Annotated in this window: 49 protein-coding genes and 4 pseudogenes (1 of these 53 cut by a window edge); 29 read left to right on the top strand and 24 right to left on the bottom strand. The window is 68.4% G+C overall.

Going from position 1 to position 57671, the window contains the following annotated elements; all coding sequences use genetic code 11:
• Nucleotides 1-465 carry the 5' portion of a sensor histidine kinase gene (locus FCL41_RS04855; RefSeq protein ID WP_170970280.1) on the bottom strand. Its footprint begins 1599 nt before the window's first position, so 465 of the gene's 2064 nt are visible here — the first part of the coding sequence; the start codon lies at nucleotides 463-465; the stop codon falls past the left edge of the window.
• Between the two features lie 136 nt (nucleotides 466-601).
• Here FCL41_RS04855 and FCL41_RS04860 point away from each other — a divergent pair, with 136 nt between their 5' ends.
• Both FCL41_RS04860 and FCL41_RS04865 read left to right on the top strand, forming a co-directional pair.
• On the top strand, nucleotides 602-2584 hold the full coding sequence (locus FCL41_RS04860) for a TIGR03960 family B12-binding radical SAM protein (RefSeq protein WP_137066300.1): 1983 nt from the start codon (nucleotides 602-604) through the stop codon (nucleotides 2582-2584).
• A 7-nt stretch (nucleotides 2585-2591) separates the two neighbouring features.
• A complete protein-coding gene (locus FCL41_RS04865) occupies nucleotides 2592-2876 on the top strand; it encodes a hypothetical protein (RefSeq protein WP_137066302.1) in 285 nt (94 codons plus the stop codon).
• 3 nt (nucleotides 2877-2879) lie between these two features.
• Here the strand turns inward: FCL41_RS04865 and FCL41_RS04870 are convergent, their stop codons facing one another.
• Nucleotides 2880-4082: an MFS transporter gene (locus FCL41_RS04870; RefSeq protein ID WP_420846563.1), complete on the bottom strand. Its 1203-nt coding sequence runs from the start codon at nucleotides 4080-4082 to the stop codon at nucleotides 2880-2882.
• Nucleotides 4083-4202: 120 nt separating this feature from the next.
• Between FCL41_RS04870 and FCL41_RS04875 the strand changes: the two genes are divergently transcribed.
• The 10 genes and pseudogenes from FCL41_RS04875 to FCL41_RS17375 all read left to right on the top strand — a co-directional run.
• A complete protein-coding gene (locus FCL41_RS04875; RefSeq protein WP_420846564.1) occupies nucleotides 4203-4925 on the top strand; it encodes a TIGR03936 family radical SAM-associated protein in 723 nt (240 codons plus the stop codon).
• Between the two features lie 354 nt (nucleotides 4926-5279).
• Nucleotides 5280-8705 carry an Rne/Rng family ribonuclease gene (locus FCL41_RS04880; protein ID WP_137066306.1) on the top strand — a complete coding sequence of 1142 codons (3426 nt, stop codon included), beginning with the start codon at nucleotides 5280-5282 and terminating at the stop codon, nucleotides 8703-8705.
• A 206-nt stretch (nucleotides 8706-8911) separates the two neighbouring features.
• Nucleotides 8912-9214, top strand: coding sequence for a 50S ribosomal protein L21 (rplU, locus tag FCL41_RS04885; protein WP_137066307.1), 303 nt, complete (start codon nucleotides 8912-8914; stop codon nucleotides 9212-9214).
• 36 nt (nucleotides 9215-9250) lie between these two features.
• Entirely contained in the window at nucleotides 9251-9505 is a 255-nt protein-coding gene (rpmA, locus tag FCL41_RS04890) for a 50S ribosomal protein L27 (RefSeq protein WP_137066309.1), read from the top strand.
• Between the two features lie 122 nt (nucleotides 9506-9627).
• Entirely contained in the window at nucleotides 9628-11169 is a 1542-nt protein-coding gene (gene obgE / locus FCL41_RS04895) for a GTPase ObgE (protein WP_137066310.1), read from the top strand.
• A gap of 14 nt (nucleotides 11170-11183) precedes the next feature.
• Nucleotides 11184-12335 carry a glutamate 5-kinase gene (gene proB, locus FCL41_RS04900; protein WP_137066864.1) on the top strand — a complete coding sequence of 384 codons (1152 nt, stop codon included), beginning with the start codon at nucleotides 11184-11186 and terminating at the stop codon, nucleotides 12333-12335.
• Nucleotides 12336-12371: 36 nt separating this feature from the next.
• Complete coding sequence (locus FCL41_RS04905; protein WP_137066311.1) at nucleotides 12372-13565, top strand: cysteine desulfurase family protein; 1194 nt, start codon at nucleotides 12372-12374, stop codon at nucleotides 13563-13565.
• 10 nt (nucleotides 13566-13575) lie between these two features.
• Nucleotides 13576-14685 carry a tRNA 2-thiouridine(34) synthase MnmA gene (gene mnmA, locus FCL41_RS04910; protein WP_137066312.1) on the top strand — a complete coding sequence of 370 codons (1110 nt, stop codon included), beginning with the start codon at nucleotides 13576-13578 and terminating at the stop codon, nucleotides 14683-14685.
• Nucleotides 14682-15770 (top strand): uroporphyrinogen decarboxylase/cobalamine-independent methonine synthase family protein, encoded by a 1089-nt coding sequence (locus FCL41_RS04915; RefSeq protein WP_239021784.1) that lies wholly within the window; start codon nucleotides 14682-14684, stop codon nucleotides 15768-15770. The genes mnmA and FCL41_RS04915 overlap by 4 nt, the downstream gene beginning before the upstream one ends.
• 159 nt (nucleotides 15771-15929) lie before the next feature.
• A pseudogene (locus tag FCL41_RS17375) lies at nucleotides 15930-16088 on the top strand (ISL3 family transposase); the annotation flags it as partial.
• Between the two features lie 32 nt (nucleotides 16089-16120).
• Here FCL41_RS17375 and FCL41_RS04920 read toward each other — a convergent pair.
• Nucleotides 16121-17419 (bottom strand): ApeA N-terminal domain 1-containing protein, encoded by a 1299-nt coding sequence (locus FCL41_RS04920; RefSeq protein WP_137066313.1) that lies wholly within the window; start codon nucleotides 17417-17419, stop codon nucleotides 16121-16123.
• 18 nt (nucleotides 17420-17437) lie between these two features.
• Nucleotides 17438-18562 (bottom strand): protein kinase family protein, encoded by a 1125-nt coding sequence (locus FCL41_RS04925; RefSeq protein ID WP_212723157.1) that lies wholly within the window; start codon nucleotides 18560-18562, stop codon nucleotides 17438-17440.
• A gap of 303 nt (nucleotides 18563-18865) precedes the next feature.
• On the opposite strand from FCL41_RS04925, the pseudogene FCL41_RS17760 reads away from it, so the two are divergent.
• A pseudogene (locus FCL41_RS17760) lies at nucleotides 18866-19051 on the top strand (tyrosine-type recombinase/integrase); the annotation flags it as partial.
• On the opposite strand, the gene FCL41_RS16960 reads toward FCL41_RS17760, so the two are convergent.
• Entirely contained in the window at nucleotides 18992-19252 is a 261-nt protein-coding gene (locus FCL41_RS16960; RefSeq protein WP_170970268.1) for a hypothetical protein, read from the bottom strand. The pseudogene FCL41_RS17760 and the gene FCL41_RS16960 overlap by 60 nt on opposite strands.
• Nucleotides 19253-19289: 37 nt before the next feature.
• Here FCL41_RS16960 and FCL41_RS17765 point away from each other — a divergent pair, with 37 nt between their 5' ends.
• The 3 genes from FCL41_RS17765 to FCL41_RS04940 all read left to right on the top strand — a co-directional run bounded on the left by FCL41_RS17765 (nucleotide 19290) and on the right by FCL41_RS04940 (nucleotide 22616).
• Nucleotides 19290-19571 (top strand): tyrosine-type recombinase/integrase, encoded by a 282-nt coding sequence (locus tag FCL41_RS17765; RefSeq protein WP_420846572.1) that lies wholly within the window; start codon nucleotides 19290-19292, stop codon nucleotides 19569-19571.
• Nucleotides 19572-19890: 319 nt separating this feature from the next.
• Nucleotides 19891-20430, top strand: coding sequence for a YaeQ family protein (locus FCL41_RS04935; RefSeq protein ID WP_137066316.1), 540 nt, complete (start codon nucleotides 19891-19893; stop codon nucleotides 20428-20430).
• A gap of 806 nt (nucleotides 20431-21236) precedes the next feature.
• Entirely contained in the window at nucleotides 21237-22616 is a 1380-nt protein-coding gene (locus tag FCL41_RS04940; RefSeq protein ID WP_137066317.1) for a hypothetical protein, read from the top strand.
• 149 nt (nucleotides 22617-22765) lie between these two features.
• On the opposite strand, the gene FCL41_RS04945 is transcribed toward FCL41_RS04940, so the two are convergent.
• From FCL41_RS04945 to FCL41_RS04975, 7 genes are all read right to left on the bottom strand, one after another.
• On the bottom strand, nucleotides 22766-24574 hold the full coding sequence (locus tag FCL41_RS04945) for an N-acyl-D-amino-acid deacylase family protein (protein ID WP_137066318.1): 1809 nt from the start codon (nucleotides 24572-24574) through the stop codon (nucleotides 22766-22768).
• A 104-nt stretch (nucleotides 24575-24678) separates the two neighbouring features.
• On the bottom strand, nucleotides 24679-25449 hold the full coding sequence (locus tag FCL41_RS04950; protein ID WP_137066319.1) for a hypothetical protein: 771 nt from the start codon (nucleotides 25447-25449) through the stop codon (nucleotides 24679-24681).
• A gap of 447 nt (nucleotides 25450-25896) precedes the next feature.
• Complete coding sequence (locus FCL41_RS04955) at nucleotides 25897-26448, bottom strand: hypothetical protein (RefSeq protein WP_137066320.1); 552 nt, start codon at nucleotides 26446-26448, stop codon at nucleotides 25897-25899.
• 164 nt (nucleotides 26449-26612) lie between these two features.
• Complete coding sequence (locus FCL41_RS04960; RefSeq protein WP_137066321.1) at nucleotides 26613-26990, bottom strand: hypothetical protein; 378 nt, start codon at nucleotides 26988-26990, stop codon at nucleotides 26613-26615.
• Between the two features lie 108 nt (nucleotides 26991-27098).
• The gene (locus FCL41_RS04965) at nucleotides 27099-28040 is read right to left on the bottom strand and encodes an alpha/beta fold hydrolase (RefSeq protein WP_338088665.1); all 942 of its coding nucleotides are present in this window, start codon (nucleotides 28038-28040) and stop codon (nucleotides 27099-27101) included.
• A gap of 139 nt (nucleotides 28041-28179) precedes the next feature.
• The gene (locus FCL41_RS04970; protein ID WP_212723158.1) at nucleotides 28180-28473 is read right to left on the bottom strand and encodes a hypothetical protein; all 294 of its coding nucleotides are present in this window, start codon (nucleotides 28471-28473) and stop codon (nucleotides 28180-28182) included.
• A 603-nt stretch (nucleotides 28474-29076) separates the two neighbouring features.
• Nucleotides 29077-29613, bottom strand: coding sequence for a hypothetical protein (locus FCL41_RS04975; protein WP_137066323.1), 537 nt, complete (start codon nucleotides 29611-29613; stop codon nucleotides 29077-29079).
• Nucleotides 29614-29856: 243 nt separating this feature from the next.
• Between FCL41_RS04975 and FCL41_RS04980 the strand changes: the two genes are divergently transcribed.
• Nucleotides 29857-30717, top strand: coding sequence for a nucleoside hydrolase (locus tag FCL41_RS04980; protein ID WP_137066324.1), 861 nt, complete (start codon nucleotides 29857-29859; stop codon nucleotides 30715-30717).
• A gap of 577 nt (nucleotides 30718-31294) precedes the next feature.
• Here the strand turns inward: FCL41_RS04980 and FCL41_RS04985 are convergent.
• Nucleotides 31295-31459: a YfeC-like transcriptional regulator gene (locus FCL41_RS04985; RefSeq protein WP_137066325.1), complete on the bottom strand. Its 165-nt coding sequence runs from the start codon at nucleotides 31457-31459 to the stop codon at nucleotides 31295-31297.
• A gap of 96 nt (nucleotides 31460-31555) precedes the next feature.
• Here FCL41_RS04985 and FCL41_RS04990 point away from each other — a divergent pair, with 96 nt between their 5' ends.
• Entirely contained in the window at nucleotides 31556-31933 is a 378-nt protein-coding gene (locus FCL41_RS04990) for a DUF5997 family protein (RefSeq protein ID WP_212723159.1), read from the top strand.
• Between the two features lie 177 nt (nucleotides 31934-32110).
• On the opposite strand, the gene FCL41_RS04995 is transcribed toward FCL41_RS04990, so the two are convergent.
• From FCL41_RS04995 to FCL41_RS16970, 4 genes are all read right to left on the bottom strand, one after another.
• Nucleotides 32111-32692 (bottom strand): hypothetical protein, encoded by a 582-nt coding sequence (locus FCL41_RS04995; protein ID WP_137066326.1) that lies wholly within the window; start codon nucleotides 32690-32692, stop codon nucleotides 32111-32113.
• Between the two features lie 93 nt (nucleotides 32693-32785).
• Nucleotides 32786-33754, bottom strand: coding sequence for a hypothetical protein (locus FCL41_RS05000; protein ID WP_137066328.1), 969 nt, complete (start codon nucleotides 33752-33754; stop codon nucleotides 32786-32788).
• A 155-nt stretch (nucleotides 33755-33909) separates the two neighbouring features.
• A complete protein-coding gene (locus tag FCL41_RS17235) occupies nucleotides 33910-35349 on the bottom strand; it encodes a GIY-YIG nuclease family protein (RefSeq protein WP_212723160.1) in 1440 nt (479 codons plus the stop codon).
• Between the two features lie 175 nt (nucleotides 35350-35524).
• Nucleotides 35525-35683, bottom strand: a complete 159-nt coding sequence (locus FCL41_RS16970; RefSeq protein WP_170970282.1) for a hypothetical protein — start codon at nucleotides 35681-35683, stop codon at nucleotides 35525-35527.
• A gap of 372 nt (nucleotides 35684-36055) precedes the next feature.
• On the opposite strand from FCL41_RS16970, the gene FCL41_RS16975 reads away from it, so the two are divergent.
• Complete coding sequence (locus FCL41_RS16975; protein WP_170970283.1) at nucleotides 36056-36763, top strand: DUF6461 domain-containing protein; 708 nt, start codon at nucleotides 36056-36058, stop codon at nucleotides 36761-36763.
• A gap of 65 nt (nucleotides 36764-36828) precedes the next feature.
• Nucleotides 36829-37341, top strand: a complete 513-nt coding sequence (locus FCL41_RS05010; protein ID WP_170970284.1) for a 2'-5' RNA ligase family protein — start codon at nucleotides 36829-36831, stop codon at nucleotides 37339-37341.
• An 85-nt stretch (nucleotides 37342-37426) separates the two neighbouring features.
• On the opposite strand, the gene FCL41_RS05015 is transcribed toward FCL41_RS05010, so the two are convergent.
• Nucleotides 37427-37894: an SRPBCC family protein gene (locus FCL41_RS05015; protein WP_137066332.1), complete on the bottom strand. Its 468-nt coding sequence runs from the start codon at nucleotides 37892-37894 to the stop codon at nucleotides 37427-37429.
• Between the two features lie 207 nt (nucleotides 37895-38101).
• Here FCL41_RS05015 and FCL41_RS05020 point away from each other — a divergent pair, with 207 nt between their 5' ends.
• Nucleotides 38102-39118 carry a magnesium and cobalt transport protein CorA gene (locus FCL41_RS05020; protein ID WP_137066334.1) on the top strand — a complete coding sequence of 339 codons (1017 nt, stop codon included), beginning with the start codon at nucleotides 38102-38104 and terminating at the stop codon, nucleotides 39116-39118.
• 28 nt (nucleotides 39119-39146) lie between these two features.
• Here FCL41_RS05020 and FCL41_RS05025 read toward each other — a convergent pair whose 3' ends face one another.
• Entirely contained in the window at nucleotides 39147-39581 is a 435-nt protein-coding gene (locus FCL41_RS05025) for a DUF1330 domain-containing protein (RefSeq protein ID WP_137066336.1), read from the bottom strand.
• A gap of 92 nt (nucleotides 39582-39673) precedes the next feature.
• On the opposite strand from FCL41_RS05025, the gene FCL41_RS05030 reads away from it, so the two are divergent.
• Entirely contained in the window at nucleotides 39674-41398 is a 1725-nt protein-coding gene (locus FCL41_RS05030; RefSeq protein ID WP_137066338.1) for a DEAD/DEAH box helicase, read from the top strand.
• Nucleotides 41399-41474: 76 nt separating this feature from the next.
• The gene (locus tag FCL41_RS05035) at nucleotides 41475-43052 is read left to right on the top strand and encodes a Na+/H+ antiporter (protein ID WP_170970285.1); all 1578 of its coding nucleotides are present in this window, start codon (nucleotides 41475-41477) and stop codon (nucleotides 43050-43052) included.
• A gap of 42 nt (nucleotides 43053-43094) precedes the next feature.
• Here the strand turns inward: FCL41_RS05035 and FCL41_RS05040 are convergent, their stop codons facing one another.
• The gene (locus FCL41_RS05040; RefSeq protein WP_137066340.1) at nucleotides 43095-43712 is read right to left on the bottom strand and encodes a hypothetical protein; all 618 of its coding nucleotides are present in this window, start codon (nucleotides 43710-43712) and stop codon (nucleotides 43095-43097) included.
• Nucleotides 43713-43866: 154 nt separating this feature from the next.
• Here FCL41_RS05040 and FCL41_RS17705 point away from each other — a divergent pair, with 154 nt between their 5' ends.
• The 5 genes and pseudogenes from FCL41_RS17705 to FCL41_RS05065 all read left to right on the top strand — a co-directional run bounded on the left by FCL41_RS17705 (nucleotide 43867) and on the right by FCL41_RS05065 (nucleotide 53022).
• Nucleotides 43867-44079 (top strand): ATP-binding cassette domain-containing protein, encoded by a 213-nt coding sequence (locus FCL41_RS17705; RefSeq protein WP_137066342.1) that lies wholly within the window; start codon nucleotides 43867-43869, stop codon nucleotides 44077-44079.
• A gap of 29 nt (nucleotides 44080-44108) precedes the next feature.
• Nucleotides 44109-45425: a PP2C family protein-serine/threonine phosphatase gene (locus FCL41_RS05050; RefSeq protein ID WP_137066344.1), complete on the top strand. Its 1317-nt coding sequence runs from the start codon at nucleotides 44109-44111 to the stop codon at nucleotides 45423-45425.
• Nucleotides 45426-45451: 26 nt separating this feature from the next.
• The gene (locus FCL41_RS05055; protein WP_137066346.1) at nucleotides 45452-46594 is read left to right on the top strand and encodes a DUF6544 family protein; all 1143 of its coding nucleotides are present in this window, start codon (nucleotides 45452-45454) and stop codon (nucleotides 46592-46594) included.
• Between the two features lie 237 nt (nucleotides 46595-46831).
• Nucleotides 46832-47128: pseudogene (locus tag FCL41_RS05060) on the top strand (ISL3 family transposase); the annotation flags it as partial.
• A 722-nt stretch (nucleotides 47129-47850) separates the two neighbouring features.
• The gene (locus FCL41_RS05065; protein ID WP_137066348.1) at nucleotides 47851-53022 is read left to right on the top strand and encodes a DUF7507 domain-containing protein; all 5172 of its coding nucleotides are present in this window, start codon (nucleotides 47851-47853) and stop codon (nucleotides 53020-53022) included.
• 25 nt (nucleotides 53023-53047) lie between these two features.
• On the opposite strand, the gene FCL41_RS17770 is transcribed toward FCL41_RS05065, so the two are convergent.
• Nucleotides 53048-53671 (bottom strand): ComEA family DNA-binding protein, encoded by a 624-nt coding sequence (locus FCL41_RS17770; RefSeq protein ID WP_425325794.1) that lies wholly within the window; start codon nucleotides 53669-53671, stop codon nucleotides 53048-53050.
• Between the two features lie 247 nt (nucleotides 53672-53918).
• Between FCL41_RS17770 and FCL41_RS05075 the strand changes: the two genes are divergently transcribed.
• Nucleotides 53919-54455 carry a mismatch-specific DNA-glycosylase gene (locus FCL41_RS05075; RefSeq protein WP_170970286.1) on the top strand — a complete coding sequence of 179 codons (537 nt, stop codon included), beginning with the start codon at nucleotides 53919-53921 and terminating at the stop codon, nucleotides 54453-54455.
• Between the two features lie 52 nt (nucleotides 54456-54507).
• Here the strand turns inward: FCL41_RS05075 and FCL41_RS17395 are convergent, their stop codons facing one another.
• From FCL41_RS17395 to FCL41_RS05090, 3 genes and pseudogenes are all read right to left on the bottom strand, one after another.
• The gene (locus FCL41_RS17395) at nucleotides 54508-55266 is read right to left on the bottom strand and encodes a BRCT domain-containing protein (protein WP_239021787.1); all 759 of its coding nucleotides are present in this window, start codon (nucleotides 55264-55266) and stop codon (nucleotides 54508-54510) included.
• Between the two features lie 38 nt (nucleotides 55267-55304).
• Nucleotides 55305-55733 (bottom strand): annotated as a pseudogene (locus FCL41_RS17775) (3'-5' exonuclease); the annotation flags it as partial.
• 160 nt (nucleotides 55734-55893) lie between these two features.
• Nucleotides 55894-57591, bottom strand: a complete 1698-nt coding sequence (locus tag FCL41_RS05090; RefSeq protein ID WP_170970288.1) for an MFS transporter — start codon at nucleotides 57589-57591, stop codon at nucleotides 55894-55896.
• Between the last annotated feature and the right edge of the window lie 80 nt (nucleotides 57592-57671).

Consider the following 57671-nt stretch of genomic DNA (forward strand, 5'->3'; position numbering starts at 1 on the left):
GAGGCCGAGGTCACGCGCACAGGTGGGCGCCCAGTTGCGGGCCCACGCGTTGCGCCACGGCCCGACGCCGTCGAGGTGGGGGTGGTGCGGTGACTGGAGCGTCCGACGCCCCGAGCGGTAGAGGAAGGCCATCAGGAAGGCCTGGAGCGGCACGCCGACCACGCTGCGGATGACGTCGGACGTCGGTGCGTCCATGAGCAGGGCGGTCGTGCAGGCCAGCAGTGCGGTCGCGCCGACCGTCAGCACGAACGGCGGGGTGAGGCGGGGGAGGAGTCGTCCGTCCTCGTTCCAGTCGAGGGTCATCCAGCTGAACGCGACGGTGGAGAAGAGCCAGATGCGCGGCATCTGCCCCACGACGCCGGTCGCCGCGGCGGCGTACGCCGAGGAGCACAGGACTGCGAGGGCGACGCCCCACAGGACCCAGTACTCCCGGTCCGGCCTCCCAGCCGTTGCTGCCGTCGCCACGGTTCCCCCTCCGCGAGCACCGGTCGCCCCCCGACCGCGCGAGCCCACTCTAGGGGGAAGTGCTCGTGGGTGCGGTGCATCGCCGGTTTCGGCGTACCCTTGTTGATCGTCCTGATCCCCACCGGTGAGGTCCCGCATGTCTCCCGCTTCCGACCCCGCTGCCGGCGCAGCGTCGGTCTTCCACCTCCTCGAGCCGCGCCTGCCCTCGGTCTCCAAGCCGATCCAGTACGTGGGCGGCGAGCTCAACTCGGTCACCAAGGACTGGGACTGTGGTGACGGAGGCGAGGCCGGCGCCACCGTGCGGTGGGCGCTGATGTATCCCGACGCCTACGAGGTGGGCCTGCCCAACCAGGGCGTCCAGATCCTGTACGAGGTGCTCAACGAGCGCGACTGGATCGTCGCCGAGCGCACCTACGCCGTGTGGCCCGACATGGAGGCGGTGATGCGCCAGGACGGGATCGGCCAGTTCACCGTCGACAGCCACCGCCTGGTCCGAGGGTTCGACGTCTTCGGCCTGAGCTTCTCCACCGAGCTCGGCTACACCAACATGCTCAACGCCCTCGACCTGGCCGGCATCGCGCTGCACGCCGTCGACCGTGGTGACGACGAGCCGATCGTGCTCGCCGGTGGCCACGCGGCCTTCAACCCCGAGCCCATCGCGGACTTCATCGACGCCGCCGTGCTCGGCGACGGCGAGGAGGTCGTGCTCCAGATCTCCGAGGTCATCCGGGAGTGGAAGACCGAGGGACGCCCCGGTGGGCGCGACGAGGTCCTGCGTCGCCTGGCCGTGAGCGGCGGCGTCTACGTGCCCAAGTTCTACGACGTCACCTACGCCCCCGACGGCTCCATCGAGGCCGTCGTGCCCAACCGTCCCGGGATCCCCTTCCGGGTGCGCAAGCACACGCTCATGGACCTCGACGCGTGGCCCTACCCGGCCAACCCGCTGGTGCCGCTCGCCGAGACCGTGCACGAGCGCTTCAGCGTGGAGATCTTCCGCGGCTGCACGCGTGGCTGCCGCTTCTGCCAGGCCGGCATGATCACGCGTCCGGTGCGTGAGCGTTCGCTGACCACCATCGGGGCGATGGTCGAGAACGGCATCCGCAAGTCGGGCTTCGAGGAGGTCGGCCTGCTCTCGCTGTCGTCGGCCGACCACACCGAGATCGGCGACCTCGCCACCGACCTGGCCGACCGCTACGAAGGCTCCAACGTCTCGCTGTCGCTGCCCTCGACCCGCGTCGACGCCTTCAACATCACCCTGGCCAACGAGTTCTCCCGCAACGGCCGCCGCTCCGGCCTCACGTTCGCCCCCGAGGGCGGCAGCGACCGGATGCGCAAGGTCATCAACAAGATGGTCGACGAGGAGGACCTGATCCGCACCGTCGCCACGGCGTACAGCCACGGGTGGCGTCAGGTGAAGCTCTACTTCATGGTGGGCCTGCCCACCGAGACCGACGACGACGTCCTGCAGATCGCCGACCTCGCCAAGCGGGTCATCCAGAAGGGCCGCGAGGCGTCCGGGCGCAACGACGTGCGGTGCACCGTCTCCATCGGTGGCTTCGTGCCGAAGCCGCACACGCCCTTCCAGTGGGCGGCGCAGCTCGACCACGAGACCACCGACGAGCGGCTGAAGAAGCTGCGCGACCTGGTGCGCGACGACAAGAAGTACGGCCGTGCCATCGGTTTCCGCTACCACGACGGCAAGCCCGGCATCGTCGAGGGACTGCTGTCGCGTGGTGACCGCCGCGTCGGTCGCGTGATCGAGGAGGTGTGGCGTGACGGCGGTCGTTTCGACGGCTGGAGCGAGCACTTCTCCTACGACCGCTGGATGACGTCGGCCGAGAAGGCTCTCGCCGGCACCGGCGTGGACGTCGACTGGTACACCACCCGTGAGCGCACCTACGACGAGGTCCTGCCCTGGGACCACCTCGACTCCGGTCTCGACAAGGACTGGATGTGGGGCGACTGGGAGGACGCGCTGGCAGCGGCCGAGGGTCAGGACATCGAGGTCGAGGACTGCCGGTGGACCCCGTGCTACGACTGCGGCGTGTGCCCGGAGATGAACACCGAGATCCAGATCGGTCCGACCGGCCAGCGGCTCCTGCCGCTGAGCGTGGTCTGAGGCGGGGATGGCACGCGCAGACGAGCCCCGTCCCGAGGGTCAGCCCACGCAGGGGCGCGGTGACGAGAAGTCCCGCCCCGGTCTCGAGCATGCCTTCCGTTCCTCCGAGCCCGGACCGAGCGCCAAGGCCGCCTTCGCGACGGCTGGCGTCTTCCTGCTGATCGCCCTGGTCATCGGCCTCATCGTCTGGGGCGCCGCCCAGTTCGACATCCCGATGTTCCCGGTCGTCCTGCTCGTCGTGGGCGGGCTCTTCGCCGCCTTCGCGCTGCTCGCGCGCAGCGTCAAGGACTGAGGCTCAGCCCGCTGGCTGGCGCCGCGGGGTGAGCTGGTCCTCCAGGTAGGCGGGGCGACCCACGTAGGCGCCCAGGGCAACCAGCGGCACCAGCAGGGCGAGCATGAGCACCAGCGGCCAGGTCCACCCGTCGGTGGTGCCGTGCACCAGCCCGACCACGAAGGGGCCCGGCGCCGCGATGAGGTAGCCGACCGACTGCGTGAAGCCCGACAGGGCCGCGGTGCCCTCGGGCGTACGCGCGCGCAGGCTGATCAGCACCAGGATCAGCGGGAAGGTCATGCCGCCGACGCAGAGCAGCGCCCACAGCACGGCCAGCCGGTCGGGCAGCACCAGCAGGCCCAGGAAGGCCACCGGGTAGCAGGCCATCACCGCGAGCATCAGCGGCCGCTGGTCGCGCACGCGCGCCACCAGGTTGGGCAGGACCAGGCTGAGCGGGATGCCGACCGCAGCGATGATCCCCACGAAGACGCCGGCCTGCGTCGCCGAGTAGCCGTTGTCGCGCCACAGCTGTGCGAACCACCCGAACATCGTGTAGGCGATCGCGGACTGCACGCCGAAGAACGCAGCGAGTGCCCAGCCCAGCCGCGTACGCGCCACCTGGCCGAAGGTGATCGTGGCCGCTCGGGCCTCCGGATGACGGTCGTGAGCCAGCAGGCCGATCCACGGCAGGGCCGCCAGCGCCGCCAGCAGGGCCCAGGAACCGAGGCCGTAGCGCCAGCTGCCCAGGGCGTCGGAGATCGGCACGGTGCCCATGAGGGCCAGCGTCAGGCCCAGGGCCATGGCGGTGGTGTAGAGCGCGGTGGCCGTGCCGATCCGGTCGGGGAAGTGGAGCTTGACGAGCGAAGGGGCGAGCACGTTGGCGCACGCCATGCCCGCGACCGCGAGCAGCGTCAGCGCCAGGAAGAGCACCTGGTCGTGCACGACGGCGCGCAGGGCGAGTCCGGCGACGACCGAGACCAGCGAGAGGAACAGCACCCGGTGCAGCCCGATCGTGCGGGCCAGCCAGGGGGCCGAGGCCCCGACGACGGCGAAGGCGAGCACGGGCAGCGAGGTCAGCAGGCCGGCGGTGGCGGACGACAGCCCCAGGCCGTCGCGGACCTCGGCCAGCACCGGCCCGACGCTGACCGCGGCCGGGCGCAGGTTGAGGGCCAGCAGGACCAGGCCGACGAGGACGAGCGTGCGGTTGCGGGTGGACACCTGAACCATTGTCCGCAGCCAGGCACACGGTTGGCACGCGGGGGAGGGCCAGCGCCCGACGCGCCGGGGCGACGGCCAAGGCCGGGGCGCGCGACGAAATCGGAGAAGGCGCCTCTCGCGGGCTACCGTGTGGCCGTGCCACGTACGCAGCCCGAGCAGCAGGCCCCGCCCGTCCAGCGACTCCGTGTCCGCTACGCCAAGCGAGGACGCCTGCGCTTCACGAGCCACCGCGACTTCTCCCGTGCCTTCGAGCGGGCGATCTTCCGCGCCCGCCTGCCCATGGCCTACTCCTCCGGCTTCAACCCCCACCCGCGCATCTCGTACGCGGGTGCCGCGCCGACCGGGTCGGCCTCCGAGGCCGAGTACCTGGAGATCGGGCTGGCGCAGGTGCTCGACCCGGCCGAGGTGCACCGCCTGCTCGACGAGTCCCTGCCTGACGGCCTCGACGTGCTCGAGGTCGTGGAGTCGGCCGGCGGCTCCCTGGCCGACCTCCTCCAGGCCAGCCGCTGGCGCATCACCCTGCCCGGTGCGGGCGCCTTGACGCCGCTGGTCGACGCCTTCCTCGCCTCCGAGACGGTCCTGGTCGAGCGCATGACCAAGAAGGGGCTGCGCGAGTTCGACGCCCGGGCAGCCGTGCTCTCCCTCGAAGCCCAGACCTCGGGCGACGTGACCGTGCTCGACGTCGTCCTGGAGCACGTCGTCCCGGCGGTGCGTCCCGACGACGTACTCACCGCGCTGGCCGCAGTGGGGGAGTTCCCGCCCGGGATCGTGCCGCTGCTGACCCGGGTCGCCCAGGGCCCGTTGGAGCGCTCGACCGCCACGGTCGGCGACCCGCTGCAGACCGCGTCATAGGGACGTTTGCCGAGGCGTGTGCGAGAATGACGGCGGTCGCATTCAGCGGCACCCGTCGCAGGGTGTGACCCGACGACGACGTTCTCGCCGTGCTGGTCCGTCCAGCTCGGCACGTGAGTTGAAGGTCGTCACCAGACCGCGACGCGGCCCGGGGAGTCAGTGACAGGGACCCCCCGTGTGATCCCTGGGAGAGCAGGGGGACGAGGGCCTCGCGACCGCGGCAGGTGGCCGGCACGCTTCTCATGACGCAGCAGCGGAGGAGTCGCCGCCACCCACAGGCTTTGCGTCAGGCTCCTGGACACTCGGGGCTTGGCGTCCTACACCCCGGTGCCTGGCACCGGTCGAGGAGCTCACGTGCTCGACGAAACCACCCCTGCAGAAGAATCAGCCGCCACCCCTTCCGGGGCAGACGACTCGCAGGCCGCTCCGGCCGCAGCGAAGCGGACCACCGCGAAGAAGGCGGCCGCCAAGAAGGCCCCGGCCAAGAAGGCCGCCGCCAAGCGCACCACCAAGAAGGCCGCCGCAGCGGCCGAGACGCCCGACACGGCGCCCACCGAGGCTCCCGCCGAGGCTGCGACCGACGCCCCGGCCGAGGCCGCTCCGGCCAAGAAGGCCGCTGCCAAGCGCACCCGCAAGGCGCCGGCCAAGAAGGTCGCCGCGCCCACCGAGGTCGCCGCACCGGCCGAGAGCGCGCTCCCGGTCTCCGACCAGCCCGCCGCTGACGCCGCCACTGACGAGGTCGCCGCGGAGAAGCCCGCGAAGAAGGCCAGCGCCCGCAAGACCACGGCCAAGAAGGCTCCGGCGAAGAAGGCCAGCGCCAAGAAGGCCGCCGCCGAGCCCGCCGAGCCGGCCGCCGAGACCACTGACGCCGCTGCCGAGGCGAGCGACACCCTGCCCCTCTTCCAGGCCCCCGTGAAGAAGACCGCCGCCAAGCGCACCCGCAAGCGCGTGGCCAAGCCGGTCGAGGTCGCGCCCGAGGAGCTCGCCGCAGAGCTCACCGAGGAAGAGCTCGAGGCCGAGGCTGCCGCCGACGCGAACAACGAGTCGGTCGAGGTCACGGAGATCCCGGACGCCCAGTCCACCTCCGACCAGTCCACCTCCGACCAGTCGACCTCCGAGGAGACAGAGGTCGCTGCCGACGAGGCCGAGAGCAGCGACGACGAGCAGGGTGACGACGAGCAGGGTGACGACGAGGGCACGCCCAGCCGTCGCCGCCGTCGTCGCGGTGGCCGTCGCCGCCGCAAGGCAGGCGACTCGGACTCGGCCTCCGACGCCGACGACTCCTCCGAGGCTGCCGACGAGACCGAGCAGGCCGACCGCGCCGAGAAGGGCGACCGCGCCGAGAAGGGCGACCGCACCGAGAAGGGCGGCCGCGCCGAGAGGGGTGGCCGGGCTGACAGGTCCGACCGCGCCGACAAGTCCGACACGTCCGACGAGGACAAGTCCGAGTCCGAGGAGAAGTCCGACGCCCAGTCGGACTCCGACGACGAGGGTTCCTCCTCCACCTCGCGCCGCCGCCGCCGTCGTCGCCGCTCGGGCGACTCCGAGTCCGGTGGGGGCGACGACCCCGAGAACACGGTCACCCGCGTGCGCTCCTCGCGCACCGGAGACGACCAGATCACCGCGCTGGCCGGTTCCACCCGCCTCGAGGCCAAGAAGCAGCGCCGCCGTGAGGGCCGCGAGGCCGGTCGCCGGCGCGCGCCGATCGTGAGCGAGGCCGAGTTCCTGGCCCGCCGCGAGGCGGTCGACCGCGTCATGGTGATCCGCCAGAAGAAGGAGCTCACCCAGATCGCCGTGCTGGAGGACAAGGTCCTCGTCGAGCACTACGTCGCCCGTGAGTCGCAGACCTCCCTGATCGGCAACGTATACCTGGGCCGCGTGCAGAACGTGCTGCCGTCCATGGAGGCCGCCTTCGTCGACATCGGCAAGGGCCGCAACGCGGTGCTCTACGCCGGCGAGGTCAACTGGGCCTCGCTCGGCCACAAGGAGGGCCAGGCCCGCAAGATCGAGTCGGTCCTCAGCCCGGGACAGCCGATCCTGGTCCAGGTCACCAAGGACCCGATCGGTCACAAGGGCGCCCGCCTCACCAGCCAGGTCAGCCTGGCCGGCCGCTTCCTGGTCTACGTGCCCGACGGCACCACCAGCGGCATCTCGCGCAAGCTGCCCGACACCGAGCGTGCCCGTCTGAAGACGCTGCTCAAGGAGATCGTCCCGGACAGCGCCGGCGTCATCGTGCGTACGGCTGCCGAAGGTGCCACCGAGGAGGAGCTGACCACCGACGTCGAGCGCCTCAAGGCCCGCTGGGAGGTCATCGAGGGCAAGGCGAGGGGCAACGCCCCGCAGCTGCTCTACGGTGAGCCCGACCTCACCCTCAAGGTGGTGCGGGACCTCTTCACCGAGGACTTCGCCAAGCTCGTCATCCAGGGTGACGACGTCTGGGAGACCGTCTCCGCCTATGTCGAGCACGTCGCCCCCGACCTCGCCGACCGGGTCGAGAAGTACGCTCCCGCCGACGCCGCCTCGGCCACGCAGGGTGACGTCTTCGCGACCTACCGCATCGACGAGCAGATCGCGAAGGGCCTCGACCGCAAGGTCTGGCTGCCCTCCGGCGGCTCGCTGGTCATCGACCGCACCGAGGCCATGACGGTCGTCGACGTCAACACCGGCAAGTTCACCGGCTCCGGGGGCAACCTCGAGGAGACGGTCACCAAGAACAACCTCGAGGCCGCCGAGGAGATCGTGCGCCAGCTGCGCCTGCGTGACATCGGCGGCATCATCGTCGTCGACTTCATCGACATGGTGCTCGAGTCCAACCGTGACCTGGTGGTGCGCCGCCTGGTCGAGTGCCTGGGCCGTGACCGGACGAGGCACCAGGTCGCCGAGGTCACCTCGCTCGGCCTGGTCCAGATGACGCGCAAGCGCATCGGCACCGGTCTGCTGGAGTCCTTCGCCACCGAGTGTGAGCACTGCCACGGTCGTGGACTGGTGACGCACGCCCACCCGATCGAGGCCCGGTCGGGCGGCAACGGCTCCGACGACGAGGGTCGTCGCGGACGCGGTCGTCGCGGCAAGGGCGGTCGTGACAACGACCAGCAGAACGACAAGCAGAGTGACAAGCAGAACGACAGGTCCGGCGAGAAGCAGGACAGGTCCGACCAGCGCTCCGAGAAGGGCGACCGCGAGAAGGGCGACCGCGAGAAGGGCGACCGGACGGAGAAGCAGTCCGGGCGCTCACGTGACCGTGACCGTCAGCCTGCTGCGGCCGCTCCCTCGCCCAAGGTCGTCGCCGAGATGGCACGCCATGACGAGGCTGTGGCTCCCGACGCAGCTCCGGCGGCGCAGGAGAGCGCCCCTGAGGCTCCCCGGGCCGCTCAGGCCACCGAGGCGCCCCAGGCCGCCCAGGCCACCGAGGCGCCCCAGGCAGCCCAGGTGGAGCAGCCGCAGGCGGACGCCAGCCCGAAGGTCGTCACCCGCACGCGGCGCGGTGCGTCGCGGCGTACGGCGGTGACTACGACGACCTCACCGGCCATCGTCGTCACCGAGCCCGCTCCCGCGGCCGCCCCGGCGACGGTCGAGCCCGTGCCCGAGGAGGCCAGGCCCAAGGTCGTCACCCGGACCCGTGGTCGTGCTGCGGCACGCCCCGCAGGCCCGCCGAGCGACGAGGCAGGCACCACCAGCAGCAGCACCAGCAACAACACCGACAACGAGGCCGGCAACGACGCCGGTGACGAGTCGGTGGAGCACGTCCCCGTGAAGAAGAAGGGGACGCGCAAGCGTTGACCGAGGGTCGGGCGGGCCCGTCAGGGCCCAGCGGCAGTGCCCGTTTTGCACTGCCGCACCCGCGCCCGTACTATTGACCCTCGGTGTGAGAAGCACCTTCCTGCGTGTTGTGCTGGCTGTCGATCTGACGGGCCGCGAGACGCGGGCGCCCTGAGTTTTGGAAGTTGTTGACGGGACCTAAGGTCCGACGAGGAGAGTGAGTCGCGGTGTACGCGATCGTGCGCAGTGGCAGCAAGCAGCAGAAGGTTGTTGTTGGCGATGTCATCGAGATCGACAAGGTCGAGACCGCCGTCGGCGAGTCCGTCTCCCTTCCCGTCGTGATGGTGGTGGACGGCGAGACCGTCACCGCCACCGGTCTGGACAAGGCCTCCGTGGCCGTGGAGGTCCTGGGCCGTACCAAGGGTCCGAAGATCGTGATCCAGAAGTACAAGAACAAGACCGGTTACAAGAAGCGCCAGGGCCACCGCCAGAAGTACACCCAGGTCAAGGTCACCGCAATCAACGTCTGACGCGTCAGCGCCAGAATCACCCCGAAGGACTGAGTAATGGCACACAAGAAGGGTGCGGCCTCCACCAAGAACGGTCGCGACTCCAACTCGCAGCGCCTCGGCGTGAAGCGCTACGGCGGCCAGCAGGTCAACGCCGGCGAGATCATCGTCCGCCAGCGTGGCACCCACTTCCACCCGGGTGCTGGCGTCGGCCGCGGCGGCGACGACACGCTCTTCGCGCTCATCGCGGGTGCTGTCGAGTTCGGCACCAAGCGTGGTCGCAAGGTCGTCAACATCGTCTCCGGCGAGTGATCTGACGCTTCACCACACCAAGACATCAGGCGAAGGGCGTCCCTAAACTCTGGGGCGCCCTTCGGCGTTTGCACCACCCTTTGCCTCACCTCTTTGCACCACCCTCTCCCCAGGAGCTCCACATGGCCGTCCCCACATTCGTCGATCGGGTGACGTTGCACGTCGCCGCCGGTCGCGGCGGCCACGGTGTCGCTTCCGTCCACCGGGAGAAGTTCAAGCCCCTCGGTGGCCCCGATGGCGGCAACGGTGGTTCCGGAGGATCCGTGATCCTCCGCGTGGACCCCGACGTCACCACCCTGATCGACTACCACCACAGCCCCAAGCGCAGCGCTCCCAACGGCGCCGGTGGCGCGGGCGCGCACCGCAACGGCGCGCGCGGCGAGGACATGATCCTGCCGGTGCCCGACGGCACCGTGGTCACCGACATGCAGGGCAACGTGTTGGCCGACCTCATCGGTGCGGGCACCGAGATGATCGTGGCCCAGGGCGGCCGCGGCGGCCTCGGCAACGCCGCGCTGGCCTCGTCCAAGCGCAAGGCTCCCGGCTTCGCCCTCCTCGGTGAGCCGGGCGAGGAGATCCAGATCGGCCTCGAGCTCAAGGTCGTCGCCGACATCGGTCTGGTGGGCTACCCCAGCGCCGGCAAGTCGTCGCTGATCGCCGCGATCTCGCGGGCCCGGCCCAAGATCGCCAACTACCCCTTCACCACGCTGGTGCCCAACCTCGGCGTGGTCACCGCCGGCGACACCACCTTCACGGTCGCCGACGTGCCCGGCCTGATCGAGGGTGCCGCTGACGGTCGCGGCCTGGGCCACGACTTCCTGCGCCACATCGAGCGCTGCGCGGCGATCGTCCACGTGATCGACACCGCCTCCATCGAGCCCGGGCGCAACCCGATCGACGACCTGGCCGCGATGGAGCACGAGCTGGGCCGCTACGGCGGCCTCGAGGACCGTCCGCGCCTGGTCGCGCTCAACAAGATCGACGTGCCCGACGGCGCCGAGATCGCCGAGATGGTGATCGACGACCTGCGCCAGGCCGGCCACCTCGTCTTCCCGATCTCCGCGGCCAGCGGCAAGGGCACCAAGGAGCTCATCTTCGCGATGGCCGAGATCGTCCAGCGCTCTCGCAAGGACAAGCCGGTCGTCGAGGCCCAGCGGATCGTGCTGCGTCCCCACGCCGTCGCCGGCGGTGGCGACTTCGACATCGTGCGCGACGGCGACGTGTGGCGCGTACGCGGCGAGAAGCCGGAGCGTTGGGTGCGCCAGACCGACTTCTCCAACGAGGAGGCCGTGGGCTTCCTCGCCGACCGCCTCAACCGCCTCGGTGTCGAGAGGGACCTGGTCAAGAAGGGTGCGCAGGAGGGCGACGCCGTCGTCATCGGCGCGCTCGACAACTCCGTGGTCTTCGACTTCAAGCCGTCCATCGAGTCGGGGGCCGAGATGCTGGGCCGTCGCGGTGAGGACGAGCGCCTGCGCGAGGAGCGTCCCGCGGCCCAGCGTCGTCGCGACATCCAGGAGGCCCTGCCTGAGCGCGGCGAGAACGAGACCCGCGCCGACGTGGCGCGCCGACTCGACCGCGAGATGCGTCCCGGCGTCGGCCCGATGTCCTACGAGATCGGCTCGGCCGACGACCCCGACTGGGCCGAGTCCGACCCCGACGCATGAGCGAGATCAGCGGCATGGGGGCCAGCGGGAGCACAGGAGCCGGCGACGTGAGTGACGGGCTGCGCGACGACGTACGCGCGGCTCGGCGCATCGTGGTCAAGATCGGCTCCTCGTCGCTGACCACCAACGGCGGGGGACTGGAGCCCGAGCGCATCGCCGCGCTCGTCGACGTGCTGGCCGAGGTGCGGGCGCGCGGTGCCGAGGTCGTCCTGGTCTCCTCCGGTGCGATCGCCGCCGGGCTCACGCCGCTGGGTCTGGCCACGCGCCCGAGCGCGCTGGCGCTGCAGCAGGCGGCGGCCTCGGTGGGCCAGGGCCTGCTGGTGCACCACTACCAGCAGGAGTTCGCCCGCCACTCCATCCTCACCGGCCAGGTGCTCCTCACCGTCGACGACGTGATCCGTCGCGCCTCCTACCGCAACGCGCACCAGACCTTCGCCGCGCTGCTCGACCTCGGCGCCGTCCCGGTCGTCAACGAGAACGACACCGTGGCGACCTCCGAGATCCGCTTCGGCGACAACGACCGCCTCGCCGCGCTGGTGGCCCACCTGGTGCACGCCGACCTGCTGGTGCTGCTCTCCGACGTCGACGCGCTCTACGACGGACCGCCCAGCCGTCCCGGCGTACGCCGCCTCGTCGACGTCCGCTCCGACGACGACCTCGCCGACGTCGAGATCGGCTCCGTCGGCTCCGCGGTGGGCACGGGCGGCATGGTCACCAAGGTGGAGGCTGCCCGCATCGCCACCGGCGCCGGCATCCCCGTCGTGCTCACCTCCGCCGACAACGCGGGTGCGGCGCTGGCCGGCGCCCCGGTCGGCACCCTCTTCCACGCCACCGGCCGTCGTCGTCCGATCCGTCAGCTCTGGTTGGCCCACGCCACCGAGGGCAAGGGCAGCGTCGTGCTCGACGCGGGTGCCGTGCGCGCGGTCGTCGAGCGGGGCGCCTCGCTGCTCGCGGCCGGTGTCACCGGCGTCAAGGGCAGCTTCGTGGCCGGCGACCCCGTCGACCTGGTCGGTCCCGACGGTGCCACGGTGGCCCGCGGGCTGGTCAACTTCGACGCCGCGGAGATCCCGGGTCTGCTCGGGCGCTCCACCGGTGACCTCAAGGAGGAGTTCGGCGACGCCTACGACCGGGCCCTGGTGCACCGTGACGACCTCGTCCTGCTCTGAGGGCTCCTCTGCGGCCTCGCGTAGGCTGGTGCAGTCATGACGAGCGCCGTACCGAGCACCACCACCTACCTCGACCACGCTGCGACCACCCCCATGCTGCCGGTCGCTGTCGAGGCCATGACGCGTCACCTCACCGAGGTCGGCAACGCCAACTCGCTGCACGCGTCGGGGCGCCATGCGCGTCGGATCGTGGAGGAGAGCCGCGAGGCGATCGCCGGTGCGATCGGCTGCCGCCCCGGCGAGGTGGTCTTCACCTCCGGCGGCACCGAGGCCGACAACATGGCGCTCAAGGGCGTCCTGTGGGCCCGCAAGGCCCAGGACCCGCGCCGCACCCGCATCCTCACCACCGCGGTGGAGCACCACGCCGTGCTCGACCCGCTGGAGTGGCTGGCCAAGCGCGGTGACGCCGAGGTCGAGCTGTTGCCCGTGGACCGACACGGCCGCCTCGACGTCGACGCACTGCGCGCCTCGATCGCGCGTGACCCTGCCTCGGTCGCCCTCGTCTCGGTGATGTGGGCCAACAACGAGGTCGGCACGCTGCAGCCGATCGACGACGTGGTCGCCATCGCCGCGGAGCACCAGCTGCCGGTGCACACCGACGCCGTCCAGGCTGTCGGAGCCGTGCCCGTCGACTTCGCCGCGAGCGGGGTCGACGCCCTCACCTTCACCGGCCACAAGCTCGGTGGCCCCTACGGCATCGGGGCCCTGGTCGTACGCCGCGAGCTGCGCGTCGAGCCCTTGCTGCACGGCGGTGGCCAGGAGCGGGGCATCCGCTCGGGCACGCTCGCCCCGCCGGCCATCGCTGGCCTGGCCGCAGCCGTCACCGCCTCGGTCGCCGCCCGCGAGGCCCACGCGGCCCGGGTCTCCGCGCTGCGTGACGACCTGGTGCGTCGGGTGATCGAGGTCGTCCCTGACGCCCACCTCCACGGTGATCCCGTCGGCCGGCTGCCGGGCAACGCCCACCTGGGCTTCCCCGACTGCGAGGGCGACTCGCTGCTGATGCTCCTCGACGCCCAGGGCATCGCCTGCTCGACGGGCTCGGCCTGCTCGGCCGGCGTCCCGCAGCCCTCCCACGTGCTGCTGGCGATGGGCTGCGACCCGGTGGAGGCGCGTCACTCGCTGCGCTTCTCCTTCGGCCACACCAGCACGCCCGCCGATGTCGACGCGGTCGTCGCGGCGATCGGACCGGCCGTGGAGCGCGCCCGCCTGGCCATGCGCAGGCCGTCGTGAGAGTTCTGCCATGAGAGTTCTGGCAGCGATGTCCGGGGGAGTGGACTCCGCCGTGGCTGCTGCGCGCGCCGTCGAGGCTGGCCACGACGTGACCGGCGTCCACCTGGCGCTGTCGCGCAACCCGGCGTCGTACCGCAGTGGCGCCCGCGGGTGCTGCACGATCGAGGACTCCAACGACGCGCGGCGAGCCGCTGACGTCATCGGGATCCCGTTCTACGTGTGGGACATGTCCGACGAGTTCCACGAGGGCGTCGTCGAGGACTTCATGGACGAGTACGCCGCCGGCCGCACGCCCAACCCCTGCCTGCGCTGCAACGAGAAGATCAAGTTCGCCGCGGTGCTCGACCGGGCGCTGGCGCTCGGCTTCGACGCGGTGGCCACCGGTCACTACGCCCAGCTGCGCACCGGCGACGACGGCCTGATCGAGATGCACCGCGCGGTCGACCACGGCAAGGACCAGTCCTACGTGCTCGGGGTGCTCACCCAGGAGCAGCTGGCCCACTCGCTCTTCCCGCTCGGCGACACCTCGAAGCCGGTCGTCCGCGAGGAGGCGGCCCGCCGCGGCCTGCTGGTGGCCGACAAGCCGGACTCCCACGACATCTGCTTCGTCGCCGACGGCGACACCGCCGGGTGGCTGAAGGAGAAGCTCGGCGACCGGGCCCCCAACGACGGTGGCGACATCGTCGACGACGCGACCGGTGAGGTGCTGGGGCAGCACGAGGGGACGTACGGCTTCACGATCGGTCAGCGCAAGGGGCTGCGGATCGGTCGCCCCGCGCCCGACGGCAAGCCGCGCTTCGTGCTCGACATCGAGCCGGTCTCCGGGACCCTACGCGTGGGGTCGCGCGACCGGCTGGCCGTCCACGCGATCGACGCCGACCGTGCCCGCTGGTGCGGGACCGTGCCGGAGCGGGTCGAGGGCACCGTGCAGCTGCGCGCCCACGGCGACGAGCACCGCGCGGTGGTGACCACCGACGGCGAGCACGTGCACGTCGAGCTGCTCGACCACGCCTCCGGGATTGCGCCCGGCCAGGCGGTCGTGATCTACGACGGCAGCCGGGTCGTCGGTTCGGCCACCATCACCGTTGCGCACCGGGTGCGCGAGGAGGTTCAGGCGTGAGTCTGCTGCTACCCGGCGACGAGGGGTTCGAGGAGTCGGAATCGGCCGTGGAGGAGGCCGCGCCGATCGGTCCGCTGGCCACCGGCATCGGGTCGATGCCCGGCGGTGAGGTGATGCAGGAGGCGGACAACGCCCGCGCCTACACCGAGGCCGTACGCATGGTGCTCGGCGAGCTCGACCGCGGCGCCCACCTGCCCGAGATGCCCGGTCGTGGCGCGATCGCCGACATGATCGGCCGCGGCCTGGCCGTGGTCTCCGGTCTTGCCGCCGACCTGCAGCCCGCCGGGTGGCGACTCACCGGTGGGGGAGTCGGCGTCGACCAGCGCCGCGCCCGCTCCCTGCTGTCGCAGGACCTCGACACCGTCGAGGAGCTGGCGCAGGACTACGACGGCATCTTCAAGGTGCAGGTGGCCGGTCCGTGGACGCTCGCTGCGAGCGTGGAGAAGCCCCGCGGCGACAAGATCCTTGCTGACCACGGCGCCCGGCGTGACCTGGCCCAAGGCTTGGCCGAAGGGCTGCGTGACCACGTCGCCGACGTACGCCGTCGCATGCCCCGCGCGGCTCGGCTCGTCGTGCAGATCGACGAGCCGGCGCTGCCTGCGGTGATGCAGGCGCGGATCCCGACCGCGAGCGGCTTCGGCCGTCACCGTCGCGTGGACCCGCCCGAGGCATCCGCGCTGCTCGCGGAGGTGCTCGGAGCGGTCACCGCTGCGGGCGCCGAGGCGTGGGTGCACTCCTGCGCAGCGGAGGTGCCCTGGGGCCTCGTCAGCGGCGCCGGCGCCACCGGACTCCTGGTCGACCTCGACCGCGTGGACGCCACCGCGATCGACCACCTCGCCACCCACCTCGAGGGCGGGGGAGCGCTCGGACTCGGCGTCGTGCCGAGCACGGACCCGACGAGTGAGCTCAGCGACAAGGCCGTGACCGAGCGGGTGCTGCGCTGGCTCGACATGGTCGGCTTCGACCCCGAGGAGTACGCCGGTCAGCTCGTCGTCACGCCGAGCTGTGGGATGGCTGGCGCGAGTACGTCGTGGGCTCGGCGAGCGTTGGGGTTGGCTGGCGCGACGGCGCGGCATCTGTCCTGACGAGAGGCTGCCTGTGGTCTGGGCCCAGGTGTGATCAGGTGCGTCACTCCACCCAGAATGACGCAAGTATGAGCGCTCGAGTACGAAGCCGATCTACCAGCGCATGGTCGCCGCCTAACGACACCCGAACCTGTCTAGGTGCGAAAGCTCCTGACCGCCGTGATCGCCTACTTCGATTGGTCCAGCGCAGGCAGCGGACCGACAGTGGCGATCAACGGCAGAGTCGAGCACCTGAGCGGCTCCGCGCTCAGAATCCGCAACCTCACCAACACGTCGCCCGAAGCCTTGATCGAGACCGGTGGGTTCAGCCCAGCCCTGTCACAACCTCTAGTGGGATCAGTCGCTCTGACCTACCAGCGTGTCTTGACCACCGATGCCTTCACGCCCATCTTGATCGCCACCCAGGCGCGGAGCATCTGCACGCCCTGGCGGATGTGCTCCCGCTTGACCGCTGGCAACACCTCCGCGCGGTTCGCGTGCTTCACCGAGTTGTACGAGTCCGCGAAGTCGTTCGCAAAGGTGGTCGTTGAGAACGGCAAGGCTCCGTCGACCTCGCTCAACAGATGGTTGATGCGCTGATGGAGCTTCTTGCCGTTCGCAGCGCCAGGAGTCAGTCCACTGTCAATCAGCGACTGATATCCGATGGCTTCAACGGCAATGCCCAGTTGAGCCATGTGAGCGTCAATCGTTGCGTCCTTGAGTTCAAGCAAATGCACGAGTGGTCGCACTCCGCGCTCATAGCCCTTCATGATCTTCAGCCACCGCGACACCCCTACTCGACCGACGTCAGCATAGGTGAACAGAAACCTGTTGCGACTCGTCCAGGTCGGTTCTTCAATACCTGTAGTCCCCGTTCGAACCGTCAACCATCGAGGCGTTGACTTCCCTGCGTGGTCCAGGTTCTCCTTCTCGCTCATCGCGTAATGCGACTGGAAACTTACGAGAGACCACGATGCCACGCGTAGCAAATCACGAACAGCCTTGTGATTGTCCAGGTGGTCTGACCAGCTGCGTGGCGAGCGACCGTTCGTTTCCAAGAATACGATGCTTCGATAGGTGACCTCTGGACTACTTATGCCTGTCCCGCTCGCGTATGCGGTGGCCTTCAGATTCATCGACCTAGCAAGCGGGATGTCTTCGACTCGCTCGGTCGAGGTGGTCGAAGTTGCGCCTGCTGCCGTGATATCCGATGTCTTCGGATCACGCTTGTACGTGATGACGGTCTTGAGCGCCGATACACCGAGCCAGTGCGCCAACCCGTCGATCTGCGATCGCATCCCATTCGGCTTCGTGTAGTTCGTAGCCATGCCTGCGTCCTCTACGGCATACCTCGCGTGAACCAGCCCTACTCCTGCCACTCCGAACCGTGTCCAGGACCGACCCGCACGACAGTCGATGAGACCCACCCTGCCATCGTTGTCGAAGTAGTCCAGTTCGGTAGGCACGGGTGAAGGAGCAGCAGGCGTGGGAGGCGACATAGAAAATAGGTCGTTCTTCCACCAACGGCCGCGTTCATCATCGGGCAGGTATGGCACACGGAGACGTACGCCGTCGTCATCAAACTCGTAGGAAGCAGTGATCATCGGGGTAGAAAGTTCGCCGTCCGCCACGAACCCAATGCGGGCGATCTCCTGGTCCACAGAAGCCATGATTCCTACCGACCTTTCTCAGGCTTGCTCAACGGCGGTGGTGAGTTCTTCAAGCGAGGCGTAGCGATCAGCTATCCGATGCGACGCGCATCGCTGGACGATGTCACCAAGGGGTGAGCCTCCAGGCATCAACGACTCTCTCCCCGTAACGATGTATGACAACACCCAGGCGATGGCCCACATCTCATTGACGACTGCATAATCTTTAAACGAGGTCAGCATCGGGTCGCGGATCGTTCCGCGCATCTCGGTGTTGGTGAGAGTGAAGTCCTGTGTTTGGTCTTTCGCCAAGCCGAAGTCCGAAACCTTCACCAGCACCTCGCCGCTGTCATACACCCGCAGCAAAACATTCTGAAGGCTGATATCCCGATGCAGGATCTTGACCGAATGGAGGTAGCGGATCGCATCAAGGAACTGGAGTGCGATCTTCTTCCGAACGGAGGGCGCAAGGTCCCCGTTGCGCTTCGCGATGTAGTCGCGAAGGGTCTCGTCGCAGAACTCCATGCTGTATTGGTTCTGCTCGCTGTCGTAGCGATACACTTCGACTAGATGGGGATGGCTAAGTCGCTTCATATAGTCGAATTCGGCCTTGAACCTCTGCAGGTCTCGTTCACCGATGGACCGTCGGGCACGCTTCAGTGCGAATCTGGTGCCATAGTCAGGATCAACGAACGAGTGCACCGTCGCGTAGGAACCCTCCCCAACCATCTTCAGTTTGAGCCGCAAGGATTGCTTCGCAGACTTCACCGTCGTCGTTGACCGTGTGAACACAGGCTTGTAGCGCTCTACCTCGATACGTGCGAAGTCTTCAGGAACGGGACTGCCGCCGCTCGGTGACAGCCACGGACGACAGGCTTCGAGCGCTGCCTCGTAGGTCGGGTTGAACTCCACGTCGATCCCAGCTCGCTTCAACGTGTGAAGGCTGTCTTCGATCTTCGTCGTGAGTTTGATCAGGTCGCGGCTGTTGTCAGCCCAGTAGTGGCGTGTCGACTCGATCCGCCCGTTGATGTCATCGAAGTGCTGATTGAGGCTTTTGTGCAGCACGCTGAACATGTGACCCCAGTCGGAGTCGTCGTCGTACAGCCGAGCGAAGCGGGCTGGCACCGACTCGGCTTCGAAGTCAGAGCGGAGGTCGGCCAGCATGAACTCGAGCGCTTCTCCTGGCACTCCGCCTCCCATTGCAGTGTGCAGCCCATGATGGCATCGACGCGGCTTCGGCGTGGGTCAACCCCACAAAAGCCAGGCGCGACGGCGGGCCCGCTGCATGAATCGGTGTCAGGCGAGTTGACCCATTCCACCGCCTGCGGACGCGCTGAGTCACGCCTCGGACTAGCGTCGCTGGCCAAGGAGCTTGGCGCGTTGGCGGTGGGCGGGCTGAGCCAAGCCATTCGCCGCACGGAGCGTTCCATGTCCGACTCGACCGTCTTCCCGTTCCAGCCCATCACCATGACCACGGCGCAGGTGGCAGCCGTCTCCTACCTCGCCCGATACTCGGGCCGTACGCACCGGCTCTACGCCTACCAGCTCCGGCGCTGGTTCACCTGGTGCGCAAACAACGGACTGGATCCCCTCCTAGGGATCCAGCGTGCCCACGTCGAGCTGTACATCCACCAACTCGGCGAAACCGGTCTGATGGACTCCTCCATCGTCACGATGATGCACGGCGTCCGCGGCGTCTTCCGGTTCGCACGCATCGACGGTCTGATCGCAGCCGACCCAGCCGTCTACGCACGACTTCCCAAGATCCAGCACGACGAGTCCCGCACGCAAGGACTCGACCGGCTCGAGCTCATCCGCTTCCTCCAGGTCGCCCAGACCCTCGCCGTGCACCACGCACGGGGCGCTCGCGTTCCTTCTGGGCATCAACGCCCTGCGCGCATCCGAAGCAGCCGCAGTGCGCATCGAGGACTACGCCGACACGCTGCGCGGTCACCGAGTCCTGCACCTGGTCGGCAAAGGCAACAAGCCCGCCACCATGCCGATCACGATCCCAGTGCTACGTGTCCTGGAAGCCTGCCGAGGACAGCGATCCGACGGGCCGCTCGTTCTGAGACCGACCACCGGGAAGCCGATCGACCGCCGAGATGTCTACCGGATGGTTGTGAGGATCGCCAAGGTCGCGGGCATCCCTCGCCACATCAGCCCGCACTAACTGCGTCACGCCGCCATCACCAACGCCCTCGACGCCGGCGTCCCGCTCCGCGATGCGCAGATCTTGGCGCGCCACGCCGATCCACGCACCACCGAGCACTACGACCGCGCCCGCGGAAACCTCGACCGACACGGCGTCCACTTCCTCACCGCGTACGTCGCTGGAGTGTGAACGTCCTGCGTCCCGCGCGCCCAGAAGGATATGCGCCCCTTTCCGAGGGAGACAAGGCCTTGTTGCTGACACGTCGCGACGTTTCCTCGTTCCCCTCGGCGATTCAGGCCATTCGACTTCAGGACGCGATTTAGGCCAGCATTGCGCCATGGCAGCCGGCGCGACGATGCACACGTTCGAGATCGAGCTGGCCGACATGGATCGGGGCGTCTACGAGCAGTTCACGCTTCGGGCGGCGCGGCATCCGTCAGAAACCGAGGCGTACCTCGTGACGCGTGTACTCGCCTACTGCCTCGAATACGAAGAGGGCATCGCGTTCAGCGAGGGAATCTCGGCGGCCGCCGACCCGGCGGTGCTCGTGCGCGATCTAAGCGGGAAGCTCTTGGCCTGGATCGAGGTTGGGGCGCCGGACGCCGCGCGCCTTCACGCGGGCAGCAAGGCTTCTGAGCGCACGACCATCTACACGCACCGCGACCACACCAGGGTGCTGGCGCAGTGGGCGGGCGCGAAAATACATCGCGCAGGCGAGATCGTCCTGCACAACTTTGATCCCGGGTTCATCGATTCCGCCGTGGACGCGATCGAGCGCCGCAACGCGCTCACGCTCACTGTTACCGAGCGGCAGCTCTACCTCGAACTAAATGGCGTGCACCTTTCGTCGGCGGTCCACGATCATCCGATCAGTTAGTGGCGCGGGGTCCCCTCACTATCGGCCCCGCTGTTGCCGAGCAGCACTTCATCGGTGCCAGCAGGCCACGCCCACTTCGCCGCGATCCGGACGCCCGGATCTGCGACATCTTCTCGCTCTTTCTGAGCCCAGCGGCTAGCGTTGACGGGTGCGCGAGGTGATGGTCGTCGTCAGTGACCCATGGTCGTTCGTGGACGGGACGGGATCCAACGTCTTCACGGCTCGGGTACGCGCGACCGATGGCGACCTCGTGTTGCTTGAGTTGGCGGGAGGGCTCTACGTCGCGAGCCCGAGAGGAGTCGCCGGTTTCAGTCTCATCCCGATCACTGAGGAGCAGTCGAAACAAGAGGCGCCATGGGGTCGTGACGATTGGAGGGGGCAACCCACCGCTTTGCTCGGAGACATTCAGGGCCTATGACATCCGCTCACACTCGCGCGGACATCCGATGGGCCGCGTCCCTTCTCCGCCTGCGGACCGGACTTGGTTCACGTGAGCGGTCTAGCGTCAGCGAACTGGGGACTCGATCACGTGACATCTGAGAAGGTCGACGCTGCAGCTCAGACCCAGGCATGCCCTCGGTCTCTACGGGATTGGCCGGGCACAACCAAACTCCCCTCTACAGAGAACTCGAGCGATCTGGCGCAGGGCACGACCTCGGTGTTCTATGTTCTCTCAGGTGGAGGAGAAGATACCTGCCGGGTGGGCTCGGGTCGAAGCGCCTCCTTGGTTATGGGGCGGTCGACCTCGTGAACTCTTCACGAGCGCCGGTTTCCACGTCCGAGCGACGGATGGGACGAAGGCCCTCGTGACCACGCGTGAGCACTACACGCGATCGAGGCCGGATCTGGTCAGTCTGCAGAAGATCGCGGGGCCCATGTCGTCACTGGCCCGATGGGATGGCCTCAACATCATGGGTGACGACGAAATCGATCAGGTCGTCCGGGACAGTGGTCACCGTGCCCTCGAGCAGATTGGGAGGGACAGTGGCGACCTCGCGCACCTAGTCAGTTACTACCAACTCGCTGTGGCTGCCGTCCCATCGGAATCGATCGGCGAGCAGTGCCGTTTGGCTTTGGAGTCACTGCAAGAGGTGACCATCGAAGGTCGCGGGTGCGCGTTCGCGAATCCCGGGGTCTACGCCGTCCGCCGGTCGCCAGAGCTGCTACACCGAATCAAGCTCGTGTCGGTTCTGATCCGGTTGCAGCATGACGAAAAACTACGCGCAGGTGACCTGACGGGCCTTCAGAAGCAGCATGACCGGCAGGCGTCGGTCTTTGCGGCCAGTGAAGGCCTGCACCAAGGCTTCTATCTGTTGGACCAGTACCTCGGTCCTCTCCTCGGCGCCCTGACGCCTGCAGTCTGGGGTTTTATGTCGCACCGCGCACACGGCGCGATCGTCTTCTCCTATGGGCGGCAAATTGGAGGCGCCCCCAGGATCTCCTCTGACCTATTAGGCACGCTCCCAACCCGGGGCGCTGATCGGGTGACGGAGTTCGCGCCGCTCGATCCGCAGGCCATCCCTTCTGCTCTTTCTTGGTGGGTTGAGCGTCTCAACGACCTCTTCGGCGTGATCAGTGATCCCGCGGTCTTCCTTGACGGCGCCGGTATCTATCAGCCTTCGCTGCAGCTTCAAGCGATCCTCACGACCGAGCAACTGTTCAGTCGCGTGCTTTCTATCCAGGCAGCACACTCCGACACCAACGCTCGGCGAGTTCTGCTCTTTACTGTTCTCGACACAATCGAGGCCCTTACGGGAAGGCCCGTTGAGAAAAATTGTGACGCCTCTTTTGCGGCCAAAACGCTCGCGCGACTACGAGATCAGATTCCAGATCAGGCTGGCCAGGTGCTGTTGCCCCGAGCCGAGCGCGGGGTGGACTCCTTGGCAGAGGTAGGGGATGGATTCTTCCTCCGCGAGGACTGCGGAGGCGTGATGTTGCGGCCTTCTACTCAGCAGGTCGTCCCGTTGGAGAGGGGAACGGCCGAGTACCTAAAGTTGCTGCGCAATGCGACACATGGGCACGGGGCGAACAAGAAAAACCAGGTGGAAGCAACCGAATCGCTATTGGCACGCCACGACGGCCGCATCCCCCACGAGGTCGCACTGCTGGGCTGGCTGTACCTGCTTGATTTACTCAGCCACCCGGACGCTCTTCGCCGCCACTTAACAGCCCGCTCCCAGAAATGAAGGTAAATGATCGAGAGGTCGGCCCCCTCGGCACGAACATTCGCGAGGAGCTATGGGGTCGAAGCGATCAGTAGTAGCCGTGCCTTGGGGTGCGTCACTCCGCCGCGAGTGACGCCTGGTCGAGTCGCGAACGGCACCAACGATCGCGCTTACGCGGTTTGTGCCACCGACGCACCGGCGTCCGCCACAACACCGGAGGCCGGGGGAGCCACCTCCCGCGCCTTCAGGAACTGCCCGGTCCGCAGCGTCTCCCCGTAACCGGGCGCGAACTCGCCGCCCTCCCAGGCAACGCGTCCGCTGATGATCGTCGCGGCCACGGCGTCGTCATTGCGGTTGACCATGCGTCGGATGCCGTTCATCTCGGCGAACTCGGCTTCGGCGTAGTCGTTCACGGCGCCGTTGAGGCCGGCGGGGTCGATGATCGTGATGTCGGCGCGGTCGCCGGGGCGGATGCGTCCGGCGTCGACCTGGTGGAAGTCGGCCAGCTCACCGGTCAGCTTGTACACGGCCTTCTCCAGGGGCATGAACGGCTTGCTGCGCTCGGCCGCCTGGTGCACGCGGTCGAGGAGGCAGACGCCGAAGTTGTAGAAGGCCATGTTGCGCAGGTGGGCGCCGGCGTCGGAGAAGCCGACCGTGACGCCGGGGGTGTTGATGAGGCGGTTGGCCACCTTCTCGCGGTGGTTGGCGATGACGGTCGTCCACCGGAAGGCGGTGCCGTGCTCGACCACCAGGTCGAGGAAGCAGTCCACCGGGTGCAGGCCGCGTTCCTTGGCCACCTTCGCCACCGAGCGTCCGACCAAGGACTCCTCGGGGCACTCGGTGATCACGGCGTCGTCGAAGTCGCGGTGCCACACGCGGGGACTGAACTTCTTCTCGAAGTCCTCACGGAACCAACGCCGGTAGGCCTCGTCCTTCAGCAGGTCGTTGCGGCCCATCTCCTCACGCAGGTGCAGCGCCTCACGGCCGGAGCCGAACTCCTCGAAGACGACCAGGTCGATGCCGTCGGCCCACACCTGGAACGTCGTCGGCAGGTGCTGCCACACGAAACGGCCCTTTCCGATGGTGTTCGCCAGGAAGGCGATGGGGCGGAAGATCCGGTTCACCCACGGTTCCGCACGCGTGTCCGCGGCCGAGAGCAAGGAGACCCGCAACGGCTTGCGGACCCCCAGTCCCATCGACGTGGTGGCGTAGAAGGCGACGTCCACCTTCGTGTTGAGGTTCGGTACGCCCTGCAGCGTCCGCTCGCGGCGACGGAGCAGCCGCGAGATGGCCCGGAACTCGCTCCAGCTGGCGTGTGTCGAGGGCAACGTACGCGAGCGGTAGCGGTCGCCGTCGAGCTTGTCCCAGGGGTTCGTCATCGTCGAGACCCCGATGAACCCGGCATCCAGGGCCTGGTCGATCAGCTCGAGGATGCGGCGCCGCTCCGACCGGGTCGGCTTGTGCTTCGGGTCCGTCGCGCGGCCCAGGCCCATCACCGAGGCGCGCACGTCGGAGTGGCCGATGAAGGAGGCGATGTTCGGCCCCAGCGGCAGCGTCTCCAGGGCCGAGGCCCAGTCCTCGGGGGAGTCCCACGTCTTCATCGTGTGCAGCGTCCGCAGCACGGCCTCACGGGGCAGCGCCTCCACGCGGCTGAACAGGTCGGCCACGTCCACCGCGCCGCTGTAGACCGCCGAGATGGAGCAGTTGCCGATCAACGCCGTCGTGACGCCGTGGCGTACGGACTCGTTCAAGCCGGGCGCCACCAGCAGCTCCACGTCGTAGTGGGTGTGGGCGTCCACGAAGCCAGGCATCACCCACCGGCCCGTCGCGTCCACGACCCGCTGCGCCAAGGAGGCGTCCAGCGGCTCGCGGCTGACCTCCGCGACGCGGCCGTCACGGATCGCCACGTCCGCGACATATCCCTCCGCGCCCGTGCCGTCGAGGTAGAGACCGCGTTGGATCAGGAGGTCGTAGGCCATGTGGGGGAGTCCTTTCAGGGGGTGCCGCGACAGCGCGACCACGGCTGAAATGTGACACGCCTCACGGGCTATGGGCAAGAATCGACGCTCGGGCCGTAGGGCGCTCACTCGCAGGTGCTGGCATTGGCATGAACTGGCGTCCTCTCCACGCGCCCCACCAGCGCCAACTCCCGCGAGAGGTCGGTCAGCTTGGCACCCGCGAACTCCGAGACCACCGTTCCTTGTTCGAACGACTTGGACGTCGCCGCCACAGAGACTCCTTCGAACTCACCAGAACCGATCACTCCCTGGTCGGCGGGGACGCTGGCATATGTCCCGGTCGGCGCCCAGCTGGCTTCGATCCTCCTTCCGTCGAGGCAGAGCGCAGGGCGGTGAGCCAGCGCCACCACGTAGTCATGCCCCACCTCGAGCCGAGGACTTCCCTTGACCGTCGTCTCCTCCTCGACTCCGTTCGGGAGTCGGAACCAACCTCCGTACGCTCCGGCCGTGACCGTCTTGCCGAGAGGCTCGGCCTCATCGGCACTCCACAGGAAGTTGATGACGCGGAGCGTCACGAGACGGTCAACCATCCCTTCGCCGTTGGGTGAGGTCTCGCTCCTTCCGGGAGGCACCCGCTCCTCGCCGATGACGGACACGGCCACGACGTGGTCGGCCGCCTTGACCCAGTCGGTCACGGTTGTGGAGGCCACGACATCCAAGGCGGAGTAGACGCGAGGCGTGGAACTGCCCTCGAGGGGTCCTTCTTCGGGAGCTGCCCCTGCCTCGGTCGGCGACGTGGGCATTGTCAACGCCCATACCGTCACTGCGCAGGCAATTGCGGCCACAGCTAGAGGAGGAGTCGGGTGCTTGGTGAACTTGGTGACCTTGTTCGACACAGAGACTCCCCGGTCAATAGATGTAGTTGACATTGTTCCTGGCGACGTTGCCGAGGTCGAGGGTGTCCAGACAGCTCAGGGTGTCCCACTTGATCCGCATACGTTCAGCGCATCCCTCTTTTGCCGGCGAGGCTTGCGTCCCGTGCGCCACAGCAAATGCATTGCCCGCCTGATGGCGGACGGCCACAGATGCAGAGCCTCGGGTTGGGAGTACGACCGCGCCATCTACATGCGCGCGATCTGAGGAATCTCCCGCTCATCCAGTGAGGGCGTCACTTCGCCGCTAGAGACGCGTCACGCCCCGGCCGGCGTCTCGTATCCATGCGCTTCCCGTCTCCGACAACAATGACCCACGGCAGACGAACTCCACTGACCGTCCAGAGACGTCGTACCGGCACCGGCACCGGCCTCATCCGGCACCACTAGGTCAGCAGACGTCGCCACCTGCTAGCTGATGGCTTCCAACTGCCGCCACGTTGACTCGTCACCCATCAGGATCTCCTTGTCCATGTCGGACAGGACCTCGTCCGTCGGTCCGGGGACGAACATGAACGACGTGATCCGCCATCGCCCGCCTGTGTGGACGACCTCGACGCGGGTGTCTGCCCAGAGTTCGGTCGCGACACCCTGCTGGAACAGGTGCCTGGCGAGAAGTTGGGTGCGGAGGGTGCGGTCGCCCTCGGAGATCCACTGTGAACGGACCCAGCCGGGGTGGTCGGTGAGCCAGCGCTGCTTGATGCCACCTTCCGCCACGGACTCATTGGCGTGTGCGAGGAACTGTCTCGCCTCCTCACTGGCGAACAGTGCGTTGAGCTTCTTCTGGTCAAGCGTGGCGTTCTCCGAGTCGAGTGCGAACTGCATGGCGGCCAGCGCGAACTGCTCGCCGTCCTCGAAATCGTCCCCAGCGTCGGCAATCTGCTCAACGTCCTGCCAGTGAAGGTCGGGCGTGAACGTCGGTGGCGGTTCAGAACTGCCGTCGTCCTTGATGACCGGTTCCACGCTCGGAGGCGTAGGCAGGCTGCTTGGCGTGCTCCGCTGTGAACCTGCCTCGGGCTCCGTCGTTCCGTCCTCTGCGCCCGAGCAAGCGCCCAGCACAGAGACGGCCAGGACTGCAGCGGCAATGTGTACGCCGTGGCCCCCGCGCCGGTGGTGTCTGCGTCTGATCACTTCAGCTTCTCCACAGCCAAGGAATTGAAGGCCCACGCGTAGTGCGCGTGGCCCGTCTCGTTCGGATGGAAGGACTGGGTGTGGTCGGCCTTCGTCCAGTTGACGATGTCGAGCCACTCTGGAGCGTGGTCGATGAACAGAGGCAGCAAAATCGCCCTGACATGTTCTCCGGGGAGGACGTTCGTCCGTGAGAAGCCGAGCACAGGACCAGCGGTTTGATCACCGTCGCTCCAGCCGGGAAGGCCCCAGTTGGGCCGGTAGGTGAACCGATCCTTTGCCGCATAGCCGCCGAGCAAGGGTGTTTGCCGTCCGCCTTCATTCGAGGGCATGAGGTCAAGGTCGATCCCTATCGCCACGGTGCTGACTGCCTCCATGACAACGAGGGTAAGGCGGTGGGTTCTTTAGGACGTCCGGATCTGCCGTAGTCCGGTCGGCTTGAAGTTGCCCCACTTCCCCGCCTGTGACGACGCGAACCCCTCAACTCAAGCAGACCCCGGGTATCCGTTCAGATGCGTCAGAAGGACGTCGGAAAGCTGCTCGGGTGCTTCTTCGGCCATGTGGTGGCCGGAGTCGATGACGGCGGTATGCACCCGGCGACGGCACCAGGCTTTCCACACCTCTGCGGGGTCGCCGTACAGGTCGACCATGTCGTCGTGCCGGGACCAGGCCACGAGGGTGGGGCACTCGATGAGTCGGCCCGCGGCCCGGGCTTCTTCGTCGTGCCGTCGGTCGACGTGGAGCCCGGCCCGGTAGTCCTCGACCATCGCCCGGACCGTCCGGGGTTGCTGCACGGCCTCGACCATGTCGGCGTAGTTGTCCGCGCCCATCGACGCTGCGTCGAGTCGGTACCAAGCAAGAGGATCCGCATTGATGACCCGCTCGGCGTGCGGCGAGGCGCCGAGGAAGAACCAGTGCCACCAGGGCTCGGCGAACTCGGCTCCTGCCCGTTCGAGAGCCTCAACGATGGGCACGCTGTCCAACACCGCCAATGAGGTCACGTGCTCAGGGCTGTCGAGCGCGGTGCGGTAGGCGACATAGCTGCCACGGTCGTGCCCGATGACAGCGAAGGTTTGCTGCCCGAGTCGTGAGGCCAGTTCCACAATGTCGCCGGCCATGGCGCGGTCGCAGTACGTCGAATGGTCCGGGTCCGGGTCCGGCTTGGAGGAGTGGCCATAGCCGCGAAGGTCGGGACAGATGACCAGATATCCACCGGCCGCCAACCGTGGCGCGACTGCGTGCCAGGTCATGTGGGTGCGCGGGTGACCGTGGAGCAGGATGACCGCAGGTCCTGCTCCGCCGACGCGGACGCGGAGGTCGATCCCCGGCGCGACCGTGACGTCCCGAACCTCGAAGTCTGCGAACACCACCCCAGCCTCCCACCACGAGGTGACGTTGAGACGTACGTTCAGCGGGCTGGACGGCACTCCATGAGAGCGCGTCACACCGCCGCGAAAAGGCAGGTCCTACCTCTGTCACGGGTCGTGCAGTGGCCCATGGCGTGGAACCTAGGACGCCGGACCTTGCCGTTCCTGTCCCGCGTGCGTCTCCGCACGCAGACCCGTGTCAATTCCCGGTCTTCGTGACCCCGAACATCAGCACGCGGCGGTCGATGTCGTAGAACACGCTCCCGGTGTTCTTCAGGATGTCCTGCAGGTTGTCGGCATCGTCGGCACTCACGGTGAGCACCTCTTCCCAGGCCCCCTGGTCGAGCACGAGCTGAAGTGTCCAAGTGCCGGTCTCGCCACCCGCTCCCGCTGTCCAACTGAACTGATAGTGCGTGAGCTGGCGAACGCGAAGACTGTCATCGGTCATGCGGATGCCGGCGTCATCGGCCTGGGTCTTCTTCTTGGGAGGCATAACTTCTCCTGACTAGTTGCGCCGTGGCGCCTGGTCCGCCGCGGCTCCGTCTTGTTCGGTACCCATCCTCAAGACACCCAGTCGGGGTGGGAGGAGGACATTTCGACTGGTCGCCGGAGAGACTCGGCATCCGTCGGAGCGGCTGCGCTTGTCCCGTCGACGCAACTGAAGATCCGGGGCGCGCCCGCGCAAGGCACCACGAGCGCACCGGCGGCGGCTGCGATGCCGTGATCCATTCGTGTAGATACGTCGATGAGGTAATCGCCGACTCGCCCGACCGAGTGACTTGGACTTCTTGGACGAGCACAGAATCACCACGGTGGCGCATGGCGATGACTTGGCGCCCGAAGGCGCGGAGGTCGTCCGTCTACGGGCCTGCCTTGGCCGCCGGGAGCTTCGTGTACGTCCCGCGCGTTGGCATCTCCCCAACGCAGTTGATTCAGCGAGTGCTCGACGCCAGCCGCCACAGCGGAGTGAGCGGATCTGCCGCAAAGTCGCCCATTCCAGGATCTGCGTCTTACTGCCGCGATCAGGCGCCGCCATCAAGTGAACGACTTCGCCGCCGCATGACGCGCTCGCTTCCAACCGCGGGATATGCGGCACTCAGAGTTGCTGCCTCGTGGGCACCAGTCCCGACTTCTGAAGCCTGCCCGTTCGATCGCGTGTCCAGCGAATGCCGTGCGCGTCTGTGAAAGTGAGCGCGACGCGCAAATCGAGCCGAGCGCCGCGTTCGCGCGGTCGCAGGAGGACATCGCCCAGGCCGGGGCACTCGATCTGTCGGTAGTGAGCGATCGATCCGGTGGGCGAGATGACCGAGAACGTCTGCTCTCCCAACACCTGCGGGCCTTCGAAGTACTTGATCACCACGTCGTAGACGGGGACAGGAGCTCCGTTCTGGAGAGCCAGGCTCGGCGACCTCAGCCCGTCCGCTAGGGGCATTGCCACCTGGGGTTGTGATGACCAGGAGATCCAGCTGGCGAACTGATCCGCTTGGCTTCGCTCTTGGGCCTCCACACGATCAGTCTCGCGACCCCGCTCGATCTCATACAGCCGCTTAGCGGTAACACCGGCCCAGGTGGCCGCTCCAAGGGCGAGGAGGGAGGCCAGCGCGGAAACCCAGTTCGCTGCGTCAGCCATCATGAGCGCCCGTGATCGGGAAGATCGTCTGAATCCGGGTCATCGCCGGATCTTAGGCCCCTATCGCTCCAACAGCGCGACAATCAGTCGACGGGAACACGCGCGTCGACCACGCCCGGGGGACCGTGCCCATTTCGCCGCGAGTGACGCCTCAAGTTGCTGCAACAGTCGGTGCTCCGATCTGAGCATCCGTCCACACGGCGACTTCGCGCGCCGATCCACGATCTGGGCTGCGAGGGTGGCTGGATGGCACAGCCGATCAGGGTTCTTCTTGATGTCGACACCGGGATCGACGACGCTTTGGCGATTCTGTACGCGACGGCGACGGCACGCCTCGAAGTGGCTGGGGTGTCCGCCGTGGTCGGGAACGTTTCCGTCCACGTAGGTGCTCGCAACTCCGCGACTGTCTTGGCGGCCGTCGGCAAGCCCTCGGTCCCGGTGGCGGCGGGCGCGGCCGTGTCGACTGGGGGCAGCGGCCCCCGCACCGGGCGGACCAACCACGGCCCCGACGGACTGGGGGGAGTGACCCCGAGGCCGACCAGTCCGGTGCGAGAGCCGCACAGCGATGCGTTGGAGCTGTTCGACGCGCTGACATCCGATGGTCCGGTCACGGTGGCCGCGTGCGCTCCGCTGACGAACGTCGCCCAGTACGCCTCACGCGGCGACGTCGAACGGATCGTGCTGGTCGGCGGCGAGCTGATGGTCGAGCACGAGCCGGAGTTCAACGTGGGCCAGGACGCAGCTGCCGCAGTCGCCGTGCTCGAAGCACGCCTTCCCACAACGGTGTACCCGATCGATCTGTTCGAGAGGGTCACCGTTCCGCCGGCACTCGTCGCGCGGCTGCAGAGCGCGCCAGCACCGGCGGCTCAACTCGCCGGTGAGCTGCTCGACGTACGGCGCCGTCACATGCTGGGTGACGCCGGGGCACTGGTGTTTCTGACCCACCCTGAGTTCTTCGAGGTCACGAGAACTCGGATGGCGGTCGTGGGACGACGGCTGGTTCCGGTGGGGGAGGCGGAGGCTGGGTTCGTCGTCGACGTCGTCACGGGAGCAGATGGTCCCGCTGTGGTGGAGGCATTCGCCGATGCTGTGCAGAGCTCGCACTGAGAGGGCCAGCGCGAGGCCGAGCTTTCGAGCCGGACCGATCGGTTGCTGCCCGCGGGTAGCAGCCCTGCTGGGCAATGCACCCTCAGGAGGTGAGCGTCTCTCGTTCGGGTGCCCTGCTCGACCTGAACCGCGGACTGGCGAGCCAGATGAGTGTTGCCACCGCGAGGACCACGACCACGACGGCGTAGCTCGGGAAAAGGAACATGGCCACGACGCACACCACGGTCACTGCGACGGCAGCTAGGGCGACTCGAAGGGCGCTCCTTCTCCGTGCACGAGACAAGAAGCGGGCAAAGAGAACGATCAGAAGGACGGCGAACAGTGGTGGCCACGCGAAGCACGCCACGAGGACCAGAGCTCCGACCACCGTCTGACCCCACGGGGTCAGGTAACTGCGGTCGCGCATCGGGCGTCCGCACGTCGGGCACGCAATGGCTTCAGACGAGACCGGTTGCTGGCAGTCGACGCAGGTCAAGAGCGACATTTCTCCCCCAACAGAGTGAGCATCCGATCGTTGCAGGTGGAGGAGGCCCTGTCCGGCAAACAGGCCAGCGCACCGTTCCTTTGAGCAGACCTGTCACGTCGTGAAGTGACTCCTGACTTGCTCTGCTTGCGCCGAGGTCAATTGCCAGCGGGCATAGGGCACGCTCTGCCAGCCCTGGTCGCGCAACCACTGTCGGACGGTTCGGTCGGTGACGCCCAGCTCAGTTGCGAGCTGCTTGGGGGTGATGGGATCGCTCATCCCGCGACAGTAGGGCGATCTGCTGTCAGTCGACCCGGAAAGGTCACGGAGTGGTCAGCCCGGCGATGGAGAAACAGCGCAGGCAACGAACTATCGTTGAGCGCGATGATCACCCGCCGCGAAGCCGCCCAACGCCTGGACATCCCCATCGAGATGGCCACCCGACACGGCTTGCCCACGAAGCTCACCGAGGCTCAGTTGACTGAGATCGAGGAGAACCCGCCGCCGTGGCTGGTCCAGTCGCGGGCCAATCGGACCGGCAAGAAGGCGGTGTGGGTCGAGCTGGAGTGCACCGTGTGCGGGTTCACCGAGAAGGCCCGGCCGAAGAAGTGGTGGCCGACCTTCACCCATCTCGCTTGCGAGCACCACGAGCCCTCGGAGCTGCCGCCGCCGCTCCCTGGCGAGGTACGTGCGGAGTACCCGGGCATCGGCAGCCGCTTCGTCGGCATCGTCGACGTGCCTGTGGACCTGTAGGGCGGTATCAGGACCGGGCGTCCCTTGTACGCCCATGAGGGACGCTCGGACTTGGCACTGGGGAGGCACGGGGGAGGGAAGGCTCCACTTTCGTCATAAGACGCAGGCTCGAATTCATGCAAGCTGGCGATAAACCATGTCAGCACCAGTCCGCCGCGAGCGACCATCACTCCGTCGTCAGGGCGCCACCGGAGCGCCAGCGGATGCAGCCTCTTGGATCTTGGTGGCCTGGGACGGCGTGAAGTCACCTGACGCACGGACGACAAGCCGCCCGACTACGTAATCCCACTCTGCGCCCAAGCCGAAGTTCTGCAACTTCGTCTGAATGTCCTTGGCTCGAGCCTCCGCTGCCTCCGTCGACGGCCATCGCTCGATTTTGACGCCGCACTGAGTATCGAAACCGTTGTAGTCGTCGTCGGCGGTACAACCCAGTCGGGTATCGCCGAGGAAAGTCACTTGGTCATACTTTCCCGGGCGCCCAAAAAGTTCATTGGAATCATCGACTTCGGTCATCTCTAGCCGACCCTTCAGCGACGGGACGCCCTCTTGAAGGGCATCCGCCATGAGCGCTGCGTCCTCGCCCAACTCCGGGGCAACGGGGGTCGGTGTCGTGCTAACGGCTGCGGGACCGTCGGGCTTCGCGCCTTCGGCCGACGAGTTGTTCTGAGCCGATCCTTGGTCATCACTGCCGCACGCGGAAAGTCCAATGAGGAGGCACGGAATGCTGAGGGCGATGATGCGTTTTGAAATCAGGCTCATGCCTCACACGCTATGGGAATCGGCGTGTCGGTATCGGAGAACGCGGTACGTCATACCCACGCGAGAGCACGCTCGGCTCCCGTGAGCGGCGGCCTATCCCGTGCGCACGCTCGCGCGCGTCTCGTGCTCGGTGCCCTCCGCGTCGTGCCACGTGACCACGCACATCGCCTGGGATCGGGAGCCGAGCGCCTGCAGCAGAGGAAAGGAAACGGAGCCACGCGGAGGAAGCAGTTCGACGTGCTGGTCTGCGGTCCTGCCGAGGTCGAAGTCTTCGACGAGCGCGCCCGCTCCGTCTTCGAATCGCAGCGAGATGTCGGAAACGGGTGTGGGCAGGGTGCTTTCGATCACGAGACTCCAGCGGCGTTTGGTGCGCAATCGTCCCCTAGAGTCGGTTACCGGCGATTCTGAGACCTCCACGCGGGGCCACAGTCCTGGCTCCAGCGCCTCCCCCCCGGCGATCACGGTGGCGTTCGCCAGGGTCTGCGGGTGGCTCGGCGCGGTCTCGCGATCCTCGACAGGTGCAGTAAGGCCGGCGTCAGCTTCTCTCCTTTGCTTGCGCGCGAGAAAGGTCAGAACCAATTCGATCTCACGTCGCAGCTCGTCGAGCGTTGTGTAGGACTTGACGAGCGCTCGCGAGTGAAGGCTCTCGACGTACTGGTCCAGGGCCTCCTTCTGGGCTAGGCCATCGGGACTTGTTACCGGCGGTCGCGGACACTCGTTGCGCAGCACCGCAACATCGCGCCGTAAGTCCAAGAGGAGGTCAATCTCCTCTGCTGTCCCCGATAGGTAGTCGCGAGTAGGCGTCCCCATGCGGTCGGTGAAGACCACCAGGCCCGCGTCGGACTCCTCGACGATCTGATCGTTCAGGACGGCCTGTGCGTAGTCGCCGACGCTGGCAGCAGCGTTGTCTTTCCAGTCAACAACACTGAAATGGACCCCATAGATGCGGCCGTGGTCAGCGTTCCATGAGCGCGTTTGATCGAGGATGACTTGACGATGATTGCTGTCGAGATCGCTCGGAGAGGACAGCAGTATCTGGGTAACGAGGGCGTTGTAGGACACTCGGCTCTCCGTACTGGCGGTTGGACGCTGGGGCAGCGCCTGGCGTTAGTGACCCCTACCCATTCTGGCAGCGCCCAGCGACCGTAACCGGGAGTTGCGTCTTTCCGCCGCGAAGGGGCTGCCCTGATCGCCGCCGAATTGGCGCGGTCCGTAGATCAGTTCTCGTTCAATCCATGTCTGCGGGAGTCGAGTGCGTCCTTGTAGTGCTTCTCAACGGCGTTGATGTCTGCCTCTGCTGAGGATGGGTCGAGGACGCGGAGGACCGAGTAGCGGAACTTGGTCGCGTCCCGTTGCTTCAATCCAACGTTTCCACCGTGACCGTTGGTTGCGTACGCGGTCCAGCGTTGCAGCAGAGTCTCGTGGCCGTCGGCCTTGCCGACATAGTGACGGCCGTCGGAAGTGTCGGTGATCAGGTAGATCCCGATCACCGACGACAACGCCGTGCGCCATGCGGCGTAGACAGGGTCCCGAACGACCGCCTGGAGACGGTCGTGGTCGATGACCAGGTGATCGAACCCGGGAAATGGCTCGGGCTCGACATCGGCGATGTCGAGGATGGGGTACTTCGCAGCTGTTGTGCCGTGGACCCACCACGCGCGGGGCGAGCCCCACTGGATGACGCAGCGACCGGTGAGATCGGACAGCTGTTCGACCGGGTTCAAGGCAAAGGTCCGCCGCTGCCCGTTTGGTGGAGCCTCGCCCAGGTTCTCCATGATCCGCCAAAGACGCGCCCGTGCCCCTTGCCCCGGCAACAGGATCACCCAGTAGCGGGGTGGCTCCTTGGCGAAGCCGGTGAGGCTTTGCGTGCTGGTGTAGTTGAGGATCTCATCGTCGGTCGAATCGGCATGGATGCCCGAGTCCCCGTCCTCATGGACCTTCACGTAGGCGTGCCGGATTGCGATGATCTCGTTGAGGGGTATGCCCGTCCTCGCGAGAGCGTCACCGAGCGTGAACGTCGACGCCTTCAAGAGAGTCGGATCCGGCGTCTCGACGGAGGTGCCCCCACCACTGATCGTCACGGTGTCTGTCGACCTACTTCTCGAAGCGGTCGCCAAAGCAGCTCGCGCCCGACGCAGCCGCTCTCGCGGCTCGCCCACCTTGTCGAGATTCAGAGGCGGTCGAAGTCGTTCGAGGACTGCCGTCTCGACCCCGTTGAGTACGATCCCTTCCGGCTTCGCCCAGGTCGCCAAGACCAACCGCTTGTCCATCCACTCACTCAGTCGCTCGTCACCGGCCGAGTCGAGTGAAAAGTTCGCACTCCCGTCGGGGTTCGCCACGTTCCGTGGCACAGCGACAAGGTCAAGCTCGGCAACCAACAGAGCGGCGAGACTGCGACGTACGGTCGATGAACCCGTCTTGCCCGTCGAAAAGTGCGTGCCGATATCACGCCCGTTCAGGCTCTTCTCGGCCTTACCGACGTATAGCGGTTGATCGTCGAACGAAGGTGAGAGGCCGAGGTCCGACCACGCTTGGTCGTCACCATAGAAGGCATACAGACCTGGAGCCTTCGGAACTCGATGGTCGGCGTCGTGCCGGGTGCTTCGCACTCCAGCCAGATCAATCAGTGCCTGAGCGACAACAGACTCCAAATCCATGGAGCCATGCTGCCCGCACTCGGGCTCCAGTGCACGTGGTGCACGAAAGCTCTGAGTCCCTGACATGCGTCCTACCGTCGCAAGTGCACTTGGTCGCTCCGTGGGGTAGCAGCAGCCCTGTCAGTGCAGCGCCCCATGAAAAGCGCGCCTGATAGCCCGCACCCGGACACGGGGACTACGCGCCCGGCCGAGGCGACTGCTCAGCAAGTCGCGCCGGCCGCGCATCACGCTCCGCCCTGTGCTCATCCGCTTCGAGGATGCCGTGCGTCACCGCCTTGCGGACGATCACGTAGAAGACAAAGAGACCGAGCGCGCCCAACGCAGCTTCCAGCATGCGGGCGAGAGTATCGAAGCGAAGGCCCCTCGGGCGGAGTTCCGCTGAAGCGGTTGCCAGCCCGCGATCTTCCGAGGTGAGGACGAGGTGTTCGTCGTCTTCGACGAGGGCCGTTTGGTGGGCTCGACGCGTGCTCAGCTGCCACCAGTGCGAGGACGGGACTGAACGCCAGAACGCCGATGTACGCGAACTTCGGACGCGGCGCGCTCTGGCCGAGATACTTCCCGCATGCATGGAAGACGTTGGTGGGGTGGGGCTGCCGGCTTGGTTCTGCTCGCCCTCCTAGCCCTGGCGTTCGGGTGCCAGAAGTCAGGCGACGTCACAGCCGGGAGCCAGCGCGACTGGTACGACGACAGCTCCTGGATAGGGCGCATGCTGGATCGTTCACCGGCGCAGCCCACGCCGACGGAGGCGCCAAGCCCCGCTGTGCCAACCTTCGAGTCACCGGAGCTCGACGACACCCTGCTCCAGGCCAACCTGAGCGCCCTGAACGCCGCTGACAGGGCGCTCGCCGACCACCATCTCGGCGCGCCCCTCGGCGAGGGCACGTGGGTCTTCGCTGCTCCCATGACGGTTGAGGAGGCCCGTCTGCGGCTCCTCGGTCCGGATCCGCAGCCTGCGAGTCAGCGCGACTTCATGCGCGAGGACTTGTCGGCGTACACCTTCCTGCAGGTCGGTCGCGGGGTGCTCGCCTGGGAGCCGTGGGGCTTCGCCGATCCGCCCAGGCGCCTGCTCGCCGAGCTCTCCCGCGACGGCGCCACGAGCGCTGTGGTGACCGACAATATTGAGAGCATGACGCGCTTCGGGTACGCCCGCGACGGGCACGTCGTCTTCGATGCCCACGAGTACGCCTTCGTCGACAGCATCGACGAGATCCCGGCCGAGGTCCGTGACCTCGCTCGTCTCGCCTGGAACGACTTGACGGGGCCACTGGTCGAGACGTCCGACTACGCGGCCGTGGGCCTTGCCATGGCCGAGAAGGTCACGGGCGTGCGGGCCGATCCGGCGGTGCTGGACGTCAGCGGCAAGGAGAACTGGTTTGTGGTTCCGACGCCGTGGGGTGGAGGGGAAGACGACTAACAGGGCCTCGCAACGGTGTGGCCCTGCGCGGCGATGGCCGTCGCGGCCCGGCCTATCCTCGCTCCGTGCCCGACTTCGCTCTCGAGCTCTCCTTCGCCCCGGAGTCCACGGCTGCTGTCGTGGCCCAGTGGGAGGCGTTGAAGGCGGCCGGACTGCCGTCACAGGCGGACCACCGGTCGATGACCAACGCGCCGCACCTGACCCTCGTGGCAGCGACGCGCGTACCCGAGTCGGCGGTCACGACGGCCCGGGAGGTGGTTGGCCCGCTCCTGCCGACACGCATCGCCACGCGGGGGCTGGTCCTCTTCGGTCAAGGTGCTCGGGTGACGGTCGCCCACCTGGTGGAGCCGGACGCGGCACTCGCCGCAGCCGTGGCGAGGGTCCGTACGTCGGTCCCCGACCTGCGCCACCCCGTCTGGACGCCGCACGTCACCTTGGCCAGGCGGGTCCCGCGGACGGTCCTGGCCGAGGTGATCGACGTCCTCCACGCCACCGAGGCCGCGGACGAGCTGACGTGTGACCGCCTCCGGTGGTGGGACCCCGAGCAGGGCACGATCGAGGATGTCGCGGGCGCCTGACGCGGTAGGGGTGAGGCGGCTGGCAGACACGGGCCAGGCCTCCAGCGGCGCCCCGCCGAGGCCGACCTCGCCTCAGGGCACCCGTTCATTCCGAGAAGTGCCGCCGCAGGCGCCGGTGCCGATGCTTGAAGAAGGCGTCGATCACCTGGGCCAGGACCGCGGCGAGGCCCGGAACGGGCAAGCGAGGTTGGAAGGTGACGCGGTCATGCACCCAGGTGCCGCCGGTGACCGGCAGCATCCGCCGTTCATGCTCCCAGCGCCGCATGCTCACCATGGTGGACTGCTCGAGGAACCGGACGCCCGGCTCGACCTCGGCCACCGTCAGGTGGTCGAAGTCGAAAGGGATGAGGCCGAACAGCCGAAGCCAGGCACGGCCGACGGGCTGTCCCAGCGGGACGGTCTCCACGGTCAGCCCGGTCGCTGAGCGCGGCATGCTCATCGTCATCCACGGCCGCATCTCGTCGTTGATGCCGTCGGGATGGACCGCCCGTTGCCACACCGCGGCCACGGGAGCGGGCACCACCGTCTCGTTCTCGACCGTCCTCGTCGCCATGGCTGCTCCTTCCGGGCTCGAAACCGTGGGCCACCCTCGCACGGGGGAGCAGATCGTGGTCCACAGGGTTGGTGACGGTCCGGCGGAGGTAGAAGAGATGACGCAGGCCCGTGTCGGCAGCAGCACGAACGGCACACCCGAGGCTGCGGGAGCCGCGATCGCGACCGCGGCTCGGCGCGGACCTGCACGAGGACAGGGAGGTCCCGGATGCCGGTGGTGGACAACGCGATCTACGTGGACGGCCGACGGCAGGCGGAACCGGCCTCGTTGGAGGTCACCTACGAGATGCTGCGCAGGCAGCAGGGCATGGGCTGGATCGGCCTGTACCGACCTGACGCCTCTGAGATGCGGTCGGTGGCGGCTGAGTTCCAGATCCACGACCTCGCCGTGGAGGACACCGTCTCGGCGCACCAGCGTCCGAAGCTGGAGCGCTACGGCGACGTGCTGTTCACGGTGCTTCGTCCGGCGCGTTACGTCGAGGCGGAGGAGAGGGTCGAGTTCGGCGAGCTGCACGTGTTCACCGGCAAGGACTTCATCGTGACCGTCCGGCATGCCGAGTCGCCCAACCTGCGTCGCGTCCGCCAACGGCTGGAGTCCGACCCGGACCTGCTTCGGCTCGGCCCCGAGGCGGTCCTGTACGCCATCCTCGACGAGGTGGTCGATGAGTACCAGCCGGTCGTCGCGGGCCTGGAGAACGACATCGACGAGATCGAGGACCAGGTGTTCACGGGGGACCCGGCGGTCTCGCGGCGCATCTATGAGCTGTCCCGCGAAGTCGTCGAGTTCCAGCGTGCCACCACACCCCTGCTCAAGATCGTCGCCGACCTGGCCAGCGGTTTCGAGAAGTACCACGTGGACGAGGAGATGCAGCGCTACCTGCGCGACGTGCAGGATCACACGATCCGCATCGCAGAGCGGGTCGACGGGTTCCGGGTGCTGTTGCAGAACATCCTCACGGTCAACGCCACGCTGGTGGGTCAGCGGCAGAACGAGGAGACCCAGCGGCTGACCGAGACCAGCCTGCGGCAGAACGAGGAGGTCAAGAAGATCTCCTCCTGGGCGGCGATCCTGTTCGCGCCCACGTTGGTCGGCACCATCTACGGCATGAACTTCGAGCACATGCCAGAGCTGGACTGGCGTCTCGGCTACCCCATGGCGCTCGCCCTGATGCTCCTGATGGGAGCGGTGCTCTACGCGGTCTTCAAGCGTCGCGGATGGTTGTGACCCCGACGAGTGCCCACCGATGTTCCGGTCAGCCGGAGGTCGGGATGAGGCGCGAGTCGACCAGGGCGGCCGTCCGGTGCACAGCCGCCTCCACGTACGCCGGGTGGTTGATCAGTGCCCGGAAGGCCGCGGGGTTCGGGTACCTCACGGTGAGCACCGCGTCCCACTGCTCGCCATCAGGCCCGATGAACGTCGGTCGGCACGACCTGAAGTGTTCAACCGCCCCTCCGATCGCCCCGAGGGTGTCCTGGGCGGCCGCGCTGTACCGCCGGTAGGCCTCGGCCCCGGAGATCGGTGCTTCGGGGGCCAGGTCCGGACGGTGTGAATAGTCGGCGACGTCGCGGAACCGGACCAGGTTGAGCATGACCACCGCGACGTCGGCGTCCAGCTCGTCCAGCGCCCCGAGCTGGGCCGCCGTGGGCTCGACACTGCACCGCTCGGCAGGAGGGAGGTCTGTGTTCATGGGCGCACACGCTAGCGCTGTTCGAGCCCTCCCGGCCCTCACCGGCGGCGAGCCAGCCGCGAGCGAACCATGGCCGCGGGTAGCGTCCTCGGGTGGCCAGCACCCGTCGATCCAGCAGCCGCCGCCGCAGCACCGTACGCCGCGGCGGTCAGACCCAGCGGCCGTTGCCGACCGCCGGCCCGGGGGAGCGGCTGTGGGTGCTCGACGTCCCGTACGGCACGCAGGTCGACGACGCCACGTGGCACCCGGCGGTCAAGATGCACCTGTACGTCGGGCGCACGCTGCCGGCGCACCTCGCGGCGTACGCCCCGGGGCCGCACACGCTGGGCCGCTTCCTCGAGAACACCCTCAACCCCGACGACCCGACGCCCAACCCCGAGCCGAGCGAGGCGCTGGAGCCCCGCAGGATCCAGTTCGAAGCGGCCGACGCGATCGCGGAGCGTGCTGTGGCGGGCGGTCGCCTCTTCCTGCTGGCCGACGAGCCGGGTGTGGGCAAGACGATCTCCGCGGTCCTGGGCGCCTCCGCGGTCGGTGACATTCGGGGTGCGAGCCGAGTGCTCGTCGTGGCCGACCGTCCGGCCGCGATCACGATCGGCCACTGGTGCCGCACGATCACGGCGCTGGGCGACGCTGGCCTGGAGTGGGTCGTGATCACCTGGGACCGCTTGGAGAAGGTCAAGGACCACGACTGGGACGTCATCATCGCCGACGAGGCGCATGCGCTGCGGCGTACGACGACGAAGCGGTGGAAACTCTGGGCGAAGATCTCCGGCCACGGAAAACCCCACGACAAGGCGCCGTTCGTCATCGCGACGACCGCCACCCCCGGCCACACGCCACTCGAGCTGCCCTACCTCGCGCCCGCCTACGCGCAGGTGCACGAGGAGCCGATGCGCGAGTGGACCTCGGCCACACAGCCCGCGGTCACCTTCGCCACCGCGCTCGAACGCCACGGCGTCGAGGTGGAGCACGGACGCTACGGCGCGACCTGGACTGCCGACCCGGCGCGGCGCGCCGCGGACCTCAAGCTCGTACGCGGCTGGCTCACGGAGGTACGCCCGCCCGCGATGCTGCACCGCGCCGCCCCGTGGGGGCCGGTGCCGATCTCCGGGATGCCGGTGGCGCTCACCCCGGCCGAGCGAGCGGCGTACGAGGCGGAGTGGGGCGAGTTCTGCCGCGAGATGGACCTCGCCCGACGCGGCCGCAACACCGCCAAGGGCCGGGCCGCGCTGCTGCGCTTCCGCCAGAAGGCCGGGCTGATCCGGGTCGACTCCACGGTCGACTGGATCGCCCAGCAGGTGCAGGCCGAGCGGCAGGTGGCGTGCTCCGTCGAGTTCGTCGCGACCGCCGCCGACCCCATCGCCGACCGGCTGCGCGACTCCGGCATCGAGGTGGCCACGATCTACGGCCGCGACCGATTCGACCCGGAGGCCGAGCGTCTCAAGTTCCAGACCGGGCAGGCGAGGGTCTGCGTCTTCACCACGGTCGCCTCGATCAGCCTGCACGCCGGCGAGACCCTGGCCGACGGCCGCCAGGCCAGCACCGAGCCGCGGGTCGGCGTCTTCCACCAGGCCCGCTTCTCCGGCATCGCCGGACGGCAGGTGACCGGGCGTACGCACCGTGACCACCAGGTGTCGCCGTGGCACATCGCGTATGCCGAGGGCACGGTCGAGGAGCAGGTCGGCAAGGTGATGGTGGAGCGGATCGCCGCCGCCTCCGACACCGTGGGCAGCGACACCAGTGGCCTCACCGACCTCGCGGAACTCCTGGGGGCCGACTGGTTGCCGTCGGCGGCGCTGACCGAGGACGGCGCCTGACCCGGCTGGGCTGGTGACGAGGACGCCATCGATTTCGAGGGTGGTCGCGCTGCTCGTGCGGGGCCAAGATTGACGGGTGCTGGGACTCGAGATGGTCGTCCTGCTGGGCGTCGCCCTCGTGGCGTGCGGTGCGGTCGCGCGCCGCTACCCGATCGCCCCTGCCATCCTGCTGGTGCTCGTCGGCGTGCTCGTGGGGTTCGTGCCCCACCTGCGACAGGCCCACCTGCCACCCGAGGTCGTGCTCCTTCTCTTCCTGCCCGCGCTGCTCTACTGGGAGAGCCTGACCACCTCGCTGCGCGAGATCCGCAAGAACCTGCGCGTCGTCGTCCTGAGCAGCACGGTGCTGGTGCTGATCACCGCCGGGGCCGTGGCGGTGACCGCACACGCGCTGGGCATGCAGTGGGGCCCGGCCTGGGTGCTCGGCGCGGCGCTCGCCCCGACCGACGCGACCGCCGTCGGGGTCCTGGCCCGTGATCTCCCGCGGCGTACGGTCACGGTGCTGCGCGCCGAGAGCCTCGTCAACGACGGCACGGCCCTGGTCCTCTACGGCCTTGCGGTGGGCGTCACCGTCGGCGAGCAGGACCTGACCGGCTGGCACGTCACCTGGTTGCTGGTGCTCTCCTACGGTGGCGGCGTGCTGGCCGGTGGACTCGTCGGCCTGCTCAGCTGGCAGGTGCGCCGCCGCATGGAGGACCCGATGCTCGAGGGCATCGCGATGCTCGTGACGCCGTTCGCGGCGTTCCTGGCGGCCGACGCCGTCGGGGCGTCCGGGGTGCTGGCGGTCGTCGCCTGCGGACTCTTCATGAGCCAGGTGGCGCCGCGGATCACTGGAGCAGCCACCCGCCAGCTCGTAGCGCCGTTCTGGTCGCTCTCCACGACGGTCTTGAGCAGCGCGCTCTTCGTGCTCGTCGGGCTGTCGGCCCACTCGGCCTTCCTCAACCTCACCAGCACGTCGTTGGCCGAGGCGCTGGTCGACGCGGTCCTGGTCGCGGCCGTGGTGATCGGGGTGCGGTGGGTGTGGATCTACACCACGCCGTACGTGATCCGCCTCGTCGACCGCCGCCCCGCCCAGCGCGCGCTCCGGGTCAGTGCGCGCCAACGTACGGTCAGTGCCGTCGCCGGTTTCCGTGGCGCGGTCTCGCTCGCGGCGGTGCTCGCGGTGCCGCGCACGCTGGACTCCGGGGCTCACTTTCCCGACCGCGACCTGATCGTGGTCATCGCCAGCGGCGTCATCGTGCTCACCCTGCTCCAGGCGATGCTGCTCCCGGCCGTGGTGCGGTTCGCGCGGCTGCCACCCGACGACTCGGTGGCCGAGGAGATCCAGCTCGCCGAGGTGTTCAGCCTCGAGACGGCCCTTGCGGCCATCGACACCACCGCCGCCGAGCTCGACATCGACGAGCAGGTCGTCAGGCGGGTGCGACGCGAGCTCGACAAGATGCGTCTCCTGGTGGAGGCCGCAGGCACGGTGGACCACCCGGTCGTGGTCCATGACGACCAGTACACGAGCCTGTCGCTGGCTCTTCTGGCGCGACGGCGCGATGCCCTGATCGAGCTGCGCGACACCCGGCGGATCGACGACATCGTGCTGCGGCTGGTCCAGGCCCGGTTCGACAACGAGGAGGTCCGGCTGTCCCGGGCGCGACCACCCGAGTGAGGGTCGGGCTGCGTACGTCGCCCGGTCGGCGTCGCGGGCCGGTCACGCGAGCGGCTCAGCGTGCCCCGCGGACGCGTCTCCGGCTTGCCGTCGCGCCAGCACCAGGCCCGCGGACCATCCCGGCAGTCGACCGTGCGTCGGCGGGATGATCGTGCCCATGTCGTGGCCGGTGCGGGCCAGCACCCACGCCACCATCGAGTTGGAGTTCCACATCTCTCCGGCCCCGATCTCGTCCCTGCCCCACGTGAGCGTCGGCACCTGGGGGAGCATCCGCAGCACGGCAGCGACGCGTTCGGGGTCGTCGGTGGTGCGTACCGGGCTCTCCACCGCCTCGGCCAGGTCGGGGACGACACCGCCCGCCCAGCACCGCACCTCGTAGCGGAACAGCCGGAACCGACCGAGCCACCGGGCCCCGACCGGGCCCTCGCACACGACCCCGCGGTCCTCAGCGGCCACGTTCCACACGGGCCCCATCTCGACGGCGTACGTCACGTCGTCGGCCCGCACCATCAGCGCACAGTGGTAGAGGTCCAGCGGCGCCCGGTGCTCACGCCGCGACACCCACCACTCGTACGCCCGACCGTTGCGGCGGACGACGTGGCCTCCGGCGCCCAGCGGCAACCAGTACAGGTCGACCCACGCGGGGGCGGAGCTGGCCATCGCGATCACCTCGCGACCAGTCAAGCCCACCTGCGCCCGCCGGTGAAGAGGCCAGCATCCACCGAGCGGTGGATGGCTGGCTCCACCGGACGTCACCAGAATTCAGCTGTCACCGTCGATCCGCCGGAGCGGCCTCCGGCACCACGTTGGATGCATGACCATCATCGAAGTGGACCGCCTCAGCCAGCGGTACGGCGACCAGACCGTCGTCGACGAGATCAGCTTCTCCGTGGAGCGGGGCGAGATCCTCGGCATCCTCGGTCCCAACGGGGCGGGCAAGACCACCTGGCGCCGTGCCGAGAACGAACCCGTGCGAGATCGGAGACGGGGGAGCGGCGGGCGTCCATTCGCTCGTCGACCGGGGTGATGTCGTCCTGCAGTCGTTATGCTCCGCCCATGGTCAGTCGACGCAAGGTCACCGACGTGCGACGCCTCCTCGAGGCCGCGGAGGCCGCCTCCCCGGTGCGGGCGGTGGACCAGGTGGCGCGCGAGCTCGGGCTCGCGTTCGGCGCCGCACATGTCTCCTTCCTGGTCACCGACCTGTCAGGGCGCGCGCTGGTACGCCTGGCGCACGTGCCGATCGCGCAGGACCCGGCACCGCATGGTGGCTCGACCGGTCAGGACCAGCGTCGCGCGGAGGAGGAGTCCGCGAGCACGGTGCCCTTCGACGGCGGGCCCGAGGAACAGGCCGTACGCACCCAGACGATCCAGGTGCTGCCGCCGGACGGGGCAGCCGCGAGGGCAGGTGTCGCGGGCATGTGGCGTGTGCTGGCCCCGGTGACTGAACGCGGCGAGTCCATCGGTCTGCTCGAGATGTACCTCCCGGACGCACCCGATCCCGAGAGCGTGGACGAGATCGCCCAGGTGGCGCACCTCCTGGCCTTCGTCGTGATCGCCAATCGCCGCCACACCGACCTGTTCGAATGGGGGCAGCGCAGCCGGGAGTTCAGCCTCTCGGCCGAGATCCAGCAGCGGCTGCTTCCCGAGTCGCGTACGTGCGAGGCAGCCGCGTTCACGCTCGCGGCGTGGCTCGAACCCGCCGCCACCATCGCCGGCGACACGTTCGACTACTCCCAGGCGCGCGACTCGCTGCACCTCTCGTTGACCGACGCGATGGGCCATGGGGTCAACTCCGCCTTGACGGCCAGCGTCTGTCTGGGCGGCCTGCGAGGGGCGCGGCGCCAGGGCCTGTCCCTGCTCGACCAGGCATCGGCCACCAACAGTGCCCTGGCCGAGCACGCCGACAGTCGTGCTGGCGACGACTTCGTCACGGGCATGATCGGCCGCGTGGACCTGGACACCGGCACCATCGAGGTCATCAACGCCGGCCACGTCCCGCCCTACCTCCTGCGGAGGTCGGAAGTGACCATGCTCGACCTCAAGGTCGACCTGCCGTTCGGCCTGTTCGCAGAGAGCACCTACGAGAGCACCCGAGTGAGCCTCGAGCCCGGTGACCGCCTCGTCTTCGTGACCGACGGCATGCTCGAGCGCAACGTCGCCGGCATCGACCTGGCCGGTTCGATCCGTGACACAGCGGCTCTCCACCCGCGAGAAGTCGTCCGCGTCCTGGCTGACAGAGCCCTCGAGGCCGCCGGGCACGCCTTGGAGGACGACGCCGCGGTCCTGATCCTGGACTGGCACGGCCGGCACGAGGAGTCCAGGGACTCCGTCTCCGGGGCGGACCCGTCGCGCGCGAGCGGTCCCCACGCGTAGGGCGCCACTGGGGGAGGGGGATCAGCATGGAGAACGTCGTCCGCTGGACCGTGGTCGTCGTGCTGACGGTGCACGGGCTCATCCATCTCCTCGGTGTGGCCAAGGGGTTCGGCTGGGCCGATGTCCCGCAGCTCAAGGCGCCAATCGGGACTCGCTCCGGGCTGCTGTGGTTGCTGGCTGCGGCGCTCGTCCTGACCGCCGCCGTCCTGCTCGCGGTCGGCGCACCCACGTGGTGGTGGCTGGTCGCCGCTGCGGCTGCGGTGGTCTCCCAGATCGCCATCGTGACCTCCTGGGAGGACGCGAAGGCCGGCACGGTCCTCAACGTGCTGCTCGCCGTCGTCGCGGCGTACGGGTTCGTCTCGGTGGGGCCTCCCAGCTTCCACGCCCGGTGGGACAGGCAGGCGAGCGAGGCACTCACCGACGTGGACGCCGCGCCCCCCGTGCTCCTCGAGGAGGACCTGTCGGGGCTTCCGGAACCACTCGCGACCTACGTCCGACGCTCCGGCGCCGTCGGGAAGCCCCGCGTCACCAGCCTGTACGCGCACTTCCACGGCCGCATCCGCAGCGGCCCGGAGGCGGCGTGGATGCCTTTCACGGGCCAGCAGGTCAACACGTTCGGAGAAAGGCCGCGCCGGCTGTTCCTGATGGATGCGACCAGGTCGGGGTTGCCCGTCACCGTCCTGCACGAGTACGCCGACGCGACCGCCGCCATGCGCGGCAGGGTCCTCTCGCTGGTCACAGTGGTGGACGCCTCCGGCGAGGTGATGGACCGGGGAGAGACGGTCACGGTCTTCAACGAGCTCGTCGTGCTGGCGCCCGGTGCGATCGTCGACGCTCCCGTCCGGTGGACGAGCCTGGACGCCAGGCGCGTCCGCGGAGACTTCACCCTCGGTGACCAGACGGTCTCCGCCGAGCTGGTGTTCGACGCCGACGGCGACCTGGCCGACTTCGTCTCCGAGGACCGGTCGCGGGCCTCCGAGGACGGGAAGTCGTTCGTGCGACAGACCTGGTCCACCCCGTTGTCGGGGTACCGCGACAGCGACGGACGCCGCCTGCTCACCAGCGGTGAGGGGCGGTGGAAGGACCCCAAGGGCTGGTTCGCCTACATCGAGCTCGAGTTCGACGCCATCGACTACAACGTGCGAAGCCTCGAGGCAGCCGGCGGCTGAGGGTTACCGTCCTGCTCGTTCATCCGAACCGCCCAACCGCAGGACGAGAGCGGCCTACAGTTCGCTCGTGCCCCTGTGGAAACGCCTCACCCTGCCCGCGTCGGGCTCGTGGTCTTCGCAGTTGCCACCTTGGGCGGGTTCGTCGGCCTCTGTTGGTGGTGGGGCGTCGGCTTCGACGAGGCGGAAGCGCTCGGAACGGCCACAGCGTTGACGGACGCCGCGATGGTGGCGAGCTTCTGGCTGGCCGCCCGTCCCCAGGCCTGGCGTGACCGGGTGGAGGTCGTCGCGATGGACGGGTTCACCGGCTTCAAGACCGCCACCACCGAGGAGCTGCCCGACGCGGTGACGGTGATGGATCCCTTCCACGTGGTCCGCCTGGCCGGCGATGCCCTGGACCGCTGCCGGCGCCGGGTCCAGCAGAACCTGCACGGCCACCGAGGCCGCAAGAACGACCCTCTCTACCGCGCCCGGCGCACCCTGCACACCGGCGCCGCCCTCCTCACCGACAAGCAGCGACGGCGGTTGCGCGACCTGTGCACCGCCTGGCTCACGGTGACGACGTGGTCCCCGATGGTTCCTTCGCCGGTGCACACGGTGTAGGTACCGGTGGTGGCGTCCGGCTCGCAGGTGCCGCTCAACGTCCAGTCATCGGCGCCTGCGTCGGCACCGAGCTGCTCGAGCGCAGCGGCGTTCAACAACGTGTCGGACTCGTAGCGGCGGTGGACGCTGGGGCACGGCACCGAACCACCGAGGCACAGCAGCCGGGGAGGCTCGATGATCTCCTCGGTGAGCGTCCACTCCGAGGCAGGGGTGAACCTTGTCGGCGACGCCGGTGATCTCCTCGGTCGAGCCTGCACGGATCAGGAGCCAGGCGAGCGCCCCGAGCACGACCACCAACGTCACGCCGAGCGTCACCGGCGGCCGTGAGCTCACGATCTCTCCCCTCGCGTCGTGTGTCGTGGGCCAGATTCACAGAACCAGGGTCCATGTGTGCGCGAGATGCACCGGTTCATGAGGGAGGTTCGAACATGCAGACGCTGGTCGGTGGCGATGCCGACCTGGGCGAACGGGTCCGGCGAGCGGGTTCTGCCCGTTCCACCACGGTTCCTGCGCGGTCGACGGCGCCCCATTCGCGCTGACTCCGCGCCGGGCCCGGGAGTCGCGCGGGTTGCGCTTTGATGTGGTGGGGCTCACAGTGATGAGGGACGGGCCTAACTCGGGAGCAGGCGATGGTGAACCTTCGACGACTGACCGCAATGACCGCCGCGTGCACGATGGCGGTGGCCACGCTCTCCATCGCCACCGACGCGAGCCTGACCCCGGCGGCCGCGGACCCGCCGACGGGCGGGACCACGATCGTCGACGAGACGTTCACCGGCCGCACGGTCGCGGATCCCGCGTGGACGGTCCAGGGCGACACCTGTCTGACCGGGGCCATCACCGCGCCGCCGGCGGGAGCGGCGCAGATCCCCACCTGCGCGCGGCACCGCAACGGCCCGGTGCCCACCCTCGGCGCCACGCCCGGCTACCTCCAGCTCACCGACACGACCACGCAGCGGGCCGGCAGCGTGCTCTACAACAGCCCGATCCCGGCCACCGCCGGCGTGACCATCACCTTCGACCAGTTCCAGTACGGCGGCACCGGGGCCGATGGCATCGGGTTCTTCCTCGTCGACGGCTCCACCGACCTCACCGAGACCGGTGGAGCGGGCGGGAGCCTGGGCTATGCCCAGCGGATCATCGACGACGACATGGAGCCGGGCATCACCGGCGGCGTGCTCGGCGTCGGTCTGGACGCCTTCGGCAACTACTACGACGACGGCGAGGGCCGCGGGTCCGGCTGCCCCGAGGGCGAGCGCTCGCCCTCGACCGCGGAGGGCGCGGTGGCCCCGAACGTGATCACGGTGCGCGGACCCGGCAACGGTGCCACCGGGTACTGCTACCTCGCCTCGACGACCCCGGAGAACCCGACCGACCCGGACGATCCCGGCACGACCCTCAACGGCGGCAACGGGACCCTGCGGGCCCGCACCCTCGCGGCGTCCTGGCGCCAGGTGAACATCACCGTCACCCCGGCGCCCGACCCGCGGATCATCGTCCAGGTCCGCTACAACCCCAGCAACCCTGCCAGCCCGTGGGTCACCGAGCTCGACATCCCGGCACCGGCCGGCCTGCCGAGCACCTACAAGTTCGGGCTCTCGGCCTCCACCGGCGGCCAGACCGACGTCCACCTGATCCGCAACGCGGTCGTGCGTTCGGTCAACCCGCTCGCGCAGCTGCAGCTGGAGAAGCAGGTGGACCGCAGCGCCGGGACCCTGCCGGCCGTGATCACCGCGGGGACCGTCATCCCCTACCAGTACACCGTGACCAACGCCGGCCAGGAGCCCCTGTCGGCCCTGTCGATCGCCGACGACACCATCACCGGTCCGATCACCTGCGAGGCCACCACCCTGGTCCCAGCGCCAGCGGCCGGATCGACCACCGTGTGTCGAGGCACCTACACGGTCACCGCCGCCGACGTCGACGCCGGCGAGGTCGTCAACGTCGCGACGGCCAACGCACAGAATCCCGGGGGTGACCCGGTCACCTCCCCGGAGGCCACCGTCACCGTGCCACTGGTCTCCCGCCTCGACCTCGAGAAGGATGTGCAGACCCCCGGACCGTACGAGGCGGGCCAGGAGGTGGAGTACCTCTACACCGTGACCAACACCGGCGGATCCACCGTCACGAACATCGCCGTCACCGACGACCTGATCCCCTCCGCGACGCTCGCGTGCGAGACCAACGTCCTCGCGCCCGGGGCCTCCACCACGTGCACCGGCACCTACACCGTCGACACCCGCCAGGCCGACCCGTCGGGGAGCATCGTCAACACCGCCGTCGCGGCGGGGGAGACCCCCGTCGGGCAGCCCGTCGAGTCGCCCGAGGCGCAGGCGAGCATCGGGGTCAACACCGACATCGCGGTCACCAAGACCGTCGACGACCCCGAGCCGGCGGTGGGCGACACCGTCACCTTCACCGTCACCGCGACCAACAACGGCCCGGCGATCGCCACCGACGTCCTCATCACCGACCTGCTGCCCGAGGGGCGCCTGACGCTGCTGAGCTCGAGCACCGCCGGACCCCAGCCGTCGACGTACGCCGCCGGCACCGGCGCCTGGTCGATCCCGAACCTGCCCGTCGGCAACGCCGTCACCCTCACCATCACCGCCCGGGTGGACACCAACGGGGTGGTCTCCAACACCGCGAGCCTGACCAGCCTCGACCAGCTGGACACCAACGCCGCGAACAACAGCGCCACCGTGACCTTGAACCCCGCGGCCCTCGACCTGGCGGTGACCAAGGAGGTCATCGGGTCCGCGCAGGTCGCGGCGGGGGAGCCGGTGACGTTCCGGGTGACCGTCACCAACCTTGGGCCGCGCCCCGGCACCGGCATCACCGTGACCGAGGAGCTGCCCCCGGGCCTGACCTTCCGACCCGGGGACTCCGGCGGCACCGGCACCTACAACCCGGCCACCGGCATCTGGACCATCGGTGCGCTCGCCGTCGGGGCGTCCGCGACGTACGACTTCGTCCTCGACACCACCGCGCCGGGCACGTTCACCAACGCCGTCAGCATCGCCAGTGTGTCGCCGACCGACATCAACAGCGCCAACGACTCCGCATCGGCGTCCGTCGACGTGCGTACGCCGAACGCGGACCTCGTCATCGTCAAGGGCGTCTCCGACGAGGAGACTGTCGTCGGCGACAACGTCACCTACACGGTCACGGTCCTCAACCGCGGGCCCGACACCGTGCGCGACGTCTTCGTCACCGACACCGGCCCGGAGGGGATCACGATCCTCGACAGCACCGCCTCACAGGGCACCGTCGACCTCCCCGGCGGACGCTGGGACGTCGGCACGCTGGCCTCCGGGGCCAGCGCCACCCTGTCCATCACCGCGCGGCTCGACACCGAGGGCACCAAGGTCAACGTCGTCACCGTGGCGGCGCCGCTGCTGGACGACCCCACCCCGGCCGACAACGAGTCCTCGGCCACCGTCACCACCCTGGGGCCCGCGGTCGACGTGGGGGTAGCCAAGGACGTCGCCCGTCCCGACGGCGACGATGACGTCTCGGCCGTCCCGCTGGACCAGGACGTGGTGTTCACCGTCACCGCGACCAACAACGCCGTCGCCGGGGCGCCGGCGACGACGGCCACCAACCTCGTCTTCGACGACGTCCTGGAGGAGGGGCTGACCTACGTCTCGTCCACGGGCGACGGCACCTTCGACGCCGAGACCGGCACGTGGAGCCTCGACTCGCTGGCCGTCGGGGCGAGCGCCACCCTCACGATCCGGGCCACCGGGACCGTCGTCGGGCAGCGCAGCAACACCGTCGGCCTGAGCACCCTCGACCAGCGCGACGTCGACGAGACCAACAACTCCGCCTCGGCCACCGCGACGTTCGTGGAGCTCGCCGACCTGGCGATCACCAAGACCGTCGACCAGCCGATCGGCCAGCCGGGGGACACGGTCGTCTACACGATCACCATCACCAACAACGGCCCCAACGCCACCGACGACACGGTCACCGAGGACCCCGCCCTCATCCAGGCCAACATCACCGGACACACCACCGACAACGGGACCTTTGACGAGGCGAACCGCATCTGGACCATCCCGAGGCTCGAGGCGGGGGCGACGGCGACCCTGGAGGTGTCCGTCCTCATCAGTGCTGACGCGTCGGGGCACTATCGCAACCTGGTCGCGATCCAGGAGTCCCGGGTCGACGACCCGAACCCGGACAACAACACCGCCAACACCGAGCTGTTCGTCCCGGCCGCGGACATCGCCGTCGAGAAGACCGTCGACGACCCGACGGCCGTGGTCGGCGAAACGGTCACCTTCACCGTCGGGGTGCGCAACCTGGGCCCGGACCCCGCCGAGGACGTCACCGTCGACGACCTGCTGCCCGAAGGGCTCGAGTACGTCAGCAGCACGGCCTCGGTCGGGACCTACGACCCGGACACCGGGGTCTGGACCATCGGTGACCTCGACCCCGCCGACCTGCCCGCGACCGACCCCCAGTCGGAGCTGCAGATCGAGGCTCGTGTCGCCCAGACCGGTGCGCTCACCAACACGGCGGATTCCGACCGGTCCGATGGGCTCCCCTACGACCCCGACCCGACCAACAACTCCGACTCCGCCACCGTCAACGGCGACGAGGATCCGGCACTCGCGATCGTGAAGACCGCGAGTCCAAGCACCGTCTCCGCGGCTGGGCAGCGGGTGACCTACCGGTTCCGCATCACCAACACCGGCGACGTCCCCCTCAGCGCCGTCGCTGTCCTTGAGGGAGGGTTCACCGGTGCCGGGAACCTGCCGACCCCGACCTGCCCGCCGGCAGCCGAGAGTCTGGCTCCCGGCGCGAGTGTCACCTGCACCACCGTCTACGTCGTGCGGGCTGCCGACCTGTCCGCGCGACGGCTGAGCAACACCGCGCGCGCGACCGGCATCGACCCGCTCGGCGAGCCCGTCTCCTCCGGGCCGGACAGCGCGGTGGTCCTGATCAGCCCGCCCGCCGAGCCGGAGATCACGACCCGTACCTCCGACCGCCGCGTCAAGCCCGGCGAGGCCTTCCACGACCGGGTGCGGGTGACCGGCCTGGCGCGCGGCACGTCGGTGCCGGCGACCGCCCGCCTCTACGGCCCGTTCGTGTCGCGTGCGGCGGCGACCTGTGGCCCGGGCAAGCTGGTGCGGACGCTCCGGTGGCGCGCGAGCGCCGGATGGAGCCGTACCGCGTCGGTGCGGATCAAGGCGCCCGGCGTCTACACCTGGCGGGTGTCCACCCGGGCGACCGCGGCCAACACCGCCGCGACCAGCCGCTGCGGCTTGGCCTCCGAGACGACGACGGTCGCGAAGCCGTCGTACCCCGTCCCGGTGGTCAACGGAGGGTTCTCAGGCGTCCTTCCGGGCCTCGGCGCCGAGCTGCGGGCGCCGACGGTGGTGCGGGGGCCGGGCTTCGGCCTGGACGCCCCCGTGATCACCACGAGGATCGCCCGTGGCGAGATGCGGCTGCCCGCCGATGTCGACGTGACAGCCTGGCTGCGCAAGTCCGCGGGGTACGGCGACGCGATCGGCACCTCGGTGATCGCCGGGCACGTCTCGGACCGCAGCGACCGGCCGGGTGCCATGTGGGGCCTGCGCCGCGCGCAGCGGGGCAAGGTGGTCACGGTGACCAGCGCCGGGAAGACCTACCGCTACCGGGTGACCGGCACCTCGACGTACCCCCGCACCCGCAAGCTGCCGCACCGGTTCTTCCAGACCACCGGCGCCCACCGGCTCGTGCTGATCAGCTGCACCAACCGGGTCCGCTACGCCAATGGCCGCTTCCACTACACGAAGTACCAGGTGGTCGTGGCCAAGCCGGTCCGCCGGAAGCGCTGACGGGCCGGCAGCGGACACGCGGTCCTCAGATGAAGACCGCGTGCTCGCTGAGCATGGCCGTGGTGGGCTCGGACAGATCGGCGTAGAGCGCGAGCTCGTTGAGGCTGGTGAACCGGCCGAGGTGGTGGCGGGCGTCGGCCACGCTGGTCGCCTCCTCGGGGGAGAGCCCGGCGAAGGTCGTGAGCTGCTCCGCGGGAAGCGCGTTGAGGTCCAGCAGGCCGCCGTCGTCGAGGTTGCGCGGCAGGTCCGGGCGGCCGACCCGCAGGTTGCGTGCGAGCGACGGGTCGCGCCGGGCGAGGGCGCGGTACTCCTCGCGCAGCCGCCGTCGCGCGAGCTCCTCCGCGACCCCGGGGAGGTCCTCGCTGGGCTGCGTGTTGCGGATGAGCACCGCGACGGTGAAGCGGAAGCCGGAGAGCCACTTCGCGGTCGGGATGTCGATGACCTCGCGCTCGAGCAGCGAGAGGACCTGGTCGGGGGAGAAGGTGAAGGCCTCCACCGCCTCGAGGATCCGGTCGAGCCCGGCGACCACGCCGTAGCGGCGACCGCGTGGCAGGTGGCGGGCGAAGGCCTCGAAGACGCAGTAGCGCTGCGCGGTCCCGTTGGCGATCGCCGCGCGCAGCATCGTCAGCTCGTACTGGTCGGTGAGCAGCGCGGTGCTGGCTGTGTGGCTGGCACATCGCGACCCGTGTTCAGATCGCGGTAGCCGAGCACCCTGCCGTCAGACAGCCACGCGTACGCCCGATTGATCCCGTTCTCGAAGCGCCACGAGATGTCGATCGACAACATGCCACGAGGATGCCGTGAGTCAACGGCCGTGTCTGGAGAAGTGCCGCATCCGGCTGAGGTGGGGGACGCCGACAGGGGGCGCTTCCGGCGCTATGGACTTGTCTCGCAACGTGAGCCACGATCGGCGGGTGCTGAATGATCTCTTGCGCCCGGACCTGTCAGTTGTCTTCTGCGGCACCGCCGTGGCCACCGCGTCGGCCCGCCGTGGGCACTACTACAGCGGGCCAGGAAACAAGTTCTGGCAGTTGCTGCACGAAGCAGGCTTCACGCCGACGCGACTCAGCCCCGAAGAAGACGTTTCCCTGCTCGACCATGGTGTGGGGATCACAGACCTCGTCAAGAACGTCGCGCAAAGCCACGACAGAGGTCTCGACTTCAGTGGGACCCCACGCGTTGCGGCCCATCTTGAGACTGCAGCGCCACGATGGGTGGCCTTCAACGGTCTGACGGCAGGGCGGGCCGCAGCGGCGCAGTTGGGGCTTGCCCGCAGAAAAGACGTCCACCTCGGAGAGCAGCCCTGGCACGTCGGGCAGAGCCGGGTGTTCGTTCTTCCCAGCAGCAGCGGGGCGCACGCCACCATGCCGTACGGGGAAAAGCTTGCATGGTGGCGCGAACTACGTTCTGCCTCCGATGCGAGCCCTGCGTGACCGTTCGGCGGCGCCCTCTCTTCAAGCACCGTGACAGCGCCGTCTCTACGTCTCAGCCGACTCGATGCATCGAGTCGAGCAGTCGCGAGAAGGCGGCCTCGGTGATCACCGGGATCTCGTAGCTGCGAGCCTTGGCGGCCTTGCCGCTCTGTGAGTCCGGGTCGGCGGCGACCACGAGCTTCGTCTTCTTGTTGACACCGCCACACCTCAGGCCAGCTCGCTCCGCGAGTTCCTCCAATTGCCCCCGCGGCGCCGAGAGCTCACCGGTGAAGACAACTTGGTCACCGCTCTCGAGCTTGAAGGCATCGCTGGTGGACGAGCGGTCCGCCACCTTCTCGGCCCGATCCAAGGCGATCCGGACGAGGTCCCGGGGAAGGCCGAGCATGGCCGCCACACTGCTCAGGACGGTGTGCTCGGCCTCCGTCACCACCCCGTCCTCCCATGCAGCGATGGCCATGGCGTCAAGAAACGTCATGTGAACCGCCGCAACCTGGTCGCGATGCAGGCCGAGGTGCATGGCGACCTCGATCAGGGCCGCCTCCTCGTGCGCAGACAAGTACCCGTCAAGCATCGCTCTCTCGAGGACGTCCAGGTAAGCCTCGACCCGCGGTTCGGGGTTGCGAGGCAGCCGGGAACTGATGCGGTCAAGCCACTCATCCGGCCGCCGCTCGGCGCTCGCTCGAGCCTTCGTCGGGATCTTGCTGAGTCCTTCGAGCGCCGGCCACCAGTGGCTACGCGTGGAGAGGTTCGTCCCCTCCCACGGCACTGGGCGGGGGCTCTGGGAGAGATAGAAACCCAGGAGCCCGGCCACCGCTCTCGCATCACCGAGCGCAGTGTGTGCACGTCGCCGTGAGAGACGTTCGCCGCCGCGCAGCAGTCCTTCAGCTTGCGGGAGGCTCCCCGGAGGTACGAGGTGGAGAGCTGCATGGTGCACAAAGACGGAGTGGGCGGGCGGGTGCTGAGCCCGGCTCGCGAGAACTCGTGGTCGAGAAACTGCGTGTCGAAGCGGGCGTTGTGCGCGACGAGCGTGCGACCGCTGAGCAAGGTGATGACATGCGGCGCCACCTCTCGAAAGGTCGGGGCGTCTAGCACGTCACGGGCCGAGATCCCGTGCAGATCAGTTGGGCCCACGTCCCTGCCCGGATTGACCAGGGTCGACCATTCCTCGAGGACTTCGCCTTCGTCGGAGACGGACACGATGCCGATCTCGATGACGCGGTCATGTTGCTGCGGAAACAGTCCCGTGGTCTCGAGGTCGAGAACCGTGTAACCAGTCATGACGTCCTCTCGTCGATCGGTCGACAGGAAGGTACGACCCCGGGACCCGGTGCGCAGGCGATTCGCGAATGAGCGGTTGATCGCCACTCGGTATGAATGACTCGGAACGACGACGAGAGGCCCCGAGCTGACGCCCGGGGCCTCTCGCTCAAAGTGCAGGTCAGACCGCAGCGGTCTCCGCAGCCTCGGTCGGCTCGCCGCCGCCGCGCTGCTTGCGCACCTGGCCGAGCTCCGCGGGCTGCACGCGCATGAACGAGACCATCACGATCGAGGCCAGGATCATCAGGCCGGCAGCGGCCATGAAGGCAGCGGTCGCGCCCTCGGTGAACGAGGTCTGGAAGAGGACCGTGTCGAGCATGGTCTGACCGGCGCCCGGCACCACCATGTCGGGGTCGACGCCCGAGGCCTCGAGCAGGCCGCGTACCTCACCGATCACCGCATCGGAGCGGTCGTTGATGAAGTGCAGTGACACGGTGCTGAGCAGGCCCAGGCCGAACGCGCCACCGATCTGGGTGACGGTGTTGAGCACCGACGAGCCGACGCCCTGGTCCTCGGCCCGGATGTTGTGGATCGCGGTGAGCGTCATCGGCACGAAGACCAGACCCATGCCCAGACCCATCAGGGCCAGGAACGGGAAGAGGTCGGTGAGGTAGGTGAACGAGTCGCCACCGACACCCTCGCCGGCGAGCGTACGAGCCACGGCATGGGCGGGGGAGTCGTCGACCTCGTAGCGCGAGAAGCCGTAGAGACCACCCGCGGCGAGCAGGGTGCCGGCGCCGGTGATCCAACGGATCGAGAAGCGCGCGACCAGCTGCGAGGCGGCGATGGTGCCGACCATGACCGACATCGAGAACGGCAGGAACGCCAGTCCGGCGTTGAAAGGCTCGAAGCCGACGATGCGCTGCACGAACTGACCGTTGAAGTAGAACATCGACATCATCGCCATCGAGGCGAAGAGCATCGCGGCGAACGAGGTGCCCCGGGTGCGGTCCTTGATGATGCGCAGCGGGAGCAGCGGGTGCTCGACGCGCTTCTCGATGACCAGGAAGAGCACGATCAGGGCGATGCCGAGCAGGCCGAAGATGATCGTCTGCGGGTGCGTCCAGCCGCCGTCCGCGTCGCCCGCCTTGGTCAGGCCGTAGACCAGCGCGAACATGCCCAGCGTGCCGGTCAGCGCGCCCGGGATGTCGAGCGGGTTGCGGTTGCGCGCCGACTCGGCCAGCCAGCGCGGGGCCAGCAGGGCGGCGATGAAGCCGATCGGGGCGTTGATCAGCAGGGTCAGGCGCCAGCCGGTGACCTCCATGCCGAAGATCGAGTCGATGCCGGTGAGCCAACCGCCCACCAGCAGACCCATCGCGGCACCGATGCCGGACATGCCGGCGTAGATGCCCATCGCCTTGTTGCGCGGGGGGCCGGCCGGGAAGTTGGTGGTGATCAGGGCCAGCGCGGCGGGCGAGGCCAGTGCGGCGCCGACACCCTGCAGGCCGCGCGCGAAGAGCAGCATCCAACCCTCGGTCGCGAAACCGCCGAGCAGCGACGCCGTGCCGAAGATGATCAGGCCGATGGTGAACGTGCGGCGTCGTCCGAGCATGTCGCCGAGGCGACCACCGAGAATGAGCAGACCACCGAAGGTCAGGGCGTACGCGGTGACCATCCACGTCAGTGCTGCCTGGCTGAGGTCCAGGTCGCGCGCGACGTGCGGCAGCGCGATGTTGGTGATGGTCGCGTCGAGCACCAGCATCAGCTGGACGACGGAGATCAGGACCAGGGCCTTGCGCAGGCTCACGCCAGCGGCGGAGGCGCCGGACGGGGACGCAGCCGGCCCGCTGGCGGCTGCGTCGGGGAGGGAGTTGCTCATCGTTGTCCTCGGGGAAAGGTGGAGAGGGCCGAGTGCGGCCCACTGCATGCTAGGCCGTCGTGCCGACACGTGAAGCCGTT

The sequence above is a fragment of the Nocardioides jishulii genome (assembly GCF_006007965.1).
GTDB lineage: Bacteria > Actinomycetota > Actinomycetes > Propionibacteriales > Nocardioidaceae > Nocardioides > Nocardioides jishulii.

What these genes read in the sequence shown, in the direction of transcription:
- FCL41_RS04860 (WP_137066300.1), top strand. Translation starts at nt 602, where the DNA reads ATGTCTCCCGCTTCCGACCCCGCTGCCGGCGCAGCGTCGGTCTTCCAC.
- FCL41_RS04865 (WP_137066302.1), top strand. Translation starts at nt 2,592, where the DNA reads ATGGCACGCGCAGACGAGCCCCGTCCCGAGGGTCAGCCCACGCAGGGG.
- FCL41_RS04870 (WP_420846563.1), bottom strand. Translation starts at nt 4,082, where the DNA reads ATGGTTCAGGTGTCCACCCGCAACCGCACGCTCGTCCTCGTCGGCCTG.
- rpmA (WP_137066309.1), top strand. Translation starts at nt 9,251, where the DNA reads ATGGCACACAAGAAGGGTGCGGCCTCCACCAAGAACGGTCGCGACTCC.
- obgE (WP_137066310.1), top strand. Translation starts at nt 9,628, where the DNA reads ATGGCCGTCCCCACATTCGTCGATCGGGTGACGTTGCACGTCGCCGCC.
- proB (WP_137066864.1), top strand. Translation starts at nt 11,184, where the DNA reads ATGGGGGCCAGCGGGAGCACAGGAGCCGGCGACGTGAGTGACGGGCTG.
- FCL41_RS04905 (WP_137066311.1), top strand. Translation starts at nt 12,372, where the DNA reads ATGACGAGCGCCGTACCGAGCACCACCACCTACCTCGACCACGCTGCG.
- mnmA (WP_137066312.1), top strand. Translation starts at nt 13,576, where the DNA reads ATGAGAGTTCTGGCAGCGATGTCCGGGGGAGTGGACTCCGCCGTGGCT.
- FCL41_RS04920 (WP_137066313.1), bottom strand. Translation starts at nt 17,419, where the DNA reads ATGGCTTCTGTGGACCAGGAGATCGCCCGCATTGGGTTCGTGGCGGAC.
- FCL41_RS04925 (WP_212723157.1), bottom strand. Translation starts at nt 18,562, where the DNA reads ATGCTGGCCGACCTCCGCTCTGACTTCGAAGCCGAGTCGGTGCCAGCC.
- FCL41_RS04935 (WP_137066316.1), top strand. Translation starts at nt 19,891, where the DNA reads ATGGCAGCCGGCGCGACGATGCACACGTTCGAGATCGAGCTGGCCGAC.
- FCL41_RS04945 (WP_137066318.1), bottom strand. Translation starts at nt 24,574, where the DNA reads ATGGCCTACGACCTCCTGATCCAACGCGGTCTCTACCTCGACGGCACG.
- FCL41_RS04960 (WP_137066321.1), bottom strand. Translation starts at nt 26,990, where the DNA reads ATGGAGGCAGTCAGCACCGTGGCGATAGGGATCGACCTTGACCTCATG.
- FCL41_RS04970 (WP_212723158.1), bottom strand. Translation starts at nt 28,473, where the DNA reads ATGCCTCCCAAGAAGAAGACCCAGGCCGATGACGCCGGCATCCGCATG.
- FCL41_RS04975 (WP_137066323.1), bottom strand. Translation starts at nt 29,613, where the DNA reads ATGATGGCTGACGCAGCGAACTGGGTTTCCGCGCTGGCCTCCCTCCTC.
- FCL41_RS04980 (WP_137066324.1), top strand. Translation starts at nt 29,857, where the DNA reads ATGGCACAGCCGATCAGGGTTCTTCTTGATGTCGACACCGGGATCGAC.
- FCL41_RS04985 (WP_137066325.1), bottom strand. Translation starts at nt 31,459, where the DNA reads ATGAGCGATCCCATCACCCCCAAGCAGCTCGCAACTGAGCTGGGCGTC.
- FCL41_RS04995 (WP_137066326.1), bottom strand. Translation starts at nt 32,692, where the DNA reads ATGAGCCTGATTTCAAAACGCATCATCGCCCTCAGCATTCCGTGCCTC.
- FCL41_RS17235 (WP_212723160.1), bottom strand. Translation starts at nt 35,349, where the DNA reads ATGGATTTGGAGTCTGTTGTCGCTCAGGCACTGATTGATCTGGCTGGA.
- FCL41_RS16970 (WP_170970282.1), bottom strand. Translation starts at nt 35,683, where the DNA reads ATGCTGGAAGCTGCGTTGGGCGCGCTCGGTCTCTTTGTCTTCTACGTG.
- FCL41_RS16975 (WP_170970283.1), top strand. Translation starts at nt 36,056, where the DNA reads ATGCTGGATCGTTCACCGGCGCAGCCCACGCCGACGGAGGCGCCAAGC.
- FCL41_RS05015 (WP_137066332.1), bottom strand. Translation starts at nt 37,894, where the DNA reads ATGGCGACGAGGACGGTCGAGAACGAGACGGTGGTGCCCGCTCCCGTG.
- FCL41_RS05020 (WP_137066334.1), top strand. Translation starts at nt 38,102, where the DNA reads ATGCCGGTGGTGGACAACGCGATCTACGTGGACGGCCGACGGCAGGCG.
- FCL41_RS05025 (WP_137066336.1), bottom strand. Translation starts at nt 39,581, where the DNA reads ATGAACACAGACCTCCCTCCTGCCGAGCGGTGCAGTGTCGAGCCCACG.
- FCL41_RS05040 (WP_137066340.1), bottom strand. Translation starts at nt 43,712, where the DNA reads ATGGCCAGCTCCGCCCCCGCGTGGGTCGACCTGTACTGGTTGCCGCTG.
- FCL41_RS17705 (WP_137066342.1), top strand. Translation starts at nt 43,867, where the DNA reads ATGACCATCATCGAAGTGGACCGCCTCAGCCAGCGGTACGGCGACCAG.
- FCL41_RS05050 (WP_137066344.1), top strand. Translation starts at nt 44,109, where the DNA reads ATGGTCAGTCGACGCAAGGTCACCGACGTGCGACGCCTCCTCGAGGCC.
- FCL41_RS05055 (WP_137066346.1), top strand. Translation starts at nt 45,452, where the DNA reads ATGGAGAACGTCGTCCGCTGGACCGTGGTCGTCGTGCTGACGGTGCAC.
- FCL41_RS05065 (WP_137066348.1), top strand. Translation starts at nt 47,851, where the DNA reads ATGACCGCCGCGTGCACGATGGCGGTGGCCACGCTCTCCATCGCCACC.
- FCL41_RS05090 (WP_170970288.1), bottom strand. Translation starts at nt 57,591, where the DNA reads ATGAGCAACTCCCTCCCCGACGCAGCCGCCAGCGGGCCGGCTGCGTCC.